Consider the following 57,671-nt stretch of genomic DNA (forward strand, 5'->3'; position numbering starts at 1 on the left):
CTGAGTTCATCAATTCGTTTGTTCACCTTGGCTACTTCCTCCATTAACTTTGAATCAAATTTCGCGAACTCCTCAGCGAGTCGCCTTTCAAATTTCTCTCCCGATAATGATATTACATCCTCCTTTGAACCTTGTAACACCTGATTCAAAAACTCCACCAGCGACTCCGTTGCTTCATCACCGAGCTTTTCTCTTAACGCTCTGGGTATTGTCACAACTGGCATGGTATTCACCCAATTTTATTTAAAATTTTAACAACTCATCAAGCGCCTTAACAATCCAATCCGTCTGGGGCAATGCAGCATCTTCAAGCGTCGGTGCGTAAGGAATTCCCGGAACATCAATACCAGCGACTCTTTTTATCGGAGCGTCAAGATATTCAAATGCTTCTTCGGAAATCATCGCCGAAATCTCAGCTCCAAACCCAGCTGTAAGTGTGTCCTCATGAACGATTAAAACTCTGCTCGTCTTTTTGACCGACTCCAAAATCGTTTCCTTATCAAGCGGGTTTATTGTCCTTATGTCAATGACTTCAATTTCAACGCCATATCTTTGCTCAATAATTTTAACTGCTTCAAGCGATTTATAAACCATTAATCCCCAAGTTACAATCGTAGCATCTTTTCCTGGTTTTTTTATCTGGGCTTTTCCAAATGGTAACAGATAATCCTTGTCTGGCTCGGGTGACATCGCTTGTGGTGAACGATAAAGTGCTTTATGCTCAAGGAAAAGCACGGGGTCTTCAATTCTACAAGCAGTTTTTAAAAGACCCTTCGCATCGGCAGCGTTTGATGGGTAAGCGATGAAAATCCCCGGAAGATGTGCAAAAAATCCCTCAATATTTTGACTATGATAATGCCCGCCGTGAATGTAACCTCCAACGGGAACGCGAATGACAACCGGGGCACTCCAGTTCCCATTTGACCTATATCTGAACGGCGCAAGCTCATCTCTTATCTGCATCATAGCTGGCCAGATATAATCACCAAATTGAATTTCAACAACTGGTTTATATCCCTTAACAGCAAGACCGATCGCCGTCCCAACAATGCTTGCTTCCGCAAGAGGTGAGTTAAATGCCCTGCTCTTACCAAACCTTGTCGTCAATCCTTTGGTTGCAGTAAAGACGCCACCTTTGGGATCAGCTATATCCTCACCATAAACGACCATCTTTGGGTTTAACTCCATCTCCTCATGAAGCGCATGATTTATCGCATCAACCATAACAATCGGCTTCCCAGAAGGAACACTCGCCTCATATTTTAACTTTCTCGTCTCCTCAGGTGCATAAACATGCAACATAACAGTTTCAGGAGAAGCATACGGCTTTCTTTCAGCATGTTCAATTGCTCGCTCTATCTCAACATTTAATTCATCATAAATTCTTTGAATTTCTTCATTTGTTAAAATACCCTCCTTGACAAGTAAATTTTCCATCTTCAATATCGGATCGTTCAACCTCTCACGCTCAAGTTCCTCTGGGCTTCTATACTTCCTATGGTCATCAGATGAAGAATGCGGTATCAACCTAACTACATTGGCAACTATCATCGTCGGTCCTTGACCAGCCCTTGCCCTTTCAACCGCTTTTTTAACGGTCTGATAACTTTGAAAAAAATCTGTTCCATCAATTTCATAAACCCCAAGACCGAAGAATCCCTCACCAATTTTAGCCACAGAAGCCCCAGCGGTCTGCTCATAAATTGGCACTGAAATCGCATACCTGTTGTTCTGTATCACAAATATAACTGGAAGTTTATCTTTACTTGCCCAATTTAGCGCCTCGTGAAATTCACCCTCACTCGTTGAACCATCTCCACCAGACACATAAACAACCTCATCAGTTCCATCTCTGACACAACCCATTGCGGTTCCAACAGCTTGAAGATATTGAGTCCCGGTCGGACTTGACTGAGTTATAATCCTTAACTCCTTTTTCCCAAAATGAGCTGGCATCTGCCTACCACCAGTTGCTGGACAATCAGCCCTTCCAAAAACACTATAAAAAAGCTCTTCAAGCGAAACACCCAATTGATAAACAAACGCCCAATCCCTATAATACGGATAAGCCCAATCATATCCCGGACGCAAATTCATTGCGCTCGCAACTTGAATCGCTTCATGACCCGAAACACCTATATGGAAAAAGACCTTACCCTGTTTCAAAAGCCTCATCGCCTTCTCATCTATCTGCCTTGCCACATACATTGACTTCAAAGATTGAATCAGAAGCTCCGGCTTTAACCCAACCCCAGCTTCAATAGAGTTCTCCAAACCAACCTGTTTGTTCAAATTCTTGCTCATAGCAAACTTCTATTTTTGTTTTTCCTTATTTTAAAAAATTTAATCCTTCTTTCAAAGAATTCACTTCACCCGAAAATTCAATCCCAAACACATCTTCAAATTCCGCTATCAATTTTTTCTTAACCTCGTCAAGACAAACATCAAAGCCGAGGATTTTCCTCATTGATGTCATCTCAACATCCTTTAACCCGCACGGAAAAATAAAATCAAAGTATCTCAAATCCGTGTTAACATTAAGCGCGAAACCATGCATCGTCACCCAATGACTAACTTTAATCCCAATTGATGCTATTTTCCTCTCACCAACCCAAACCCCAGTAAGTCCGTTTCTTCTGTGAGACCTTATACCATAATCATCAAGCGTCCGAATTATAACCTCTTCAAGAGCACGAAGATAAGAGTGTATGTCCAAACTGATCTCATCAAGTTTAAAAATTGGGTAGCAAACGATCTGCCCGGGTCCGTGATATGTAATTTTCCCCCCTCTGTCAATTTTAAAAACCTTCGCGCCGACTTCCAATAGAAAATTTTCACCAACTTTAAAATCATTCTCATCCCCAGCTTTCCCGATCGTATAAACATGCTTGTGCTCAGTAAAAATTAAAACATCATCAATTTTACCATCAACCCTGAACTTATGAATCAAAGATTGCAACCTCCAAACATCTTCAAATTCAGAAAGACCCGGAATATCTATTAAAATCGCTCTCAATTTTCACGAAGAAATTTTTTTTGAACTCTTGTCAAAAATTAGCAAAATCAAAGTTTTTAAAAAAATCACCAAAACTTGACTTTTACATTTTATCGTGCTATCTTTTTAATGTAAATAGCATCCACAAAACCAAAATAGTAGGAGGTTGCCATGAAAAGATTTCTTTTCACAGTCGCAATCCTTGCGCTTATCACCACAACCGCCTACCCTTGTTTTGATACTTATCTATTTCTGAAAAGGGGTTCAATGGTCTATCCGTTCAGATCTCTCGTTTTTGAGCTTAACGGGGAATACTCAATCAATAGCTTGAGCTTGCCCGGTGAAGATACTTTCTTGTCAATGGGCAGTATCTATTATGGGTTAGCGCAAAACTTTTCGCTTCAATTTACACTCGGTTCGGATGAAAAGGTGAGGAATGAGTTTAAAATTGATTATTACGGGATTAGCGGGGTTTATAATCTTTACTCAACTTTGACGGGTAGTTACACACTTGACCTAATTTTTGCGCACAGAGGAAAATTAAATGAAAAGTCAAACGAATTTGAAATTTCCATCCCGAATATCTTTCGTGCTTCAAACTTTACCTATGTTATCCATCCGACAGCAAGTTATGGGCTTGAAAGCAAAGAGTTTACACTTGGCGCTCACGCTGGGATATTCTACACATTCAACGAAATTGGAATAATTGGCGTCGGCGCAGAATATGCCAGCGTTCACAGCAGTAGCTATGCAGGACAAAGATTAACAAAAAGTGAATACTCAACAAGTGTTTTCTTCGGTGCGAGGATAGGTGAAAGATTTTATCTTCAAAATGAAATCGCAAAAGGTTTAGCTAACTCGCGCGACATAGGTTTTGCAATAACAGCGAAGGTGATACTCTAAAGTAATTCCTTCAGGGCGTGCTGATTGCACGCCCATTTTTTTATACCCCCCTTGACACTATCACATTTATTTTTTAACTTTACTTGTGATCCCACAAACATAATTTTCGGAGGAAGAAATGAATAGAATAGTGCTTGCGGGAATGGTCTTGGCATTGTTAAGCTTAATCATTGGGCTCTTGGGCAAGATCATTGGGCATAGCATCATTTTTGCAAATGCGACCTGGCACAACTTCGCCCAAACCTGTCTTTTGTTCGCCGTAGCATATGGGATTGGAAAATTAGCGGGTGAAAAGAAGTAGTTTTTGCACAGAAAATTTTCGCTTCCGCTTTACATTTCTTAAGGGGGATGGCTTTGTCTTCAGACAAATTTGGAAGATTTGATGAAAATTGAATATCTTTTAAACGAACAAACAAAAACAAAAATTCAACCTACTATGAAAATTGCTGTTTGTGTAAACAGAGTCCCTGACACTGAAACAAGAGTAAAAATTGGTCCAGATGGAAAAACAATTGACAAATCGGGTGTAAACTTCATTTTAAATCCATATGATGAATTTGCTGTTGAAGAAGCTCTTAAGACAAAAGAAAAGTTCGGGGGTGAAGTCGTTGTCATATCGCTTGGTGGTAGTGAAAATGTTGAGGTCATAAGGAAGGCATTGGCAATGGGTGCAGACAGAGGAATACTTTTAAAAGACGACTCACAAAGAGATACCTTTTCAATCGCTAAAGCATTAGCCGAAGTTTTAAAAGAGCTCTCGCCAGACATCATATTTTTCGGAAAACAATCAATTGATTACGATGACCAAGCGATGCCAAGTTTAGTTGCCGAACTTCTTGGTCTCCCGTCAATAACTGTCGTTGTCAAGCTTGAGATCAATTCAGATGGAACGGTGATAGCCGAACGCGAAATTGAGGGTGGAAGGGAGAAGGTCCGTGGTAAACTTCCAATTGTAATTGGAGCTCAACGGGGATTAAATGAACCAAGATATCCTTCATTGAAGGGGATAATGGCAGCGAAAAACAAACCAGTTGAAGAAAGAGAAGCGCCCAAATTTGATAACAAAACAGAAGTAATTGAAATGCTTTTACCTCCGCCGAAGAAACCAGGTAGAATAATTGGCACTGATGCAAGCGCTGTCTCTGAGCTTGTCAGGTTGTTAAGGGAGGAAGCAAAGGTTATTTGAAATTTTATAGTTGCAAAATAATTTGATAATACTTATTTTAAAACAAATTCAAAGAGATGTCAAATGGCAAAAAGAGTTTTAACATTTGCGGAACAAAGGGAAGGGAAATTTAAAAAATCAGCTTTTGAGGCGGTAAGAACAGGGAGAAAAATTTCAGATGAAATTTCAGCTGAATTCTTAGCGCTTGTTATAGGAGATGAAAATGCAACAAAGTTAGCACCTGAACTCGGCGGATACGGAGCAGAAAAAGTCATCGTCGTTCAAGACGATCGGCTTGGTTCATATTCACTTACCGCATATTCAAAAGTTATATCTGAAGTTGTCAATAAATATGATGTTGATTATATCTTTATGTCAGCAACCGCAATGGGTAAGGAACTAGCACCAAGGGTTGCTGGTAAAATTGATGCTGGATTTGCGCTTGATTGCACTGATTTAAAAGTTGAAGACGGGGAGATAATCGCCACAAGACCTGTATATGCGGGTAAAGCTTTTATTAAGGTCAAGATAAACTCGGAAAGAAAAATTTACACTTTGAGACCAAATGTCTTCACAGCTGGTGAAAGCGACGGGAAGCCGGCTGAGGTTGAAAGGTTTGAGGTCAATTTAACTGATGATGATTTTTCTGTCGTGGCTTTTGAGACGGTGGCTTCAACGAAAGGCAAGCTTGATGTGACCGAAGCAGATATAGTTGTTTCAGGTGGGCGGGGTTTGAAAGCACCTGAGAATTTCAAGATGATTGAAGAACTTGCAGAAATACTCGGTGGAGCAGTTGGGGCGTCAAGAGCTGTTGTTGATGCCGGATGGCGTCCGCACGACGAACAAGTTGGACAAACAGGTAAAACTGTATCTCCAAAACTTTATATCGCAATTGGAATATCGGGAGCAATTCAGCATCTTGCGGGGATGTCTTCTTCAAAAGTGATAGTTGCGATCAACAAAGATAAAGACGCCCCAATTTTCCAGGTTGCGGACTATGGTATCGCAGGGGACTTGTTTGAAGTTGTTCCAGCTTTGATTGAAGAATTAAAAAAAGTTTTAGGGAAGCAATAATTTTAAAATCAAGGAGGACTGATAAAAGTGAGGAAAATTCAAGTTGACATAGTTGGTTTATCTGCGACGCCGACTGGACCGAGTTCTTACGCTTTGATATTGAAAGAGGTTGGGGGTGATAGACGTCTTCCTATAATCATCGGCTCCTTTGAAGCCCAAGCTATCGCACTTGAGTTGGAGAACGTAAAACCACCAAGACCCTTGACACACGATTTGATAAAAAATATACTTGATGGGCTTGGCGTTTCAATGATTGAGGTCGTAGTGACGGATTTAAGAGATGGGACATTTTATGCGAAAATTTATCTTGAGCTAAATGGTTTAACTTACGAGATTGACTCAAGACCAAGCGATGCTATAGCGGTAGCGATAAGATGTGGCGCACCAATATATGTAAATGAAGAAGTCATGGAAGAAGCTGGATTTGCACCAGAAGAGGAAACCTCAGCTGAGGAAATAGAAGAGGAGGAAGAAAATCCAAGCTTATCTGACGAAGATATAACCGAACCCCCAGCGCCCAAGAGAACACCGAAACCAACTTCAAAAGAAGAAAAACTTGCTGAACTTCAAAGACAACTTGAAGAGGCAATAAAGAAAGAAGATTACGAACGAGCTGCTAAAATCCGCGATGAGATAAGAAGGTTGAAAATGGGCGATTAAATTGGTTAAAAATAAATTCGGAGAGAGCAATGAAGCGTTGTTTCATTTTTCTTCTCTCTTTTCTCATACTTTTATTAACACAAACTTTATCGCAATCAAATGAAAAAGTAAAGCAACTTATAGCCGATGGGGACGAGTTTTCAGAGAAGAAATTTGACAATTACAAAGCGCTTGAAAAGTATACAGAAGCTTATAAAATTGACCCGCAAAATTACGATGTCCTTTGGAAGTTAAGCAAGGTCTATGTTGACATCGGGGAGCATCTGCCCGCAAATACCAAAGAGGAAAAGAAAAAGCAACTTGAAATGTACGAAAAAGCGAGGGAGTTCGCTGAGCTTGCAATAAAGGTCAATCCAAATGGTTCAATGGGTTATACGCGCAGGGCAATAGCTCTTGGTAGAATTGCACTCTTCAAAGGGGTTTGGGAGTCAATTGACCTTGTAAAAGAAGTGAAAAAGGATTGTGAGAAAGCAATTCAACTTGATCCAAACAATAGCGTCGCATACTATGTCCTCGGCAGAACACACGCCAAATTATGTGAAAGACCTAAATTTGCTCGCAATCTCCTCGGACTTGGCTGGGCAAGTTATGAGGAAGCGATAAAAAATTACGAGAAGGCGATAAGCTTGAGACCGACATTTATAATGTATCGCCTTGACGCTGCGAAAGCTTATATTGAAGTCAAAAATTACGCAAAAGCGAAGGAACATTTGATGAAAATACCAGAACTTCCAACCGAAGATGAGGACGATCCTCAATTTAGAAAAGAGGCACAAGAACTCCTGGAAAAGATAAAAGACAAATAAAAAATGAAGCGACTTTTTCTCCCCATCCTTTTTATTTTCATCATCGGCTTTTCAAATTCACAGGAGATTGATTGTAAAGTCACCGTTAATTTCGAACAGCTCCCACCGCAAAACAAAGCTGACCTATCTGACTTCGCCGAAAAAATTCAACGATACATCAACAATTACAAATGGACGAATGTCGACCTCGGTGGTGAAAAAATTCAGTGCACTATGAACATTTTCTTTACCTCAGCAAGTGGCAACAATTATCAAGCTCAGATTTTCATCGGCTCACAAAGGAAAATTTATGACTCTGACAAAAGCACGGCAATTTTAAGGATACTTGACGATAAAGTTGATTTCGTCTACGACAAAAATGCACCTCTATATCACGATGAATTCCGTTTTGATCCACTTTTAAGTTTGATTGATTTCTATGTCTATATCATAATTGGCTACGATTTTGACACTTATGAACCTTTCGGTGGGACGGAATTTTTTGAGAAAGCTTTTAGAATTTGCACGAACGCTCAATCTTCAAAATTCTCAAGGGGATGGCAAAGGGTCGCATCTGGCTATAGCAGATATAATTTGATAAACGAACTTCTTGACCCGAAGTATTCCGACTTTAGAAAAGCAATGTACAATTATCACTACAATGGTCTTGACATAATGCAAAAACAACCCGATGAAGCAATAGCAACGATTGATTCCGTTATTGATGTTATGTTGAACATAAAAAACAACATCAATCAAACATCAACGCTTGTAAAACTTTTCTTTGACGCGAAATATCTTGAACTTGTGGAAATTTTCAGGAACGCAAAGAACAAAGAAACATACTTTAGAAAGTTAATTCTTGCCGACCCTTCACATCAGACAACTTATCTTGAGCATATGAAAGATTAAAAAGATGGAAACATTCAGGAGAAAAAGTTTTTGGCTTGAAACAGCTGGTGAATTTAAATCACAACCGGAATTAAAAGGACATCTAAAAGTTGACATCGCAATAATTGGTGGTGGTTTCACAGGACTTTCAACCGCGTATCACATTAAAAAAGCTCAACCGTCGCTTGATGTTGCCATAGTTGAATCACAAATCTGTGGATATGGAGCAAGCGGTAGAAACGCCGGCTTTGGAATGACGCTTTTCGGTTTAACCTTCAGCTTAACTGCTTTAAGATTTGGCAAGGATAAAGCCGTTCAAGCCCATCATTATATGGAGAAAGCAGTTGATTATTTAAGCGAATTCATCACAGAAAACAAAATTGATTGCGATTACGAAAGACCAGGATTTTTAAGGGTAGCAACATCAAAGCCCTATGTAAAAAGGATTAAACACGAAATAGACCTTGTGCGTTCACTTGGAATAGAGGGTATAGAATGGCTTTCACAGGAAGAAGTGAGAAGAGAGGTCAACAGTCCCCTTTATCTTGGCGCTTGGTGGGAACCAAGATGTGTTTTATTAAACCCAGCAAAACTTGCTTGGGGGATTAGAAATTTGAATCTTGAACTCGGTGTTAAAATTTTTGAGTTTTCCCCTGTTTTTGAAGCAAGAAAAGAAAATTCAAACTTTAAAATCAAAGCTGGAAAGGGTGAAATCACAGCGAAGAAAATTTTGTTCGCTACAAACGCCTTCTCACATCTTTTTCCCCAACTTAAACGAAAACAGGTTCCAGCTTTTACTTACATAGTTTTAACTGAACCGCTTGATGAAAAGTTTTTCAATGATGTTGGCTGGAAAAATAGACAAGGAATTGAAGACGCGCGAAACCTTGTCCATTATTATCGGCTCACGAAAGATAACCGCTTGCTTATGGGCGGTGGAGATGTCGGGGTAGCCTTTGGGAAGAATATGAACCTTGATGAAAATGAAAGAATTTTCAAGGAATTGAAAAACTATGTCAAAAAACTTTTCCCCGTCTTAAAAGATGTCAAATTCACACACCAATGGGGCGGTCCAGTCTCTGTCACAATTGATATGGCACCTGCGATCGGAAAAATAGGGAATGAAAATGCCTATTATAGCCTAGGCTGCGTCGGTCATGGCGTCTCACTTACAAACTTAAACGGTAAACTGCTTGCGGATTTACTCCTTGAAAGAAAAACTGACTTAACTGAAATTTTCTTCGTAAACAGAAAAACCATACCCTGGCCACCTGAACCATTACGCTTCGGGATAAGCCACTTGATACGTGGCTATATGCGACTTGAAGACAAAATACTTGACGCTTAATCTCGCCTTTCAAACAAAAAAATCTCTATCCCGAGAAATCTCTTTCTTGAATTTAAATTCATTAAACGCTTCAGATTCTCAAGAGCGATCCCTTCAACCTCCCACGGATGGGATGAAACAAACCATATCCTCTTGTAACCTCCGACGATAGAGAGAAAATATCTAATGTGTTTTTCAGCTTCTTCACCAGAAAGGTCTTGAAAACTGAAAGTTCTGACATCTGTTCTCTTGAAATAGTAGTAAAAGACATACTTGCTCGCAACTATTAAGTCATTTTCCTCTATTCTTTCCTCCACAAATTTCGCTACCTCTCGCCACTGTTCCTTGTTCGTCTTTGCATAATACCAAACGAGATTAACAACTGAGAGAACAAAGACTAAGACCAAAATGATATCTTTAAATTCCTTACGAACGAATTCAATCCCCATTGAAGCAAGCATATAAAAAGCAACCGACGACGGGATGGCGTATCTTGTGAAATAAAAAGGAGTTAAAAACTGGGAAAGAATAAATGGCAAAATTATCGGCGAAAGAAACCAAATCCAAAGCATGAAAATAAACTTTCTTCTTTCGGGATTAACCCTTTTGAAGTTCAAATGCAAGACAAAAATCAAAACGCCTAAAATAAAAAGCAAAATTGCCGAAGAAGAATATTCAATGATAAAACTTTTCAAAATCACATTTCCCGCTTCATCCCTTGGCATTGGGTAAGTGGCCCCAGAAAATTGGATCAATGTTTTCCCAATATCAACAAAGCTAGGCCTTGGTAGCCAGAAACCTTGAGAAACTATTTTCTTGGCTTGATTTAAAACCACGATTGCTCTCGGAATGTAAAAAAGCAAAGACAGAGAGAAGAAAAACGAAAATTTTTTAATTCTATTAGCGTAGCAAAGCAGAACGAAAACAATGTGAGAAAAAACGATGAAAAAAGAATAAATGTGAGTGTAAAGCATCAAAACAACGCTTAATGTGTAAAAGATGAAAAATTTCATTTCCCCCCTTTTCAACGCTTCAAGCAAGAAAAGATAAGATAGCGTTGAAATCATCAAAAAAAGTGAATATGCCCTTGCCTCCTGGGAGTAAAACACAAGAAAAGTTGAAATGCTTGTCAAAAGAGATGATAAAAGCGCAACTTCCCTATCAAAACTGGATAGAAGCTTGAAAACGATGAAAATTGTAGCGGAGCCGAAAATGACAGATGGAAAACGAACTGAGAACTCAGAATCGCCGAAAATTTTTATCCAAAAGTGAAGGATAAGATAATAAAGAGGTGGATTTGCGTCTGATTCAAGTTTTACAATCTCCAAAGTTTTCAGCTTCGCAATTTTCAGAGATGTCCCTTCGTCAAGCCATAAACTTTCCTCATCAAGTAGAAAGACCCTCAGGAAAATCCCAAGCGTAAATATGAGGATGAAAATTTTTGCCCTCACGATTTGGCAAGATTTTTAACTTCAGCCAAAATTTTTGCAACATCCATCTCATTGTTGTAAAGGTGGAATGAGACTCTGACAGCCATCAAATTTCCCTCTGTCACGGGTCGCACTCTGATTCTTCTTTCAGCAAGATGTGCAACTATTTTATCGTAGCTTAAATTTTTCATCTTGAAAGTTATCATCGCAGTTCTAAAGCTTTCATCGGCTGGGGATAAAACTTCAACCTCTGGAATTTTAAGTAGCTCTTGATAAAACGATTCCGCAAGTGCTCTGTTATGTTCCCAAATTCTTTCAATTCCGATTGCGTTGATGAAATCAAGCGCTGTCTCAAGCCCGAAAAACAAAGCTGGGTTTTGCGTCCCGTATTCAAATCTTTGCGCAGACGGTTGAAACTTGAGCTCATTTTTTTCTATGCTATAACCAGCATCTGAATAACCCCCAACTGTCAATGGTCTTACTACATCAAGAAGTTCTTTTTTAACATAAAGAATTCCAGTTCTCTTCGGTCCGATAAGCCACTTATGACCGCTTGTTGTGTAGAAATCGCAGTTATATTCCCTTAAATTTACAGGCATCATCCCCGGAGCTTGTGCTCCATCAAGGAAAACCCATATACCTTTATCTTTTGCAAACTTACATATCTCTTTCTCTGGAAGTCGCTGACCCGTTGTACATGTGACATGGCTTACGAAAATCAACCTCGTTTTTTTAGTCATCAACTTTTCAATCATTTCAAGATTTCCACGCCAGTTTGCTGTATCTGGCTCAAATGTCTTGAGAACAATACCATCTCTTTTAGCTCTGTTTAGAAGTGGTAAATTCCCAGCTACATGCTCATGTGTCGTCAAAATCACTTCATCCCCATTTTTAAGCGGTAAACCATTGACAATTATATTAATCCCTTCAGTCGCACAGCCAACGAATGCGATCTCTTCTTTATCACAGTTCAAAAAATTTGCAAACTTTTCTTTTATCTTCCACCATTTTTCAATATCGTGATTCGGCGTGGGGAACCTGTCAAGGTTATCCATCTCCTCTTTAACCCTTTGGCTCACAACATAAGGTGAAGAACCAAGTCCACCAGTGTTAAGATAAATGTAATCTTTCGGTATTGGAAACTGTCCCCTGACAAGTCGCCAAAACCTTGCATCAGATGGTTCAATTTGACTAAGCTCGCTCTTAAATTCGTCAAAACTTCGCTCGGTTTTAAATTTTAAATTAGGTGCAAGAAAACCAGCTGTCGTCAAAAAAGCAATTGATCTTAAAAATTCCTTTCGCCTCATTTTATCTTCAAATTAAGTTTTTAATCAACTTCCATCTCAACATAATTTACCAACTCCCCTATATTCTGAATCCAAGCGGTGATTTTATCCCCAGGCTTTATCGGTCCTACACCCTCAGGTGTTCCAGTTGAAATAACATCACCAGGATAAAGCGTTATATATTTGCTTATTGACTCAATTATTGTCGGAATATCAAAAATCATATTTCTTGTGTTTGAATTTTGGCGAAGTTCATCGTTGACCCAAAGTTTCAAATCAAGTTCAACGGGTGGTTGAATTTCATCAGCAGTCACAATCCAAGGTCCCATCGGTGCAAAATAATCAAAGCTTTTTGACCTAAACCACGGATATTTCAATTCTATATCTTTCCTCTGAAGGTCCCTTGCTGTGACATCAATCATGATCGTATATCCAACGATATAATTCCACGCATTTTCACGCCTGATTTTCTTTCCCCTTTTCCCTATGACAACGGCAAGTTCAATCTCGTGGTCAATCCTGCCAACCTCACTTGGAAGATAAATTGTCTCAAGATGACCAACGACAGAGGTGCTACTTTTTGCGAAAATTATCGGTTCCCCCTCAGGAGCTGATGAGCCAAACTCACGAGCATGCAACTCGTAATTTCTGCCCAAACAAATAAGCTTTGGAGGATACTCAACCGGAGCATTATATCTGAATGATTCCTTGACGAAAAGATATTCCATCAAATTGTGTTTATCAACGAAATCAACAACTCGCTTGAAAAGGTCTATGTTAAATAGTTGCTCCCTGAAAAGTTCGGTGACCGTTTTTATCTTTGGAAAATCATCAATTTTATTTTTTAACTTCTGGTAAAGTGGAAGAGCATCCGTTAGGTTTAAAATCCTCCCGCTTTCATCATAAATTAGCCCAATGAAACCTTCTCGTTCAGTCCGCAAAGATAAAACTTTCATTTGGTTCGCACTCGCCTTTGTTTTTAAAATCTCACTAATTTTAACAAACTTTTTAAACTTTATCAAGCAAACTTTCAAAATTTGACAATCTTGCACTATTTTTTTATTTTTGAAATAAAACTATAAAGACCAATTAAAAAATGTTCTTTGGGGTCAAGTTGATAAGCCAGATTTTAAACTTCGTTTTTTCATTTTTTCCGATAGCATCTTTGATGTATCTCGCCTATAAAATTTGGGAAAAGAAACGAACACAGTCAGGATTTTCCCATCTCCTCTTTGCTTTTCTTCTCACATTTATAGCACCATTCCAAACATTCCTGCTCGTCTTTTTCTTTGAATATCTATATGACTATGAAGCAAGCATAGCGACGATTGTCTTTTGGGTCGGATTAATTTTCGCGCTCTGGGGGACGAAAAAAATCGCCGAAAATATCTCATCAGGTTTGGAAGAAGAAATAAAAAGGGTCATAAAGTGGGTAGTTTTCATTTCTGTCCTTCTCGCCGTCGTTTATTATGTGCCGATCTATTTTAAATTGCAGAGGACATTGATCTGGAAAATTGGTGCCCTTTTTTACATTTTCAGCGGTATCGCGCTTTGGGGTCTTTTCACTTCAATTTCACACATCGCCAGTTTAGTGGAAGAATTAAAAAATGGTGCAAAAATTCTAAGAACTTTAAGTTTTTACCTGTTGATAGAACCGTTGATTTATTTGACGCTCGTCTCGTTTGAGGTCCTGCCATCTTGGCTTTTCAAAGCAAGATTTGTGATGTCGTTTATAAGCGTTTTGCTCGCAATTTTCATCGTTTCATTCACGCTAAATCTGTCAATAAAACATCTTCCAAAAATTATTGCAGGCATAGAGACATTTTATACAGGCAGAATAAAACCCTTATCCATTCGCAAGCTTAGGTCCCTTATCTTAATCTTACTCCCATTTATCGCTGTGCTTTTAATCTTACAAACAATCCTGATCAAAAACTACATAAAATATGAGGTGGAACGATATGCCCTGGAAAAATCAAAACTTTTGAAAACATTGGCAAATTCAATTGAATTTTCGCTTGAAAATAATTTCAAAATCCTTGAAGAGCTCTCCAACGATAAAGATATCATAGAGATTAACATCCCATCGCTTCAATCAAAATATGCAAGAGCTTTCCAGCGTTTCCCAAGTTACATTGGAAATGTCAGCAGAGTTGATGAAAAAGGAATTTTAAGATACACATTCCCACCGGATCCGAAAGCAATTGGAAGAGACATAAGCTATCAAGCACACATAAAAAAATTTTTAATTGAAAAGAAGCCGTTCGTAAGCGAGGTGTTCAGATCTGTCCAGGGGTATGATGCGGTGGCATTGGGTCAGCCGGTTTTTGATATCAGAGGCAATTTTAAAGGTAATGTCTCCTGCTTGATTGATGTCAAGAAGATGCTTGAGCACTTTTCAAAACTTGCTGGTGAAGGTCTGGATCAGTTTTATGTTTTCAACCTAAACAATCAAAAAATTCTTTACTCAAACGATTTAAGTTCAATCGGGCAAAACTTTTTTGAGGTCGCAAATAAATTTGTCAGGGCTGATATTAAAAAAGATGAATTAATTTCAAGCTTTGAAAATGAAACCGCCAATGGAAAGGCAATTGAAGGAAGACATAAGTGGCTTAGAAAAATCAAGTTCGCGCTTTCATTTGCAAAAATTGAATTGCTTAAAAATGATACCGAAACATGGGTTTTTGTCAATCTAATTGACGAGGTAACGGTACTTCGGAAAACATTTTATCATTTTCAACTTTATTATGTGCTTTTCTTCGCTTCAATTTTAATTTTCCTCTACCTTTATCTTACGAACATCAATTCAATAAGATATACCTTCAACCTTGAGGAGGAAATAAACAAACAGGCGGAGGAGATAATTCAATCCGAAAGGAAATACCGTGAGCTTGCTGAAAATCCGCTCGTTGGTCTCGCAATTTACGATGAGAACGGTTTCATATTTGTCAACAGGCGACTTTGTGAGATGTTTGGTTATGAGCCAGATGAATTTATGAATTTAACCCCAACTGATATAATCCATCCTGAGGATAAAGAGAAGTGGATTCAAAGAGCTATAGGTTTACTTCGCGGTGGGTATGCACCTGAAAAGGCAACTTACAGAGCTATAACAAAAAACGGCGATGTACTTTATCTGACTTGCTACTCAAAACGAATAATTCATCAACATAAGCCAGCGGTTCAAACTGTTATTTTTGACAGCACGAAGGAAAAACTACAAGAGGACATGTTAAAACACTTACAGAGGGTGGAATCAATAGGGACTTTCACGATGGGAATAGCGCATGATTTCAACAACATACTTCAAATTATAATTGCTTCAGCGCAGATGATTGATTTCAAAGTTTCAAGGGGGAATATAAAGCCGGAGGAGTTGAAGAAATACATAGACAATATAATTTCAATTTCAAACCGAGGTGCTGAACTTATAAAGCGACTTAAAATTTTCACACGAAAGGAAATCCCAGGTGCGGAAGTTTTAGACCTTGACCAAATGATATCTGAAACACTTAACATCATAAAAATGCCTCTGCCGGAGTTCATTGATATTGATGTTAAACTTAATGCCAAGGGTTCAAAAGTTTTTGCCTTAAAAACAGAGATTCAACAGGCGCTGTTAAACATAGTTTTAAACTCAAAGGATGCGATAATTGAGAAAATGAAAAAGGGTTTGTTAAACTCACAAGGTAAGATAATCGTTGAAACGAGAATAAGGGAAATTTCAACGGAAGAGGCAGAGGTATTCAAAGTCAAGCCAGGTAAATATGCCTGCGTAAGGGTCATTGACAATGGAATTGGGATGGATGAGAAGACAAAAGTGAGAGTTTTTGAGCCATTTTTCACGACAAAACAACCCGAAATTGGGACAGGTCTCGGGATGCCGACGGTTTTCGGAATCGTTGTATCGCACGGCGGTTTCATAACGCTTGATTCAAAACTTGGAGAAGGGACAACTGTTGAAATTTGCTTGCCCGTTTATGAAAAAGAAGCACCTAAATTAGAAACAGAAAAAACTAAAGTTGAGGAGCAAAAGAAAAATATAATGCTTATCTCGGAAAACAGAGAACTGAAAAATGAAGTCAGACGAGTTCTTGAAGGAATAGGGTTTGATGTTATCTTCGCCGATGATAGGGTTTCCGCATTTAAAATTTTAAGCGAGAATTCAGATAAAATTTCATTTGTCCTGATTGATTCAAAAACTCCGAGATTACATTTAAGAGAAGTCATAGCGGAGTTAAAAATCGTAAAGCCAGATATAAGGGTCGTTTTGCTCTACTCAACACCTGAGAGCGTCGGGTTGGAAAACATTGAAGTAATTGAAAATCCCGACGAGCTCATTAAAATTTTTTCTTCAATAAAGCCAACCTCATAGATATATGCCGAAAGTGTATGAGTTTGAAATTCCAAACTGTAAAAACTTCACCGGTTATAAACCTTGTTATCCTTATGTCAAGTGTCATGAGACGGGATGCGTTGACCCGAGACCATTTGGCGTCAAAATTCTCATCATAAACCTTGACGCTATGGGAAATGTCCTTTTGACGACTTCAATTTTACCAGCGATAAAGAGAAAATACCCTGAAAGTTCAATTTACTGGCTTACGCTCAAAAACACACATCGCTTACTTGACAACAACCCCTATCTTGATGAGGTTTTCACCTGGGACCCAGAGACATGGCTTATACTTGAAAATATGAAATTTGACATAGTGATGAATGTTGATAAATCAAGAAGATCGGCAAGTTTAACGATGAAATTAAACGCCGATAAAAAGCTCGGCTATGGGATGAACGAACACGGTCAGATTATACCATTGAATCAATCCGCATCTTACGATTATCGTCTTGGGCTGGATGATGAGTTAAAGTTCAAATTAAATCAAAAGACGAGACAGGAAATTTTGTGTGAGATGTTTGAGCTTGAATATAAAAGAGATGAGTATGTTCTTGTTCTGACGGATGAGGAGAGGAAATTTTCCGAGGAATATAAGAGTAGGGTTGGAATAAAAGAAGGGGAGCTTGTTGTTGGATTCAACACTGGCTGTTCTCCGCTTTATCCGAATAAAAAAATGACGATTGAACAACATGTTGAGTTGATAAAGCGGTTATCAAAATATGATGACATTAAGCTTGTCTTGCTTGGTGGTCCAGAAGATACGGAGAGGAATGAAGAAATTTTCAGGCGTTCAATTCAAATTGATGGCGTTGCTGGGAAATTAATTAACACTCCAACAACCGAAGGGATAAGGCGTGGGATTTGTTACGAGAACATTTGCGACATCGTGATAACTGGCGATTCTTACGGCATGCATCTTGCAATAGCGTTGAAGAAATTTACGATAGCTTGGTTTGGTTTAAGTTCTTGGACCGAAATAGACCTCTATGATAGAGGTGTCAAGTTAATCCCCGAGGGACTTGAATGTGCGCCTTGCTGGAAAAAGGTTTGTCCATACAACCTTGAATGTATTCAAATGATAGACCTTGACAGGATTGAGAAAATAGTTGTTGAGTACAAGGAAAAAATTTTTACGAGGATTTGATAAGTTTGACAAGTTTGGCAAAATTTATTAAATTTTTATCGGTTAAAAATTTCGGGACGTAGCGCAGCCTGGTTAGCGCGCTTGCTTGGGGTGCAAGAGGTCGCCGGTTCAAATCCGGCCGTCCCGACTAAACTTAAAAAGCACCTTAAAACGAAGAACGGAAAAACTCTCGCCAAAGCACCTCTTTCCGAAATTAGGGCATTTAAAAAAGCTAAATCAAGATATTATGAACCTAGTCATCGGTTCTCTAAAGAACATTTTTGAAGACGCTTTAATAGCAGCTTCAACTGATGAACCAGTTCTAATCCTCGGGGAAACAGGAACCGGTAAAGAGGTGCTTGCGAGATTTATCCACCAAAATTCAAATAGAAAGGACAAAATTTTCATCCCGATAAATTGTTCAGCCATTCCACCTAATTTACTTGAAAGCGAACTTTTCGGCTATAAAAAGGGCTCATTCACCGGGGCGGAAAAAGATAAAAAAGGAATACTTGAAGAAGCTGATGGTGGAACCGTATTTCTTGATGAAATTGGGGAACTACCGCTTGAATCCCAAGTAAAAATTTTAAGAGCAATTGAAGAAAGGGAAATAATTCCCATAGGCGACACAAAGCCCAAAAAAATTGATGTTCGTTTCATAGCTTCAACAAATGTTGATTTAAAAGCAAAAGTAGAAAGAGGAGAGTTCAGAAAGGACCTTTATTATCGTCTTTCCGTTTTTGTCTATAAACTTCCACCATTGAGGGATAGAATTTTTGACCTGCCTGAATTTGTCAATTATTTTATCAAATTGTCCGGAAAGAATTCAAAAATTGAAATGCCAGTAATGGAGTTATTTTTCTGCTATCCCTGGCCTGGAAACATCCGTGAGCTAAGAAGTGTCATAATATACGCGCTTGCGAAGTCAAACGGTAGCGATATAAAAATTGAACATCTCCCGGATTATTTGGTTCACTTCTGCAAGCATCCCGAAATTTTGCGGGGGAATAACGCAAAAGAAAAGCTTGAATGCTTTGAGGCATACTTGATCTCAGAGACGCTGAAAGAAAATCCCGACCCAAAAGAAGCTGCAAAGTTGCTTGGCATAAGCTTGCGAACTCTTTATAGAAAGTTGTCCAAATATAAAAATTTTTGAAAAAATCAAGAAAATTTTGGGGAAAAATCAATTTTTTCAAAATCAGGGCAATTTCACCTGCATTTTCTTGCCTTTAAATTCAAGTTTGCTTAAATTTAAACCAAACAAAATAAAAACCTCTAAGGAGTTAAGGAGAATGAAAAAAGGAATTCATCCGCCTTATAAAAAGGCGATAATAGCGTGCGTTTGTGGAAACACATTTGAGACAAGGTCAACCGTTGGCGGAGTTATCAAAGTTGAGATTTGCTCAAATTGTCATCCGTTCTTTACAGGGAAACAAAAACTTGTTGATTCTGCTGGTAGAGTTGAACGCTTTATGAAACGCTATGCGAAACACTATCAGGAGTCAAAAGGCGAATAGCCCTTTAGCAGTTTGGAAGGGATTATTAAAAAAGGGAGGGCGTTCGCCTTCCCTTTTTTGTTTCAATAAACAAAAATAAAAACAAAATCGGAGACAAACTAAAATGCTTGTGATCGTCAAAGAGGATTACGATGCAATGAGCAAAGAAGCAGCAAAAATTGTCGCTGACAGAATAAGAAGAAAGCCAAACCTTGTCCTTGGGCTCGCAACAGGTAGCACACCACTTGGACTTTACAAGGAACTTATTAGAATGCATCGCGAAGAGGGACTTGATTTCTCAAAGGTGGTCACATTCAACCTTGATGAGTATGTCGGTTTACCGCCTGAACACGACCAGAGTTATCACTACTTTATGTGGGAAAATTTCTTCAAACATATCAACATCAACCCTGCAAATGTCCATATTCCACAAGGGATGTTCGGCGATTTAAAAATAAGCCCGTATGAAACGGACCCAAAAGTTGAGGCTTATTGCCAATGGTATGAGGAACAGATAAAGAAGTTTGGAGGAATTGACTTGCAAATCCTTGGTATCGGAGCAAATGGACATATCGCTTTCAACGAACCAGGTTCATCGCTTGGTTCAAGAACAAGGATAAAAACATTGACTGAAAAAACAAGGCAGGACAACTCAAGATTCTTCAAAAGCATTGACGAAGTTCCAAAGTATGCTATTACCATGGGGATTGGAACAATTATGGAAGCAAAAGAGGTAATACTTCTTGCAAATGGTGAAAACAAAGCCGATGCTGTAAAAGCAGCGGTTGAAGGTCCAATAACAGCAATGTGCCCAGCTTCAATGCTACAAATGCACAGGAAGGCAATAATAATACTTGACAAAAAAGCAGCATCAAAATTGTCAGCTGAATTTATATATTACGGTTGAAAAACAAAATTTAACCCCACTATGAACATTTGCATCTTTGAGGATGAGAAATACAGGAAATTGCTTCCGCTCGTTTACTTCAGACCTGTGTATGAATTACGCTGTGGAATAATCCCAATCAAGGACAAAATCATAAGAAGTTTTTCAAACCCAAATGTAATTCTTCACGCAAGGGACTATCTGACGGAAGTTCTGAAAAGAGATTACCCAAATTATTATGTCAATGAGCTTCCTGCAAATATAAATCAAGTTCTGTTCATTAACGGTAGAGTTCTTGCCGACCCACACTTTGCGGATAAGTTTAAGTATAACGGGAAGGACATCGCTTATATCAAGGGAGATGATATCGTTGCTTTCTGGGCGAGCGGTGAAAATTTAGAAAAATTTAAAAATAAGTTTGGGACACCACTGGCAAAGTCTGATTTTGAGAATTATGAAAAGATTGAAATATCTGCGAAACTAATAAACTACCCCTGGGACATCATCAACAACAATGGCGAACAGATAGTCATTGACTTTAATATCTTAACCGATGGTAAAGCGAGAAGAGAGGGAAAAATTTACGAAGGCGTTCATCTTTTAAACGAACATTTCATCCACATTGAAGAGGGCGCGAAGATCAAACCTGGGGTTGTGCTTGATGCGGAAAACGGTCCAATTTACATTGGGAAAAATGTTAAAATTTTACCCAACGCGGTGATTGAAGGTCCGGCTTATGTTGGAGATGGGAGCTTGATAAAAGTATCGGCGAAAATTTACGAGAACACAAGCATCGGTCCTGTATGTAAGGTTGGAGGAGAGGTTGAAGCTTCAATAATACACGCTTTTTCAAATAAACAACACGAAGGTTTCATCGGGCACTCATATCTTGGGACATGGGTAAATATCGGGGCGGACACGAACAACAGCGATTTAAAAAATGATTATGGCAATGTCAAGGTTTATGTTGATGGTGAGCTTATTGATAGTGGATCAATGTTTGTTGGACTCATAATGGGAGACCATTCAAAAAGCGGTATAAATTTGATGTTTAATACTGGGACAGTCGTCGGAGTAAGTTGCAACATTTACGGCTCTGGCTTACCTCCAAAATTTGTTCCATCTTTTTCATGGGGTGGAGCTGAAGATGGATTCGTCACCTACCGAATTGATAAAGCGATTGAAGTTGCAAAAAGGGTTATGGCAAGGAGAAATGTCCAATTAACGGAAATTGATGAGAAACTTTTCAGAAAAATCTTTGAGTTGACCGAAGAGGAAAGAAGTAAGGCAGGGGTTAAATAACAAATAAGCCCGAGCATTAAGCTCGGGCTTTTATTTTTTTAATACATATCGCTCATTCCACCTGGAACTGCCGGGGTTTTTTCCTTTTCGGGCTTCTCAAACACAACCGCCTCTGTCGTCAACAACAGCGAAGCAACACTTGCAGCGTTTTCAAGCGCAACACGGACAACCTTCGTTGGGTCAATAACCCCTGATTCAAGTAGGTTCTCAAATTGCTCAGTTTGAGCATTGAAACCAAAGTCATCCTTGCCCTCCTTAACCTTTTGAACTATCACCGACGGCTCAAGACCAGCATTAGCAATTATCTGTCTTATCGGCTCTTCAAGCGCTCTCCTGACGATATCAATACCAACCGCCTGATCCTCATTTTCAGGTTTAAGCTCATCAAGTTTATGCATAACCCTAAGATATGCAACACCACCACCTGGGACAATTCCCTCTTCAACTGCTGCTTTTGTTGCATGTAAAGCATCTTCAACCCTTGCCTTCTTCTCCTTCATCTCAACTTCTGTAGCAGCACCAATCTTTAAAACAGCAACACCACCGCTCAACTTAGCAAGACGCTCTTGAAGTTTCTCTCTATCATAATCAGATGTCGTCTTCTCAATCTGAACCTTGATTTCATTTATACGACGCTTGATATCTTCCTTATTTCCGGCTCCCTCAACGATTGTTGTATTGTCCTTGTCAACAACAACCTTCTTGGCTTGACCAAGGTATGAGAGCTGAGCATTTTCAAGTTTGAACCCTTTCTCTTCAGAAATCACCGTCCCACCAGTCAGTATTGCGATATCTTCAAGCATTGCTTTCCTTCTTTCACCAAATCCTGGCGCTTTAACTGCACAACAACGCAAAGTCCCCCGGAGTTTATTTACAACGAGTGTAGCAAGTGCCTCACCCTCAACATCTTCAGCAATTACAAGCAAAGGTTTTCCAGATTGAGCCACCTTTTCAAGTATCGGGAGGAAATCTTTCAATGAGCTTATCTTCTTGTCATGGATCAAGATATACGGATTTTCAAGGACGCATTCCATTGTGTCAGGATTCGTCACGAAATATGGTGAAAGATAACCTCTATCAAATTGCATACCTTCCACAATCTCCATCGTCGTCTCCGTTCCCTTTGCCTCTTCAACAGTTATAACACCATCACGACCAACCTTATCCATAGCATCAGCGATCAACTGCCCAATTGACATATCATTGTTAGCAGAAATTGCCCCGACATAGGCAATTTGCTTCTTATCCTTGACCTCACGACTAATCTCCTTCAAGCCCTCAACAACTTTTTGTACAGCCATATCAATTCCACGCTTCAGGTCCATTGGGTTTCTCCCAGCCACGACATTCTTCAATCCTTCTTTAAATATTGCTTGAGCGAGAACGGTTGCCGTGGTTGTCCCATCACCAGCCACATCGCTCGTTTTTGAAGCAACTTCACGAATCAACTGTGCTCCCATGTTTTCAACCGGGTCCTCAAGCTCAATTTCCTTAGCAACCGTTACCCCATCCTTTGTCACAACAGGCGGTCCAAACTTTTTATCTATAATAACATTCCGCCCTTTTGGACCGAGTGTAACTTTTACTGCCTCCGAGAGCTTATCAACACCACGCTTTAAAGCTGCACGTGCATCAGCATTGAAAAGTATGTCTTTTGCTGCCATGGTTTTACCTCCCTTTCACTTTTGTTTTTAAATTTTCATTCAATGATTGCAAGTATATCGCTTTCCCTCATGATCAAGAACTCCTCACCGTCAATTGAAATCTCCGTTCCAGCGTATTTCCCATAAAGGACTTTGTCGCCAACTTTAACCTCCATCGGGATTTTCTTCCCATCATCAGTTATCCTACCCGGACCCACCGCAATAACCTCCCCCTGTTGTGGGCGCTCCTTCGCAGTGTCAGGTATCACAAGTCCGCTCTTCGTAACCTCTTCAGCAGGTAATGGCTTTACCACAACCCTATCTGAAAGAGGACGAATGTTAACTTTTGCCATAAAATTCACCTCCTAAGTTTTGTTTTACCTATTAGCACCCGGATTGAAAGAGTGCTAATCGCATAATTAAATATAATGCTTAAAACAATTTCTGTCAAGTGACAAAATGACTAATAAATACAAAAGCAAATTAAAATTCAATCAAAAAATAAGGTATGTGAAATTGAAAGTTTGAAAAAATGTCTTAAATCCTGACCTCGCCATCCAACAACTCCTTTAATGTCCTCTCTGAAAGCATCTGCTTTATCTGCTCACGAATAACACTCCAATTTTGATGGACGGAGCAAGGATTTTCATCCGAACAATTCGGCAATCCAAGAACGCATTTTTTAAATAATTCATCCCCTTCAAGTGCAAGGACAACATCAATTATCTTTAACTTATCAGGTGATTTTCTCAAGACGAAACCACCGTTTCTCCCACGTCTTGAATATATTATTTTTGACCTGACTAGCTTTTGAATCACTTTGGCGAGGAAATGTTTAGGTATTTTTAATTCCTTTGCTATTTCCTTCGTCGTGATATATTTTGAACTGTTAAGCGCGATGTAAAGGACCGCCCTTATCCCATACTCCGTTGTTTTGCTTAAAAGAGCAGGCACTTGTTGTTATACGAATCTTTTTTTGTTTTAAATTACAACAAAACAACAAAATTTGGAAATTTCAAGCGGAGTTTTTAAATTTGAAATGAAATTTCCTGGGGCCGTAGCTCAGTTGGGAGAGCGCCACAATGGCATTGTGGAGGTCACGGGTTCGAATCCCGTCGGCTCCACTACCTTTCAACTTAACACTTGAAAATTTTCCCGCCAAAAATTATCTTTTTAAAAAATAAAAAATCCCAAAGTAAAAATGCCAAGAGTCAGGTGGAAAATATACCCGGTTACGGAACATCTTCCAGACGAGATAAAGGAACTTGCAAAAGAAATTGAAAAAGACGGGGGAACTGTCCTAACAATATATCAAGAGCCATATGGCAAGAATTGGCAAATATTTGCGCTTCTACCACTTGAAAAGGTAAAACCAACCCCATTCCAAAGAGACCTTTCCTCATCTCATGTCAAACGTCTTCAAGAAGTGATTGAACAAGTCAAAAGATTCATTGACCCGATCGTTGCCGTAAGATACGCGGAGGGTGAATATTGGACGCCAAATGGCAACCATAGAAGGGAAGCCCTCCTACAACTTGGAGCTAAAGAAATACCTGCTATAATTATCCCAGACATGTCAGTCGCGTTTCACATCCTCTCGTTAAACACTGAAAAAGCGCATAACCTTAAAGAAAAAGCGCTTGAAGTGATCAGAATGTATAGGGGATTACTTGAAACGAATGGGAAAATTTCGGAAATGGAATATTCATTCCAATTTGAAGAAGCTTACTTTATAACGCTTGGTCTAATATACGAGAAACATTTGAAGTTCAGTGGTTCTGCTTATGTCCCGATACTTAAAAAGGTTGATAATTTCATTGACGCACCGTTGCCAGAAGCACTTTCAGTAAGAGAAAAAAGAGCGGAGCTTTTGAAAGAAGTTGATGATGTGATTGAACCGATAGTTCAAAGCTTGAGAGAAAGAGGGATTAACCATCCTTTCTTAAAGCAAGCGGTTGTTTCAAAAGTAAACCCAATAAAAAGGAAGAGAACTGCAACGATTGAATATGATGAACTCTTCAAACAAATGAGAAAATCACTTGAAAAACTTGATCCATCTTCAATAACGATGGAAGAGCTTATAGCTATTGCCTCCGAGATGAGCGGTTGGAGCGATTAATCACTTGTAAATTTTTTCAAACCCTTTGATATTTCTCTTAATCTTTTATCAACAAGGTAATTGACTGTGCCTGGTTCAAATTTTCCGTCTTTAAGTCGTTTGCCTGCTTTTACACCTGTTAAAATTTCAATGCCCTCGTCTATCGTTTCAACTGGATAAATGTGAAACAAACCTTTTTTAACTGCTTCAACGACATCATCCCTTAACATTAAATCATCAACATTTTTCTTCGGTATTATCACACCTTGTTCGCCTGTTAAACCTTTCGCCTTACACACATCAAAGAAACCTTCTATCTTCTCATTTACTCCACCTATTGGCTGAATGTCCCCTTTTTGATTAACTGAACCGGTAACCGCAATACCTTGTTTTATCGGCAAGCCCGAAAGAGCTGAAAGTAATGCGTAAAGCTCTGTTGAAGATGCGCTATCCCCATCAATTCCAGAATACGACTGCTCAAAACAAATACTCGCTGATAAAGTTAATGGTTTATCCTGCGCGTATTTCTCACGCAAATAACCAGCTAAGATTAAAACCCCCTTATCGTGAATTCTACCGCTTAAATTTGACTCCCTCTCAATGTTGATAATCCCAGCCCTGCCCATTGAAACGCTCGCAGTTATTCTAACGGGTCTACCAAATCTATAATCACCAATCTCATAAATTGTCAAACCATTAACTTGCCCAACCCTTTCACCGGTTACATCAACAAGTATAACACCCTTTGATATCATCTCTTTTATTTTATCCTCAATCATCTTCCTTCTTTCAAAACTTTCCTGAATCGCTTTCTGAACATGTGAAGGTTTAACTTGATTGCTTCCATCAACTCTCGCCCAGTAATCCGCCTCCCGTATTAAATCAGCTATAGTGCTAAACCTTGTGGTAATTTTATCCCTTCTGCCAGCTTGACGCACAGCAAATTCAACAACTTTACCAATTGCTTCCCTCTCAAATGGTCTCAAATTTTCATCCCTACAAATCTTCCTTATAAATTTCGCATATTGAATTATCGCTTCATCGTTCAAATCCATTTCAAAATCAAAATCCGCCTTTATCTTGAAAATCTTCTGAAAGTCCTCGTCATATTCATAAAGCAAATGATAAAGTTCAGGGTCTCCAAGCATTATAATTTTTGTATTTATCTCAATTGGTTCTGGCTTCAAAGAAATTGAACTTATCTGAAAGAAAACATCCATCGGCTGAATTTCAAGTTTTCTATACATAAGCGTTCTCTTAAGTGCTTTCCAAACACCTGGCTCACTTAACGCATCCCTTGCATTTAAAACGAGATAGCCACCGTCCGCCTTTAAAATTGAACCAGCTTTTATCTTTGTAAAATCAGTCCTCCAAAAACCTCGCGAATCATAAACCTTCTCTATCGTCCCGAATATATTTGAAAATGTCGGTGTAGTCTCAATTATAACAGGAACGCCTTCCTGTTCAGAGTTATCAAGTATGACATTAACACGATAAGGAAGAAATGGGTCAACTTCCTCTTTTTGTTCGGGGGAAAATGGCACTGACTTAACTTGTTCAGCTGTAGCTTTGAAAATATGTAGATTGTTCAAAATATGCTTGCGAACATCGTCAAGATATTCGTGGACTTTCGGTATTTTAAACTGCTCTTTTATCTCATCAATTATTCCATCAACAATTGACCTAACCGCCTCACGTTCAAGCTCTTCAAGTTCCCTTGAAAGCTCCCTTGCAAGTATCATCTCCTTTTTGAAAATTTCCTGCATCTGCGCCTGAAGCTCAAGATATTTGCGCTCTATCGCCTTGACTTCCTCCTCGGATATTTTACCCGACTTGGCAAGATTTACGAGCTGTTCAATTGGAACTGGCTTACCTTCAACTATCGGGACAATGCTAGGCTTTATGACATTTTCAACCTGCATGTTTATTATGGCGAATCTTTCCTTCTCAACTTTTTTCTGAAATTCCCTTAAAAGTTCCTGCTCCTTCCTCTGATATTTCTCAATAACTTTATTCCTTGCGTCAACATACTTTTCATCTTCAAGCGTCCTTGGGATTTTCTGCTTCAGATAAAAAATCATCGCTTCCATATTTCGCTTAAACATTATCGCCTGACCCCGGGGAAATTCAAGAAGTCGCGGCTCATCGGGATTTTTGAAGTTGTAAACATAACACCTATCCGGAGCCTGTGGCGCCTTGGGGGAAATTTGCTTCAAAATGTGTTTTATCGTCGTCATACGCCCTGTCCCCGTCAAACCACAAACAAAAACATTATAACCAGGAGCGAAAAGCTCCGTCCCCAGTTTCAGCGCCTTTAAAGCCCTATCCTGACCGATTATATCCTCAAGTGGCTCAATCTCATCGGTTGTTTCAAATTGTAATTTCTCAACTGGACATGACCATTTTAATTCATCGGGATTTAACTCTTTGAATTTGTGCTTATATTTTAATCGCTCCATTTTTCAGTGAAGGTTTGTTTGACTACAATTGAAATTTAACACTTACAGTGGAAAGAAAAAATTTCACTTCAAACTTGAATTGGATACGTCTCGGGGATACGAACGACCTTGCTTACCTTTTCACTTTTCAACAACTCAAAAATTTCACTGCGCTTAAGTAACTTTGGCTTATCCCTTTTAGCGTCAACTATACAAATGAAACCAAACGGTTCATCCGACTGATTTATAAATTGATGTGGGACATTTGAACCAATGTAAATTACATCCATAAAATTCATTTCATAAACATCATCACCAGCAACTGCCAAACCATTACCACGAACGCAGATCACGACATGCTCATGGCGATGTTTTTCAAGTGTAGAATATCCACCCGGGGCAATTTCAAAATATCTCACATGAAATTTTGTATTTTCCCCCGACTTCCCCACAATTACTCGTCTACTGACATTGAGCCAGGTGTTTCTTTCATCTTTATATTGTTTTACTTCAACTCCTTCCCAATTGAAATCACTGAACTTTAAAAATCTGACTTTGTTGCTCATTACGGGATCGTTTTTTGCAAAAAATATAATGAAATCGGCTTAAAAACAAAAAGGGCAGGACAATGCCTGCCCCATATTATATTACTTCTTCTGTTTTGCTTGCGCATATTGTTTTCTTAACATCTCCGCTTCGTGTTTTATCTCGGCAAGGTCTTTCTTCATCTCCGCCCACCCATACCAATGCTGATAATCCGGATTCATATGGAACGCACCTTGAAAACTTCTCATCCTGTGCTCAAGAAACATAACATAGAGCTTTTGCTCTATCGGATGACGAACCTCATAGAACCTCAACAAGTCGGTGTGAAGAGGATAATCTTTTGGACGCTCAAGTATTCCATCTCTATAAAGCGATTCAACGATCTCAATCGCCTCAGCCATAAGTTTATCTGATTCCTTTATAACTTGGTCTGCTTTTTCAAGTTGTTCCTTCGCAAAACTTGGGCTGTGACATTGGGAGCAAATTTTTATCATTCTATTTCTCTCCGCTTCCCATTCCTCCGCTGTCAATCTAACGACTTTCCCTGCTTCAATGACTTTAATCCTTTCTGTGAAATTCCCTTTCTCATCAAGGACGCCAAGTCCACGCATAATTGTGTTTCTCAACTTCGCCCATTCTGGGTCCTTTTCAGCAACTCTTAAAGCGAGGAAGCCCCAAGCTGTTTTAACTCCGTGGTCACCATTTGGCATATGGCATGTCTGACAAACGGGAGCTCTTGGTGTTGATGAATCAGCCTTATACGGTTCTTTATACCACTGACTCAATGGCTTGCTGAAATCCCAATTCTTCCCCTCCGTAAAATAAATTGTCCCATGCTTTGAAGTGCTCCACATCTCCCATTGCGGATGGTCAAATCCCATATGACAAGTCATGCACGCCTCGGGTTTTCTGGCTTCAACAGTTGAGAACTTATGCCTTGTATGACAAGCATCGCATTTCCCCTCATCACGCCCAATTCTATGGCAACCACCGCAACCCTTTTCCCCTTCAATTAAAACGCTTGGTTGATCCTTCGTCGTAGGCATAGCCATCATCGCAACCCAAGCCAGAGCATGCTTCCCTCTTTCAAACTCATTCACCTTGTCCTCATGACATTGTGCACAATTCCTCGGTGAAACAAGTCGCCTCACCCTTTTATCTTCACAACTACTCTTTGACTCGTGTATCTCCTTCACCGCCTCTTTGACAGGGATATGACAATCCGCACATGTGACACCAGCTTCATAATGCTTGCTCAACTTCCAATCCCTAATCGCACTCGCAGTTATACCCTTTGAAACATGGCAATCAATGCACTCCTGCGCTTGAGCGGTCTTCACCGCTTTTGAAACATCAGGATAAAAGACCACAAGAGAAATAACTATTAGAACAGGGACAAAAAGAAAAGCTAACAAATTAATGATATGCTTCATCAGTGTGCCCTTGATTTTGTTTTTAAGGCAGAAAAAATTTAATAAAAAAAGACAAAATCGTCAAATTTTATACGGCACTTTCAATTCCCCCAATTAAATTCAAATTAAGCTCGCAAAATTTTCCTCTTGAAATTCTCACTTGCCCGTCTTGGGTCATCCGCTTTCATAATCCCGGACACAACAGCAACACCATCAGCCCCGGCTTTCAAAACATCATCAACATTTTCAACCGTTATCCCACCGGAAGCAAAAACAGGGATACCTTCACCAAGAATTTCTTTTGCTTTCCCTATCATCTCAAGCGGGACTATCTCGCAGGAATCAACAGATGATGAAGGGAAAACTGAACAAAAGGAGATGTAATCCACAGCGTTTTCCCTTGCCCACTCAATTTTCCTGACATCATTGCCGCAGGTAACGCCGACAATTTTATCAAACCCAATTTTACTTTTAATCTCGGCAATTGACGCTTTCGGTATCTCGTAGCCATCAAGATGAACACCATCAGCATCTACCAATGCACAAAGCTCCAAATCATTAGCAATTAAAACTGGGACTTCCTTCTTATGCGCTACTTCAATTATTTTTCTGATAATCTCACAAAGCCTCTCAAACTCCAACTCCCATTCCTCTCTCTGCGCCCATATTTGAATCACATCAACACCTCCTTCAATCGCCCTCTCAACGATCTCAAGCACCTTCCCTTCACCTAATTTTTTAACCGAATTTATATCAACGACGAAGTAAAGACCGCCTTTGATTTTCATTTTTCACCTCCATCCTTTGTTAACAGCATTTATGTAAGCGCTCCAGTAAGGGTCTGCTTCTGGATAAAAAAACTCACTTCTAGTTCCATCCGGCTCTTCAATCCAAAATCCGTATGTTGCTTCCGTCAAATAGCCAACCTCGGCAGAGTTGATACCATTTTCCTCAAGAAGGTTGATAAGCTCCGTTACTTTTCCTTCCTTCACAGCGATTATCAATGTCCCTTCACTCAAAGAGATATATGGATCAATCTCAAAAAGTTGACAAATTTTTTCTGTTGTTTCAGAGATGGGAATTTTATCCCTGTAGATGTGAGCACCGCAACCGGAAGCAACAGCCAATTCATAAATCCCTCCCAAAACACCACCTTCTGTTGCATCGTGCATTGCGGATACACCTTCATCGCGGACACCGACCTTTACAGCGATCAATGCATCGTTTACAACTGAAAACTTTCTAAAATAACTTTGTGCCTCTTTTAAAAACCCAGAACCGAAATTTTTCTCTATCGTCTCGGGGAAAACACGCGCAAGTATTCCAGTGGTCGCAATTGCTGTGCCTTTGGTTATAACAATCCTATCACCTGGCCTAGCCATATTTGAAGCAAGATACTTATCAATATCACCAATTGAAATAAATGTCCCTCCTCCGACGATCGTGTAATCTATACCGAAAAATTTCCCTGTGTGCCCAGCAACAATCGCAATTCCGAGTTTCTCACATTCACGGTGGAAAGCATCCCAATAAATTTCAAATTCTTCCTTTGTTATCTGCGGTGGTAAATTGAAATCAAGCACAGCATACATCGGCGGGATACCACTCGTTGCAAGATCGGACGCAAGAAGATGAACCGTAAGCCAAGCTGAATCCTCAAACCCAAGCACAGGAATTATGGAAAGAGGGTCCGTCGTTAAAATCATAACCTGTCGTTCATTCACCTTTATCACCGCATTGTCACAACCATATGCTGGACCAACTAAGACTTCCTCTCTTCTTGCACCAAGTTTTGGATATATGACATTGTCAAAGAAAATCTTCCCGACCTTCCCAAATTTTGGAAAATCCACCTGCATCTTTCACTCAAATTTTTTATTTAAACTTAACACCAATGCCAAGAAAAGAACCTCCAAATGGAATTTTAACAAGCCCTTTTATCCCGAAAATCTTCGGAAAAACAGCACATCGCCAATCAAGAAATTCAAAATTTTTACCCTTTAGCGCATTGGATAATTCTCGTTTTATCTCAGGTAAAGAGTAAAACCTTGCATTGTAATAGTATGGATTTTTACCAAGTTTCACCTGAATTATCCTCCTTATCGTCGGCAAACTCCACTTGTTCATCAAACCAATAACTATACCTTTTCTCGCAACCCTTTCAGCTTCCCTGAAAACTTGTGAAAGGTCCTTCATATATTCAAGACAAGCGACATATAAAACGACATCAAAGGATTTATCTTCAAACGGTAAACTCTCAGCACTTGCGTTTACGAAATTGCCCTCTTTCCATAATTCTCTCGCAACGCTTAACATCACTGGTGAAATATCTGCACCGACTACTTTATACCCAAGTGAGTGAAGCCACCTCGTAAAATGCCCCGTCCCGCAACCCACCTCAAGCACTTCCCTTACATCATCTATTTGATCAATTAAAAACTTCAACAACTTTTTCTCTTGAATGTCTGCTTCCTTATACTTCCCCTCATAGAACGATTCATAAACTTTCGCTATCTCCGGGTTGAAATACCACGGTGTGAATTCTTTTCCCATAGAAAATTGACGATTTTGTTTTAACTTGGCAAATTAAGTTTCAACTTTGCTGTGTTTCCTCAACTGTCTGATTAAACTCTCAAAATCCTTCGGCAATTTCGCCTCAAACTCAACATATTCCTTTTTTCTGAAATGGAAGAAACCTAGCTTCAAAGCATGAAGCGTCAATCTGTTCATCAAAGGTCTCTCCGTCTCGTTTTCCTTAACTTTGTATTTCTTCTTTATCTCCGAGAGGAAAATTTCCTCTCTACCTCCATAAACCGAGTCAATGGCGAGAGGGTGCCCTATCGCTTTAAAATGAACCCGTATTTGATGCATCCTTCCAGTTAAAGGACGAACTTCAACAAGTGAATAATTTTCAAACTCTTCTAAAACACGATATTCAGTGATTGACCTTTTCCCATTTTCATAATCAACTTTCATCGTCCCGGGAACCTTTTCATTTTCAGACAAAGGCAAATCAATTCTGCCCTCTTTATTTCTCAAATGCCCGGTTATCAAAGCGAGATAAACTTTATTGACATCGTGTTCTTCAAATTTCTCGCTCAAATTTGCGTGCGCTTCTTCATTTTTGGCAAAACAAATAACACCGCTTGTCTCTTTATCAAGCCGATGTACAACAAAAATTTTCCCATATTTCTCGCTCAAAATATCGTAAAGATTTGGAATCGCTCTGCTAAACCTATCCGGGATGGTTAAAACGCCAGCTGGCTTGTTTAAAACAACGATATCCTCGTCTTCGTAGATTATTTCAATTTCGGGGGAAAATTCAGTTGTCTTCATTTTTTCCAGCATCAAAATTTTTGGCGAGATTTAAACTCAAAAATTAAAGGATAGATAAGCATTAAAACCTTCCCGAGTTGGAAGTACGCCAAGTTTTAAATTTGATTTTTTGGCTAAAACGAAAGCATCAATGGCACTTGCAAAATGATTTGAAATTACAAAGACAAGGGCAAACTTAGCATAGTATCTCATTGCGCGACTTTTAGTTCTAATGTCTTTATATCTTTGCCTTGACCCATCTGTATCCCACCACCAGAAAAATTTCTCCGGGTCATAAAGTTTATCGTAATTCCTATCCCTTCCCTTTCTTTGATTGAAATCATAAACGCTTCTGTAATTTTCAATATTTGCGAAGAAATCATCATCTTTCCCGGTCTTGTCAATCCCAGCGCGAGCAACCGCAAAATTTATAGCGTCTTCATTGAGCCATCTCCCATATTCATTTAGCCCAAAATAAACAAGCCAAAGCGAAACCTCCGAAGCAAGAAAATATCGCCCGATATCAAATCTTTTCAAATACGCCTGTCCAAGCCCTGGGAAAACAAGCGAAAGCCCAAAAGCAACAGCAGGGGATTTCTTATCTGAATTGAGCTTATCTAAATCTCCCGAAATGACAATGTCAAATGCCAGAAGTAATAAGATTAATTTTTTCATCGCAATAATTTTACCTTGATGTTATATGCCTTAATGCTTGTTTGACAAGCTCTTCAACGGTGAACTCTTTTTTCTCGTTTTCCCTTAACACGGTTCTTATCGCTTTTTCAGCGGACTGCCTTGAAAATCCAAGTGAAAGAAGCGCAAGCAAAGCCTCATTTCTGACTTCAACTTGATCGCTTGAAATGAATTCAAGTGGCTTTCCTGCAAATTCAATTTTAGCGATTTTATCGCGAAGTTCAACTATGACCCTTTCAGCTGTCTTTTTCCCGACACCTGGGATTGAGACAAGCGATGAGACATCACCGTGAATTATTGAATTCTTCAACTCCTCCACACTCATCCCCGACATTATCGTCTGCGCCATCTTCGGACCTATCCCCGAGACAGAGATCAACAACTTAAAAAAATCCCTCTCCTCAATACTTGAAAATCCATAAAGGTAAATTTCTTCTTCACGAACGATTAAATAAATGTAAAGTTTTACATTTGCTCCAACATCTCCAAGTTTTTCATAAACCGTCACAGGTATATTTACAAGGTAGTGAATTCCACCGACATCAACGACAACTTCAACTGGCGATTTACTTACAATTTTTCCTTCAAGCGCAAATATCACTTTTTCTTTCTTCTTGATTTTAAATCAATCTCACCCTCAGCTAGCTCGGGATGTGCTTTCAGAAATGCTTTCCAATCCCTAAATCTCGCTTTATTCGGGACAAAGGTCTTATTTACATGACAAATAGCAACTGCGAGAGCATCTGAGACATCGTAAAATTCGGGGAAATTCTTAAGTCCAAGAATTGCCTTCACCATAAATTGGACTTGTTCCTTTGTGGCGTTTCCCCTGCCAACGACCGCCTTTTTAATCTCACGGGGTGTATATTCAAAAACCGATATGCCGGAATTAACGGCCGAAAGTATAACAACACCGCGAACATGACCAATTTTATAAGCCGATTGAAAATTTTTCCCATAAAAAGCTGTCTCAATAGCAAGGTCCGTCGGGCGATGCTGATTTATTATCTGAACCAATTCATCATAAATTTTCTTCAAGCGAATATTAAAATGCTCTCTATCATCAACTTTTATCACGCCATAATCAACAGGGATAAGTTCAGTTCTATCAAGCTTTCCATCTTTCTCAAGAACCTTAATTATGCCATAGCCAGTGATGTTGCTTCCGGGGTCAACCCCAAGAATTATCATTGTTTAAAAATCACCTCTAAAATTTTTATCCGCCCATTTGCTTGCTGTATTCAGCAAGGACGCTGTCGTCAATTTCAAAATTAGCATACACATTTTGCACATCGTCGTGATCTTCAAGCGCCTCAAGGAGTTTCAATAAAAGTTGCGCATCTTTGCCTTCAACCTTAACGGTGGTCTTAGGTATCATCCTGACCTTTGCGTCATCAATTTTAATGTTGTTTTTCTCAAGCGCCTCACGAACCGCTTCAAGATTTTCCGGAGCCGTCAAAACTTCAAAAAATGTATCGTATGCCTTCAAATCCTCAGCACCAGCATCAAGTATTATAGCAAGTATGGTATCCTCGTCATATTCCTTTGGGATTTGAATGACACCTTTTCTTTCAAAAATCCAAGCAACGGAGCCAGCTTCCCCAAGGCTACCGTTGTGCCTGTTCAGGATATTTCTAATCTCAGCAACCGTTCTATTCTTATTATCCGTCGTTGACTCAATGTAGAGCGCAACCCCACCCGGACCATATCCCTCATACACAACTTCTTCATAAAACACCCCAGGAAGTTCACCCGTTCCTCTTTTAATCGCCCTTTCAATATTTTCCCAAGGCATGTTAGCTGCCTTTGCGTTTTGAATCGCAAGTCGTAATCTCGGGTTCGTATCAGGGTTACCACCACCTTGTTTTGCAGCAACAGTTATCTCCTTGATAAGTTTCGTGAAAATCTTTCCTTTTTTCGCATCAACAACTGCTTTCTTATGCCTTATTTGATGCCACTTTGAATGACCTGACATAAACTTACACCTCCCTTTTACTTTAAATCTTTAATTTTAAACTGGACAACAGGTTGACCATTCCAATTCCCCTCATCAAAACTGAAAACGATACTAACCTTATCAGCAACACCGACGCTCTGATAAAGTTCTCCAAGACCATAGCCAATGGCGTCAATTGTTATGCCGTCAACTTTAATTTTAAATTTTAAATGATTATTTCCAAAATTTTTCACATCAAATATCTTTGCCTCCGGCGATAGAAAAACCGGTTCATAATTTCCTGGACCAAATGGTTCAAATTTTTTCAGCAACATAAAATAATCAACTATTGAATTTGCTACTTCCCGTAAATCAACAACCGCATCTATAGTTACCTCTCTTACAAGCATATCCTCCGTGAGTTCATCATCAGCGAACTTATTTATAGCGATTTTAAATTCATCAAGTTTTTCTCTTTGCAAAACCATACCTGCAGCATGTTTATGCCCACCGAATTGCAAAAGTGTATTCTCGCAATGTCTCAATGCCCTATAAATATCAAATCCCGGTATGCTTCTTGCTGAACCTTTAAGCACACCGTCGGACGATGTCAAAAGGATCGCAGGTCTATGATACTTTTCAACTATCTTTGACGCTACTATTCCAATCACTCCTTGATGCCACTCCTCATTGAAAAGGACGAGGACTTTATCCTTTTTATGCAATTGGTAACTCTCAATAAATTCAACCGCTTCATCAAATGCCTTTCTATCAAGCGATTGCCTTCTTTCATTTTCCCTGTGAAGTTCATCAGCCCACTTTGAAGCGTCTTTATAATCACTGCTTATCAAAAACTCAACAGCCCTTGTTGCATCCCCAAGTCGCCCTACCGCATTTATCCTCGGTCCAATTACAAAACCAATATGCCAAGTGTTAATTTTTTTATTCCTTAATCCAGCTCTTTCAAGCAAAGCTAGAAAAGAGACGCGCGGATTTGATGAATTTAGGAGTTCAAGCCCATACTTGACAAGAATTCTATTCTCATCAACAAGCGGAACGACATCAGCTGCAGAAGCTATAGCGACATAATCAAGATACTGAATTGGGTTTATCTCAACATTTAATTTTTCACATATCGCTTGAACTAACTTGAACGCAACCCCACAGCCGGATAAATACTTGAACGGGTAATTACAAGTCGCCTTCAAAGGGTCAAGAACAGCATAAGCATTTGGAATTTTTTCCCCCGGTTCGTGATGGTCACAGATTATAACATCAATACCAAATTTTTTCGCATACTCTACCTCATTTATAGCAGTGATACCACAATCAACCGCTATCATAGTTGAAACACCTTTTTCCTTTGCCCTTTCAATTCCCCTTAGAGAAATCCCATAACCTTCTTTAAATCTATCCGGGATGTAAACCTCAACATCTGCTCCTAGCTCTTTCAAAAACAGATAAAGCATAGATGCCCCGGTTGTCCCATCAACATCGTAATCGCCGTAAACTAAAATTTTTTCTTTATTCAAAATCGCTTTGCTGATTCTATCAACCGCCTTTTCCATGTCCTCCATAAGAAAAGGGTCATAGAGATCATCCAAACTTGGATTAAAAAACTTTTCAAGTTTTTTCCTTGTGTCAATTCCCCTTGCCACAAGAACCTTTGCTATCGGGATTGGCAAACTTGCCTCGGTTGCCAAATTTTTGACTTTTTCAATGTCCTTAACTTCAATTATTCTCCATTTATTCCGCAAATCAATAACCCAATTTATTTTAAATTTGCTGGTGTGGGTCTGTAAGCCAAATTCTGTCTTTCCCGTTGTTCGGGAGAGGCAGTTATTTCTCTTTGCGACCCACCCGAGAGTCCTTCGCCTTTGGCGAAGCCGGGGCGGGCAACCCCGGCCCCGTTATCCAGGGGTCCTCTCCTATTTGGTCTTGCTCCATGAGGGGTTTGCCCTGCCCCCGATATCGCTATCGGGGCGGTGGGCTCTTACCCCACCTTTTCACCCTTACCCCAACCCAATGGGTTGAGGCGGTATCTTTTCTGTGGCACTTTCCATCTCCAGCGGTTATGACCACTGGATTTCCCGATTGCTCGGGACTCACCGCCCTGCGGAGTTTGGACTTTCCTCCCTCAAAATTATGAGGGCAACTGCCCGACCCACACCAGCTACAACTTCACACTCTCACCAGCTTCCTTATAAACATCATCTGAAATTAATATCCTGCCACACGCCTCACACCTGTAAATCTTGTTGTTCTGCCATATCTCAACTATCCTCTGCGACGGAACCCTCGCCCCACATCCACCACATGTACCACTATTCACAGGAACAACCGCTAAAACACCAACAGCTTGCCTTATCCTTTCATACTGATTTAAAAGAATCTTATCAACTTCTTTCGCAAACTTCTCCCTCACCTTCAAAAGATTCTTCTCCTCCTCCCTTATCTCTTTGTTAATCTCTTCAAGCTCTTCTTCCTTACTCTTAAGCTCTTCCTTCAATTCCTTCAAATCCTTCTCCAAAACCTTCACCTCATCTTCAACCTCACCTTGCTGTTTGATTAACTGAGCCCTTCGCTCACTTAATTCGTCAATCCTCTCATTTGCCTCACCTATCTGTTTCTGTAAAGAATCATATTCGCGATTTGATTTCACCTGGGTCAATTGCTTCTTCCATCGTTTAATATTTTCCTTAAGCATACTTATGTCAGAGTCAATGCTATCAATCCCCTCAATTATGTTCTTTAGTGTCTCCTTTGCTCGCCGTAGCTCCTCTTCAACCTCCTCAACTCTCTCATTTAACGAATCAATCTCTGAGGGCAAGTCACCTCTTTTGCTATTAATCTCATCAAGCTTTGAGTCAACAATTTGAAGTTTGTAAAGCGCCACAAGCTTTTTTTTCAACTCCACAACCTCTAATTAAGTTTTTATTTTTAGAATAAAAAAGTGCACCCCTAAAGAGTGCACCTTTTTAAATTTATCCAAATCAAATGCATAAATTTTGCCTATTTCCTGGCTCAACTCCCAAGTAAAATCACGCAACTTTTTTTAAAATATAAAAACTAAAACGCAAAAAAACAAATCATTTTCTTTTAACCCAAGCGCGTTGAAAATTCAGCCAACATACGCTCCAAATTCACATTTGAAAGCCCACCGTCTGTTGATATCCTCTGCTTAACGGGTGGATTCTCAAAATAATCACTTATCACATCCCGTATCCTTTCCTCATAACTTGAGGTCATCTCATTTACATAAAATATCCCAACCGGTATCCTATCTCCCCACTCAAGCGACTTCTCAATCACTTGAATCCACTTTTTCTCCAACTCCCCATCATCAAGATTATAAACATACGGGTCGTAACCCTCCTCCTCAAGTTTATAAATCCTTGGCATTGGCTTACCTGTCTTCGGGTCAACCCTATCCTTGCCCATATACCAGTCCTTCGTGTTTATATCATTGTAAGTTGGGCACGGCTGTAAAACATCAATAAACGAAAGCCCTTTGTGAAGTATCGCCTTCTTTATTATCTCTTTCAGGTGTTTCACATCATAAGAATACCCACGAGCAATAAAAGTGTAACCGGAGACAAGAGCCAAGGCAATCGGATTAACAGCATCGTTTATATTTGGCTTCGGGAGCGACTTTGTTTTCATCCCAAGTTTCAATGTTGGTGATGCTTGTCCCTTCGTCAAACCATAAACCGCATTATTATAAACGATGTAAGTTAAGTTAACATTTCTTCTTCCTGAACTCACAAAATGTCCAACGCCTATCCCAAGCCCATCTCCATCCCCTCCAACAATTATAACATTTAACTCCGGGTTAGCAAGACGTGCACCAATAGCAAAAGGAAGAGCTCTACCGTGCAATGTGTGTATCCCATAGACATTTACAAAATGTGGCGTCTTGCCAGAACAACCTATACCAGAGAAAATCACCGCTTTATGCCTTGGGACCCTAAGCTCAAATAAAGCCATCTGAACCGATTGAAGTATCCCAAAGTCACCGCATCCGGGACACCAATCGTTATGAACATCGGTCTTGTAATCGTTAAGTGTTAATTTTATTTCATCTATTTTAATCGCCATGGTTTAGCACCTGTATTTTGTTTGCTTTTTTGTCAAGAATTAACTTCAAAGCCAAATAAACCTCGCTCAAGGACATCGGTCTACCGTTATACTTCAAAACATAGTAATCAATATCGCGCAAAATCTCCCTTTTCAAAATCATACCGAACTGACCCATCTTATTCTGCTCAACATCAATCAAATACTTAGATGAACCAAGCATATCAATCACCAAATCCCTCGGAAATGGGTGCAACAACTTAACTTGAATGAATTTCAATTTGTATCCATCACCTTTCAACTTTTCCATCGCTTCAAGTATTGCTCCTTTTGTTGAGCCCCAACTTAAAACAACATACTCAGCATCCTCATCACCATAAATAACTGCCTTGTCATCGTTCGGAATTTCATTCAAAGCCACTTCTAATTTCTTCATCCTTTTGTCAACCATCATCGTTCTAACTTCATGGTCTTCCGTTATATGACCGAACTCATCGTGTTCATCGCCTGTGTTCCAAAAAACAGCATTCTCAACACCAAGTCGCGCTCTCGGCGAAATCCCCGTCTCGGTAAACTTGAACCTCTTGTAAACCCCATCATTAAATGACTCAACTAAATCACCTCTATCAATCACGATTTTTGAAATATCAAATTTCTTAACGGTCATAATCGCGTTTGCCATCGCTTTGTCAATCAAATGAATCACTGGCAGTTGATATCTTTCGGCGTAATTAAAGGTCTTGACCACATCATAAAAAATCTCCTCAATATCTCCTGAAGCATAAACTATCCTCGGAAACTCACCATGACCTGTATGAACGGCGAAAAGCAAGTCCTCCTGGCTGTGTCTTGTCGGAAGTCCTGTTGATGGTCCTCCTCTCTGATAAAGCGTGACAACAACTGGCACCTCATTCATCCCAGCCCAACCAAGCCCCTCTGCCATGAGTGAAAATCCTGGTCCTGAAGTAGCTGTTGAAGCTCTTACTCCAGCAAGTCCAGCGCCAATTGCCATAGTAATAGCCGAAATTTCATCCTCCGTCTGAACAACAACTATTGAACCCTTTCCCTCCCCATCAACCAAATCAAACACAGCGTTATCCTCAAGATAAACACTTTCATCCGAAGCGGGAGTTATCGGATAATATGTCTGAAATCTACATCCACCGGCAATTTTACCAAGAGCAGATGCTTGATAACCTTGAATTAATATGTAATCATCGTTTCTATCAACAGCTTCAAGTTTATAATTCGTCTGGACAAAATTTTTAAGCACATATTCATATACAAATCTTGCTGACTCAATGTTTAAATCAGCAACTTTTTTCTTCGCCTTGAAAACATACTTTATCGCTTCCTGAACGAACTTGAAATCATACTGAAGAAGAGCAAGAGAGATTGCAACAGCCATTACATTTATCATCACATCCATCCTTGCAATCTGAGGATTATTAAGCCGTTCCGCAAGCTCCTCCAAAAGCTTAGAATAAGAAACGCCATAAGTCAATATCCCATTTTGCTTGGCATAATTAACAACATCACCTACACTAAAACCCACACCTCGCTCAGAAAGAAACGCCTTTATTCTCTTATTAGCTGCTTTGTCAATCGTCGGGATTTTATCAATGCTGATATTTTCCTGATTCACATCATAAATTAAAACGCCACCTGAAACGACCTTGTGAATGTGTCTAAACAATGTCTCCGGGTCAAAAGTCACAAGGAAATCTATCTCATCAAGATGCGACAACACTGGTTTTGAATCAACCCTGACGACATAATTGCTATGCTCACCCTTTATGTTTGAATGATACTCCCTCTTCCCGTAAACATACAATCCACCATAAGCCACAGCCCTTGAAAATATATTTGCCCCCGAGTCAACCCCACTACCTTGGGGACCACCGATCATCCAAGATAATTGATCTATCTTCATTGAGATTTTTCCGATTTGTTTTTGAAAACAAGACAAAATTTGTCTACTTTTTCAGAAAATAAAACAAACTTAAAGTTCAAAATGTTTCAGCCTGTCGTCTGTCTAAATTTTACCCTGTCCTTAAACGGCTCTTCGCGATCGGAAAAATCAGGACGATAAAAATCCGGCGACTCCTCAAATTCTTGTATCCAACCGTTTTCAAAACCAAACTTATCAAGTAATTCAATCACCGCAGCATATTCGCTGAACATTATCCGCCTTGATATCAATGGATAGTTAAACGCCTTGTTCGTTGGATAATACTGTGCCATTACACTTAAAGTGACATCCGTTCCAAGTTCTTCAGCTATCCAACGAAGTGAATCTTCGCTTCCAGCAATATCATTGGGTAAAATTAAGTGCCTTATTATTAAACCTCGTTTCAAAATCCCATCCTCTATCAAAAGTTCTGACCCAACTTGCCTCCACATCTCTTTAATCGCAAGCCGTGAATACTTAACATAGTCCCTTACCTTTGAATATCTCCACGCATTCTCATTATTGCTATACTTTATATCTGGAAGGTAAATGTCAACTATACCGTCAAGAAGCTTCAAAACCTCAACAGAATCATAGGCGTTTGTATTGTAAACAAGAGGCAACCTCAATCCATTTTCAACTGCAATATAAAGCGCTTTCACAATCTGGGGGACAAAGTGCGTTGGTGAAACGAGCCCTATATTATGACAACCCATATCCTGAAGTTCAAGCATTATCTCAGCAAGCCGTTCTATTGTAACCTCATTTTTTATCTCAACTTTCCAATTCTGACTTATTTGATAATTTTGACAATAAACGCATCTTAAGTTGCAATTCCCAAAAAATATATTCCCAGCTCCATTAACACCAACGAGCAATGGCTCTTCACCAAAATGTGGAACATAAGCAGAAACGATCGGTTTATAGCCCGAATAACATCTTGCTATCTCACCATTTAATCTATTGACGCCACAATTATGCGGACATATATTACAACTCTCAAGCATTTTTTCAAGGATTTGAACCCGCCTTTTTAATTCGCCCGACTCATACAACTTAACATATGACGGGATGAACATATCTTTGCCGAAAAATTAGTTTTTAAATTTTTGCTAATCGCCTTGCATTGTTTATCGGCAAAAACTCCCGCATATTTTCAAGGATATACCCAATTTCATCCTTCAATTCAATATAATATCTCAATTCTGTTTCCCTTTGATTTAACTCGCTTTCGTCAACACTTCTCTTATCTCCGCCCTCAATTCTATAGCCCTGTTCTATCATCTCGTTGAAAAATTGTTTTCTCCCCGTCTTCAAGTTATCCACTTGAGACTGAGACCACCCTATCACATCTTGGAGAAGTTCATAAATCTCATAAACACTTGAAGCAGTCGGATTGCCAAGGAAAATCTTCAAAAGAAAATTGAACTTCTCAACCGAAATCCCGGGACCGCCAGCCGAATACAAAAGATAAACCCTTAAAAATTCCTCACGCCACTCTTCCTTCCAAAACTTATCCCTTAAAATCGCCTTCACAAAATCGCTCTCATTTCGGAAAACAACATCTACCATCTGCGAAATCTCCTTTGACGGTTTATATTCAAGGTTCAATAACCTGACATATCTTCTGAGGTTAACATTGCCCAACCTCACGCTGAAGTTCCTCACAACGGTTTCATCCCTCCTTTTTATTGTGATGTAAAAATTCGCTTGCAAATTTCTCCGCTCAAGTTCAGAAATTATATCCTCAACATCCTGAGCGGTCAAATCAATTTCATCAAGAATTTTTGAAAATATTGCTTTGTCAGAAACTTTCGGTGTGAATGCAGGAGCAAACAAAAGGTCAATCTCATAATCTTCCCCCATCGGGTCCTTCTCCACAATCTTTGGGAATTCCTCACTGAAAAATTTATCAATCTGATCAAGCGTGTATGAGTAATGCGTAAGGATATGATTTATTATCTGATCTGTGAGTTGCCTTGGCTTCGTGAGTTCAAGTGCTATCATCTCAATTATTTTTTCCTTCATTTTCACTCCGATGTTAATTTTAAATTGTTAAGTTCATAAATTACACTTAAAATCTCGCTTCTTACCTTTTCCCTGAATTTTTCGTCCTCAATTTTTCTTCCTTCTAAATCAAGGACATAGAAAGAGTCAACTATCCCATCAACACGGGTGGAAATTTTCGCAAAATATATGTTCAAGCCAAGTTCCGACATCTTCCTCGAGACCATATAGAGGAAACCGAGCGAGTCAGGAGCGAAAACATCAATTATTGTGAAATCCTTTGAATCCTCAAATTCAACCGCAATCTTAACATCCTTCCTCGTCCTTTCAATCTTGCGTTTCCACCTTCTCCTGTGTCTTACAAAAAGTTCATCAAGATTTATCTTTCCGTTGAAAAGATCGTTCAAATCATTTTCAATTTTCTTCATCTGTTCCTTTGAAAGCTCAGCTCCTGAAACATAGTCAAACACCCTGAACTTGTCAATTACTATCCCATCCCTACGCGTGAAGATTTTCGCATCAAATATATTTGCATCATTTACGGATAAAACACCACAAATGCTCGCCAAGACAAAAGGAGCATCCTTGGTTATAACGGTTATCTCGGTGTATCCATCTTTAATCTCAAAAATTACATCCACACTTTTCTCCCCTGCTTCGGAAATTTTCCTTATGTGATTTTCTATCTCTTCGCTCGTGAAAACGCTTGAATAAGAATCACCCTCAATCAAATTTTCAAAATGATTCTCAACAATTTCCCTTGATATCTTCCCTGACAACGATTCAATAACACTCCGAATTCTCTGACTCGCCATCTCCTCAATAAAATCACGGATTCCTTCAATGTCAAGATTTCTCTCAATTACCAACCTCGCCAATTGATAAAGCTCGTCAATTAATTGTGCCTTCCAGGTTGTCCAAACGCTCGGATTAACAGCGGAAAGGTCTGCGTAAGTTAAAATGTAAAGCAAATCAAGCTGTTCGGCGTTTTCAAAGTTTGATGCGAAAGAAAATAGGGTTTCTGGGTCGTTGAAGTTTCTGCGAAAAGCTGTTTGCTCAAACAAAAGGTGATTTTTAACAAGGAAACAGACATCTTCAACGGCATCAAAATTTATACGCCTTAAAAATGCACGAGCGATTTCAGCCCCGATCTTTGAATGCTCTTCAACCTTAACCGCTTTTCCGATATCGTGAAACAATATCGCAAGGTAAAGAACATCTTTCCTTCTCAAACCCCTAAAGATTTCACCGAGCGATGATTCGCTCCTTTTTAGCTCCTGAGCGTTTTTGATAGCCCTTAAAGTGTGCTCATCAACCGTAAAATAATGATAAACGCTATGCTGTGGCAAACAAGTTAACGCCCCAAATTCAGGTATGTATTTGCCAAGTATTCCAAGCTCATGCATCAATTCAAGCGTCTCCGCAACATAACCTTCGCAATTCAAAATATCTATGAAAATTTTATCAACCTCCCGATTGTTTGAAAAATCAAGATGATCAATTAATGCGATCATTTCTTGCTTTAACTCATCGCTAAAATCAACATTATCCCTGCACCTATAGAGTAAGGCATTGAAAACATCAACTGGTGTTAATTTTCTCTGTTCCGAATTTAATATCAGCCTTTTATCATCACGAATTGAAAAAACATCGTCTATCTTTTTGATTTTCTTATGTCCTTTAAGTCCGCTGTTCTCAATCTCCGAGATGAAAAATTTATTCAGCATATAAATTTCCCTTGCTCGCAGATAATAATCACGCATGAAAACTTCAACACTTTTTCGCCCGGCGTTTTCATCTGCATATCCAAACGAATTCGCAATTTTTTCCTGAATGTTAAAATCCAAAACATCTCCAGCTCCATTCAAATGAAGTTCAATTCGGGTCTTAAGCAAAAACTCAAACGCCTCAACTATAGATGAAAATTTCTGCCGATTTATCATCCCCTTGTGATACATCAACTCAAACATCTCTTTACAAGCTGAGCTCTCCCCAGGTAGAGTCCAGAAGTCGGGGTCGGTGCCTTTCAAAATCCAAAGTAAAGTATGAACATCCCTCAAACCACCAGCGCTCTTCTTAATGTTAGGCTCAAGAAGTTTTATCGTATTCCCATACTTTTCATGCCTTAAGCGGTTGCTATTTACAATCCATCTGACAAATGCCCCATTTTTATCGCTCAATGTTTTTTCCATTATCCGCCTTTTGAAATCTTCAAATAGATTCCTATCGCCACACACAAACCTTGACTCAAGCAACGATGCCCACGATTCAAAATCCGAGCCGAAAAGTTCAAGGCATTCATCAATTGTTCTGAAACTATGCCCGATATTTACATTGAGCCCCCAAATCTGTCGGAAAAATTTAACAGCTAAATCTTCCGTTTCTTCATTCTTTCCTTCAACAAGGAGCATCAAATCAATATCAGATCTTGGACAAAGCTCAATCCTTCCATATCCGCCAAGCGCAATCAAAGCAGAGGAGGGAATTTTTAAACCCTCGTAAATTGGTTTTATCATTGAGTCAAGCGTGAGCGTTAAAATCTTCGTGGTTTCAAAAGCGCTCTTTCCTTGCTTCTGTAAAAGTTCTATTTCATAAAAATCTATCTCCATGGGCTAAAACTTTGTCTTTTCCATACAACTGGCTAAATTATTACCAAAAACCTTTTTCTAAATATGCCAAAAGAAATTAAACTTTGCAAAATTACAGATGTAAAGAGGGCAAAATCTTTCAAAATAGAGGATTTTGAAATTGCTCTTGTAAATTTAAACTCAAATTTCTTTGCCATCTCAAATATCTGTCCACACCAACATACACGAATCGTCAACGGCTCGGAAGCAATAATTGAAGGTGAAAATATAATTTGCCCGATGCACGGTTGGACCTTTGAAATAAAAACTGGGAAACCAATCTATGGCTCGGGAAGATTGAAAACCTTTGAAGTCAACATCAAAAACAACGAAATATGGATAAAACTTGATGATGGACAGGATTGAATTGACACGGGAAATTAAAAGGAAAGCGATTGAAATAGGATTTTCAAAAGTTGGAATTGCAAAGGCACAGCAGTTGGAAAACGAAGCGATAAAACTTTCGCAATGGCTTGAGAGAGGATATGAAGCGGATATGAAATGGATGCGGGAAAGCTTTGAAAAACGAATTAATCCCGCGCTTGTCCTACCGGGCGCAAAATCAATTATAAGCGTCGCATTGAACTACTTCAAAAATCTCCCACAAGCACAGAAAGAAGAAGGAAAAATCTCAATCTACGCACTTGGAATTGACTATCACATCGTTTTAAAATCAAAGCTTGAAAAACTTCGCCAATTTATCCTCAAACTCGTCCCGGAAGCAAACGCAAAAGTTTATGTTGACACGGGACCCGTGATGGAAAAGGTCTGGGCTACAAAAGCCGGCATTGGTTGGATAGGAAAAAATTCAAACTTGATAACAAGGGAATTCGGCTCTTGGGTCTTCCTTGGCGAAATCATAACTGATATTGAACTTGAATATGATGAACCTATGAGTGATTTCTGTGGCAAATGCACAAGATGTATAATCGCATGCCCAACCGAAGCGATAGTTGAACCCTATGTCGTTGACTCAAACAAATGCATCTCATACTGGACAATTGAATATAAAGGAGATGAATTTCCAGATGACTTGGGAAGGAGGTTTAAAAATTTAATTTTCGGATGCGACATCTGTCAGGAGGTTTGCCCCTGGAATCTAAAATTTCAAAAGGAAACAGAGGTTGAGGAGTTTAAGCCATTTAGTTATAATCTGAATCCAAAATTAAGTGAACTCTCAAAGCTGACTGAAAAGCAGTTCAAATCAAATTACAAATTAAGTCCGATAAAAAGAGCGAAATTTCACGGCTTCATCAGAAATATAAAAAATGCGATAAAGAACATGGTTTTAATGAAAATTTCGGAGTTGGATTTTGACTGTGCAATTTTTGATCTTGATGGTGTAATAGCGGATACATTTCAATTTCATTTTAAATCGTGGAGGAAAATATGTGAAGAATTTGGAAGGGATTTAAGCGTTGATGAATTTAGAACCATCATTTTTGGAAGAAGAGGGGAGGAAAGCGCTAAAATTTTATTTGATGGGAAAATCAAAGACGAGGAAATAAAAAAGATAGGGGCAAGGGTTAACGAAATCTTCAGGGACATAGCCCGTGGTAAGTTAAAAAGCGTTGATGGTGCGATTGAAGTTGTGAAGATTTTAAAAGAAAACGGGATAAAAGTCGCCCTTGCCACATCTGCCCCAGATGAAAATGTTGAGTTGATTTTTGAAGAGCTCAATTTATATGGTTTGTTTGATATCGTTATCACTTCAAAAGATGTTCAACGGGGTAAGCCAGCTCCAGATATCTTCATTCTTCCAGCGAAAAGATTAAATTGTAGGGCGGAAAGATGCATCGTTTTTGAGGACTCAATTGCTGGTTTGATTTCAGCTAAAAACGCCGGGATGGTTGCAATTGGCGTTGAAACCACTTTGAGAAAAGATGAGTTATCAAATTATGCAGATTTTTCAATCAAAAATTTCTTTGAATTAATTGAAATTTTAAAACAAAGGACGCTTAAAAATGCAGGCGATTGAACACAGAAAGCTCATAATTATCGGTTCTGGACCTGCTGGTTTGACTGCTGCGATTTACGCAGCACGTGCTGACCTTGAACCGCTCGTTTTTGAGGGTTCTCAACCGGGGGGACAATTGATGCTCACAACAGAGGTTGAAAATTTCCCCGGGTTCCCGAAGGGTATTCAAGGACCTGAACTTATGCAACTTATGCGTGAACAAGCTGAAAGGTTCGGTGCAAAACTTGAGATGCTTGATGTCACCAAAGTTGATTTTTCTGTTAGACCGTTTAAAATTTGGGCTGATGAGGACCTCTACACTGCTGACGCTGTGATAATTGCAACTGGTGCATCAGCGAAATGGCTTGGGCTTGAATCAGAGCAAAAACTTCGCGGATATGGCGTCTCGGCTTGCGCAACTTGTGATGGTTTCTTTTTCAAAGATAAAGAAGTAGTCGTCGTTGGCGGTGGGGATACAGCAATGGAAGAAGCGCTTTTCCTGACAAGATATGCAAGCAAAGTCACAGTGGTACACCGAAGAGATAAGCTAAGAGCATCTAAAATTATGCAAGATAGGGCGATGAAAAACCCGAAGATAACCTTTATCTGGAACTCCGTGGTTGAAGATGTATACGATGTCACTCAGAAAAAAGTGACTGGTGTAAGATTAAGAAATGTCATAACCGGTGAAACGATAGATTACAAATGTGATGGTTTATTTGTAGCCATAGGGCATAAGCCAAACACCGAGATTTTCCAAGGGCAGATTGAAATGGACGAGCTCGGTTATATAATCACTAAACCTGGGACGACTCAAACGAGCGTTCCTGGGGTGTTTGCCGCTGGTGATGTTGCTGATAAGGTCTACCGGCAAGCTGTGACAGCTGCTGGGACTGGGTGTATGGCTGCTCTTGACGCCTCAAGATACCTTGAGGCGTTACACGATTAATAAAGGCGGGCTTATGCCCGCCTTTTCATTTGCTTGATTTAAAATTTTTCTTTATTTTGCCTCTGAAAAACCAAATTAAATCCCAAAATCAACCGTGAATTATCACGACTTTGACGACAGGGAAGAATTTGAAGAACAGCCAGAGAAGGAAAATCTTCAAGATAAAATCAAACAATACGAAGAATTCCTTAAGGAATCCGAGGGTGCCTATGTACACACAGAGATAGTAGAAGAGCTGATAGACCTTTACATGCTCTCTGGACAATATGAAAAAGCACTTTTCCATGTCCAAAAACTCATTGAGCTGTTCCCATACACAGTTGAATACTGGCTAAGACGAGGAATTATTTTAAACAATATGTCCGAATATGAAAAGGCGCTTTTATCATTTCACAAGGCATTGATGCTGAACCCAAACGAAGCTGACACCTGGGCGAATATGGCTATAACCTTTGAAAACCTTGACAAAACGGAAGAGGCGCTGGAATGTATAGACAGAGCCATTGAAATACAACCGATGAACACCGATTTCCTAAGGTTTAAAGCAGACCTGCTTGAAAAATCAGAAAACTACAATAAAGCGATTGAAACATTAAAAAAGCTTAGCGAAATTGAACCAAACGATAAAGAGACCTTCTTCAAACTTTCAATCTGTTATGAAAAAGTCGGAGATATTGACAGCCAAATTGAATCGCTTGAAAGATGCATTGAACTTGACCCTTATGATAGCCAAGTATGGTATAAAAAAGGCGTTGCGCTTGCAAAGAAAAATCAAATTGTAAAAGCTATTGAAAGCTTAGATATGGCTCTCGTCATAAAAGATGATCATACCGAGGCGCTTGAGAAAAAGGCTGAACTTTTATTAACTCTTGGCAGATATCCAGAAGCGATGGAGACATTTCGCCAGATATTGATATATCAACCCAACTCGGAACTCGCTCTTTTCTATCTTGGAAATATAAATGCGAAATTGGGTCAATATCGTGAAGCGATAAAATACTATAATCAAGCCCTTAAAATCAATCCAACCAATTATGTCACCTATTACGCTCGTGGGAATTGTTATGAAGCGCTTGGGAACTACAAAAAGGCACTCGCCGACTATACAACAGCTGTAAATTTCAATCCGAAAATACCCGAACTTTGGGAAGCAAAAGCAGATGTTGAATATGAAATTGGCCGTTTCAGCGAAGCACTTTCAAGCTATATGATGGCTCTGAAACTTGATGAGAGAAACCCAGAACTATGGGTTGGGGTAGGGCTTGTTTATTTTGAGCTCGGGAGATATCAAGAAGCTGCTCAATCATTCTTTAACGCAATTAGAATTAAACCCGACTTTGCAGACCCATACTATGAGATCGGACGCCTCTTTTTGATGGCGGATATGATTGATGAAGCGGGAAAATACTTCACAAAGGCATTTGAACTTGACGAGTCTAAAATAGATGACTTTGAGTACGAGTTCCCACGCTATAAAAGGTATCTCAAAAAGTGGGTGAAAAGGTAAAATAACCGCTTTAAAAATTTTGGGGCCATGGAAATCAACGCTGAAACAAAAATCGTCGGACTCATAGGGCATCCTATAACCCATTCGTTTTCCCCTTTAATTCATAACTTCGCTTTTGATATACTTGGGCTAAATTATAAATACCTCGTTTTTGATGTCTTGCCTGAAAATTTAAAAGACGCCATCAAAGGAATTGTATCACTTGGAATAAAAGGAATCAATGTTACAATACCGCACAAAGAAACAGTTTTACAAAACCTTGATGATGCTTCTTCAGAAGCACGAATTATCGGCGCAGTGAATACCATCGTGAATGACAATGGAATCTTGAAAGGATTCAACACGGATGTTTTCGGTTTCACCGAATCATTGAGGGAATTCAAGGACATGGTATCAAATACACCCGCATTTATTTTTGGCGCTGGTGGCTCAGCAAGAGCCGTGATATATTCGCTCATAACAAATTTTCAGCCGGAAAGGATTACAATAGCGAACAGAAATTTGTCAAGGGCTGAAAGCATAGCAAGATATTTCTCTCAAGTTCTCGGATATAAAAATTTTGAGGTCAAGGAGTTTTTCTTGCCTGAAATATCAGCTGATATAAAATCATCACGGCTTATTGTAAACACGACCCCAATTGGGATGTATCCGAACTCGGATGATATTCCAATTCAAAGCGACGATATATTTCACCCCGGGCAAATTGTCTACGACCTTGTTTATAACCCACCTTTTACGAGATTTTTAAAATTTGCGCAAGAAAAAGGAGCAACTGTAATAAGCGGAATTGACATGCTTATTCTTCAAGCAAGTAAATCATTTGAACTTTGGACCGGCAAGCAGATGCCTGTGGGAGAGGTTAAGAGGTTTTTAATTCAAAAATTAAAATCAAGGCGAAGAAAAAAATGACGCTTCAAGATAAATACGAACGCTTGAAAAAAATAATTGAAGAGATGGGCTCTATCGTAATTGGGTTCTCAGGTGGTGTGGATAGTACTCTTTTGTTAAAGGTTGCTCATGATATTTTAAAAGACAAAGTAATTGCTGTCATCGGAAAATCAGAAACATATCCAGAGGAAGAATTCAACGAGGCGATAAAGCTTGCAGAATTTATAGGTGTAAGGTATAAAATCGTCGCAACGGAAGAAACCGATAATTTAAAATTTGCTGAAAATCCCCCCGATAGATGCTACTATTGTAAAACCGAACTTTTCACAAAGCTAAAAGAAATCGCAAAAGCAGAGGGAATAAAATGGATAGCTGATGGGACTAATGCCGATGATGTCAAGGACTTCAGACCCGGCTTAAGGGCTGTCAGAGAAAATAATATCCGCTCACCACTTCTTGAAGCAGGTCTTACAAAAACCGAGATAAGAGAACTTTCACGCACCCTTGGACTCCCGACTTGGGACAAACCCTCTTTCGCTTGCCTTTCATCCAGATTCCCTTATGGAATGCCAATTGATAGGGAAAAACTTAAAAAGATAGACAAAGCAGAATCATTTCTGCGTAAACTTGGCTTAAAAGTGTTTAGAGTCAGATTGATTGACGAGAACACAGTCAGGATTGAAACCGGGAGAGAAGAATTTAAAAAATTTTTTGATGACGATTTCAGAATCAAAGTTGTAAGTGAATTAAAAAATCTTGGCTTCATTTACATTACGCTTGACCTTGAGGGATACAGAACTGGGAGCATGAATGAGGTTTTGAAAATTGAAGTTAAACAAAGCATACTTCAAACTTAAACGGAGGTGACAAAAATGGCGATTTATTTTCTCTTTGGGAAATACTCTCAAGAAGCGATGAAGGGAATGTCACCGCAACGAACAGAGGAAGCACACAAGCTTATTGAAAAGTTTGGCGGGAAAGTGAAAGAGATTTACGCTCTGCTTGGAGAGATTGACCTCGTGATAATAGCTGATTTCCCGGGAAATTCTGAAGCGATGAAGGCATCAATTTCCCTGTCAAAGCTTACAAACATTTCATTTAAAACTGCTCCAGCGGTGACAGTTGAAGAATTTGATAAAATGATTCAAGAGTTATGAAGATAATTTTTTTATTTCTCTTTCTTCTTCAGCCATCATTTTTAATGACACAGACATGCGATAGTGTCAGTATGGCGATTGAAATTGATACAGCTAAGAAAAAAATAAGCACTGGGGAAATTTTGCTCGGCGCAAGTGCAGCCATAGGTATACCGCTTACGATTGGGCTCGCGACGCTGAGCTTATCTCCACCGTCATACATTTTGTTTTTTAAAGATAAGAGACCGCATAACGGGATTGCCTTTGAAACGGCGATCGGCTACGGCGACACAACAAGATTTAGATTCTCCGATTTTAGAATAATTTTTCAATATGCTTACATTAAAAACTTCAAAAATAGATTGACACTTGCACTAAACAGGGATAAAACGCTTGGGAGATTTGGACGAAATAAAATTTTTGGATACGGCTTATCAATGGGATTCTGGGCTGGGACAAACTTCAAAAAAATGAATTTGATAGGAATTGAAGTTTCCATCTGGGTTGGGAACGCAATGAACATACCCTATATTTTTCTATTTCCACAACACCATTTATTTGTGAAGTTAAAGAGAGGATTTCTTTTAAACCCGATAGAACAAATAACCGAGATAAACATCGGGTTTTCATCCTCAATCACTCTGAAAAGATAAATTCACTCATACCTTAAAGATTCAACAGGGTCAACACTTGCTGCTTTCCAAGCTGGATAAACGCCGAAAATCATACCGACAAACGCACATATTAAAAAACCAATAACCACCCAATCATATGGAATTATCGGCTTAACCTTGAGTATAAATGCGAGAACATTTCCGCCTACTATTCCAAGAATTATTCCAATCATTCCGCCAAATTGACTTAAAAGGAAAGATTCAAGCAAGAACTGTGTCAAGATATTTCTTTTCGTTGCGCCCACAGCTTTCCTTATACCTATCTCGCGCGTCCTTTCAGTGACAGAGACAAGCATTATATTCATAATTCCAACGCCAGCTGCGACAAGTGCTATCATACTCACAACGAGCGCACCAACTTTAACCGCAAAGGTTAAATCATTGAACTGTTTTATTAGGGTTTCATTTGACTCAATCTCAAAATCATTTTCCTGACCAGGTGGAACTTTCCTTATTTTTCTCAAAAGAGCTACAATTTCTTCAACCGTTTCATTGTAAAGTTCTCGGCTCTTCGCCTTGACAAGTATAGTAAGGTTTCTATTCTTCCCGTAGAGGTTCAAAAAAGTTGAAAGAGGTATGATAACTATATTATCAAAACCACTACCGAATAATCCCCCCTTTTCTTTGAGGACGCCAACGACTTTAAAAGTATAACCATCAATTTTGACATCCTTACCAATTGGATCCACATTTGGGAAAAGTTTCTTTGTAACATTTGCACCAAGGACAACTATAAACCTTGAGAATTCAACATCATCTTCAAATATGGCTCTTCCATCTTGAACCACCCAATTATTCGTCGCAAAGCCCTCTGGTGTCTCACCGTAAACAAATACATTTGGATTCGTCTTAACATCCCTGAATTGAACTATCTTCGGTCCGCTCCACCCTTCAATTGCAACTGCTTCTGGAAGGGTTGCATTTTTAGCCACATATAACGCCTGCTCATAAGTTATATCCTTTCTGTTCCGGTATTTAGCCCAGTCTGCACCACCGATTATAACAGATGGGCGCTTTGTCACCTGAAATGTGTTCGTCCCCAAAAAACTCAGCGTCTCCTCCATACTATTTTGCAAAACCCTTATCCCAGTCATAACAACAATTATTGAAAAAACACCAACCACTACGCCAAGCAATGTTAAAAAGGTTCTCAACTTGTTCGCCTTGATTGAATCCCAAACCATATACAAACTCTCAACCAACTCAACCCAGAAAATTCTCAATTTATGATTTCGCATGTTGAATCCTTTTTGTTTTCACTCATACCTTAACGATTCAACGGGATCAACCTTTGAAGCTCTATAAGCTGGGATAAACCCAGCGATAATACCGACGAAGATAGAAATTAAAAGTGAAAGGAAAGCAACCCATAAAGGCAAGGATGTTGGGATTACTTGATCCACAACGAATCCAAGCAAAATCGCAAAGATTAAACCAATGACCCCACCAAAAAGACCTATTAAAATTGCTTCAATCAAAAATTGCATTAAAATCGCCCTACGTGTTGCACCGACCGCCTTTCTTATACCTATTTCTCTCGTTCTTTCCTTTACTGAAACAAACATAATGTTCATGATTCCGATGCCTCCAACTACCAAAGCCAAAATCGTTATCCCCAAACCCACAGCTCCTATGATTCCAACAGTTTGGTTATAAGCGTTTAAAAACAATTCTTGCCTATTAATTGAAAAATCATCTTCCTGCCATGGCTTAAGTTGTCTCAAAGTTCGCATTATTCCCCTAAGTTCTTCAATTGCATCTTCTATCTCGTTCATATCTCTGACTTTAACATTTATTGTCGTTCCAGCACGCCACGGGAAGATTCTAATAAATTGACCAATCGGAATGTAAATCCTATCATCAAGAGATGCTAAGCCGAGAAATTTTCCCTGCTTTTCAAGGACACCAACGACTCTAAAACTTCTCCCCGCAATTTTCAATTCCCTTCCAATTGGGTTTACATTCATGAAAAGCTTTTCAGCGATCTCTGCACCTATAACGCAAACTGGTCTCTCTGCTTTAACTTCAATCTCGCTCATAAATCTTCCCAATTCAACAGACACACCACTTGTATATATGAACTCATCAGTCGTCCCAACTACTACGGTATTTTTTAAGACATTGCCCCCGTATCTTACAGTCGCATCAAATGAAGAGATAGTTGGAGCAACAGCGACAGCATAAGTTGACCTTTCTTTTATATACTTGGCATAACTTATTTGGATTTCTCGCCTGTTCCTGTATTTCCACCAATCTTCACCCGTAAACCAAGGCCACTTCTGGATGTAAAGCACATCTGCTCCTATTGCAGATATACTTGTTTCAAAAGCTCTCCTCAAACCCTCAATTGCCATATTCATCAATGTAACGGAGACAATTCCAATTACAACACCAAGCGTTGTAAGCGAAGAACGAAGCTTATGGGCAAGAATTGATTGAAACGCTGATTTAAAGCTTTCTTTAAGTTGAAGTGTAAATCTCATCTCTCAGAGGATGTTTTTTATCCTTTTCGTTCAATTCTATCAATGACCCTTTCATCACTTTCAATCAATCCATCCCTTATCCTTATAATTCTGTGAGCATGCTTTGCAACATCTGGTTCATGTGTCACGATTATAATGGTATTTCCTTTTTTGTGAAGTTCATCAAACAGAGCAAGGATTTCAGCTCCTGTTTTAGTGTCCAGATTTCCTGTTGGTTCGTCCGCAAGGATAATTGATGGTTTATTTACCAAAGCCCGAGCAATTGCAACCCTTTGCCTTTGCCCTCCTGAAAGTTCATTCGGTTTATGATGCAATCTATCCCCAAGCCCAACCTGTTCAAGCGCCTCACGAGCAAGTTTTTTTCTCAGCTCCCCTGGAACACCAGCATAGATCAACGGCAATTCAACATTGTGCAAAGCATCAGCCCTGGGCAAAAGATTAAACATCTGAAAGACAAAACCAATCTCTTTGTTCCTTATCTTTGCAAGATCATTATCGCTTAACTCACTCACATTTACACCGTTCAAAAAATACCTACCCGATGTCGGCGTGTCAAGACAACCAATTATATTCATAAGCGTTGACTTTCCAGAACCAGACGGACCCATAATGGCAACATATTCCCCTTTCTCTATCTCAAGATTTATGCCTCTCAAAGCGTGAACTTTCTCAGCTCCAAGGTCATAAATCTTGACAATATTTTCTAGTTTAATTAAAGGCATTTCAATACCTCATTTAAATTTTGTTTTAACTATTTTTTCGCCTTCAAAATTTTAACCTTAACCCCGTCTTCAAGCTCCCTGTTTATCGCTTTGAAACTTCCAACAACTATCTCCTCATCGCCTTTCAACCCATCAACTATCTCAACATAAGTTTCTCCACTTATCCCACGTTTAACGGGAACCATCTTTGAAACTCCGTTTTCAACGATAAAAACGACTTCAACAATATCATCCTTTGAATTCTTTCCATTTTCAGAATCAGGATTCCGCTCGCCAGCCGACTTTTTCAAAGACCTAACCGTTACTGATTGAATCGGAACAGCAAGCACATTATACTTCTTTTCTGTTTCTATATCAGCTGTCACTGACATCCCTGGGCGCAAAGCCGTTTCCTTGTCAAGTATCTTTATTTTAACTTCAAAATTCACAACCTCCTCCTGTGTCCCCAATCCTTTCGTTTTCGCAGCGTTTGAAATCTCATAAACAACACCCTTAAATTTTCTCTCCGGAAAAGCATCAACGGAAAGTATCGCCGTATCTCCAATTGAAACATGAACAACATCAACCTCACTTATATCAACCCTTGCCTCCATCTTTGACAGATCAGCTACAACCATGATAACAGTTCCAGCCATTTGGCTTGTCCCAACGACCCTTTCTCCAACCTCAGCATTAAGTTGAGTCACGATGCCATCAATGGGCGAATAAATAACTGTCTTTGCGAGGTCCTCTTGCGCCTGTTTTAAAGAAGCCCTTGCTTGTTCAACAGCAGAGGATGTAGAAGCGTATTGCGCCTTTGCAACCGTATAAGCTGTCCTCGCTGCTTCATATTCAGCATCCGAAATCAACTTCTTAGCGTAAAGTTCCTCAGCCCGCTTGAACTCCGATTC

General features: G+C 39.3%; 54 protein-coding genes, 2 tRNA genes and 1 other RNA gene (1 of these 57 running past the window's edge). 25 read left to right on the forward strand and 32 right to left on the reverse strand.

The window, feature by feature from the left end:
- From FKZ43_RS11345 to lipB, 3 genes are all read right to left on the reverse strand, one after another.
- Window positions 1-224 (reverse strand): LA_3696 family protein (locus tag FKZ43_RS11345; protein ID WP_419951022.1); only part of this gene is annotated, 224 nt, incomplete at its 3' end.
- A 19-nt stretch (window positions 225-243) separates the two neighbouring features.
- Complete coding sequence (locus tag FKZ43_RS00055) at window positions 244-2,304, reverse strand: alpha-ketoacid dehydrogenase subunit alpha/beta (protein ID WP_140943842.1); 2,061 nt, start codon at window positions 2,302-2,304, stop codon at window positions 244-246.
- Window positions 2,305-2,329: 25 nt separating this feature from the next.
- A complete protein-coding gene (gene lipB / locus FKZ43_RS00060) occupies window positions 2,330-3,016 on the reverse strand; it encodes a lipoyl(octanoyl) transferase LipB (RefSeq protein WP_140943843.1) in 687 nt (228 codons plus the stop codon).
- Between the two features lie 150 nt (window positions 3,017-3,166).
- On the opposite strand from lipB, the gene FKZ43_RS00065 reads away from it, so the two are divergent.
- From FKZ43_RS00065 to FKZ43_RS00100, 8 genes are all read left to right on the forward strand, one after another.
- On the forward strand, window positions 3,167-3,898 hold the full coding sequence (locus tag FKZ43_RS00065) for a hypothetical protein (RefSeq protein ID WP_140943844.1): 732 nt from the start codon (window positions 3,167-3,169) through the stop codon (window positions 3,896-3,898).
- A 118-nt stretch (window positions 3,899-4,016) separates the two neighbouring features.
- Complete coding sequence (locus tag FKZ43_RS00070; protein ID WP_140943845.1) at window positions 4,017-4,199, forward strand: hypothetical protein; 183 nt, start codon at window positions 4,017-4,019, stop codon at window positions 4,197-4,199.
- Window positions 4,200-4,334: 135 nt separating this feature from the next.
- The gene (locus tag FKZ43_RS00075; protein WP_140944025.1) at window positions 4,335-5,084 is read left to right on the forward strand and encodes an electron transfer flavoprotein subunit beta/FixA family protein; all 750 of its coding nucleotides are present in this window, start codon (window positions 4,335-4,337) and stop codon (window positions 5,082-5,084) included.
- Window positions 5,085-5,147: 63 nt separating this feature from the next.
- A complete protein-coding gene (locus FKZ43_RS00080) occupies window positions 5,148-6,137 on the forward strand; it encodes an electron transfer flavoprotein subunit alpha/FixB family protein (protein WP_140943846.1) in 990 nt (329 codons plus the stop codon).
- Window positions 6,138-6,164: 27 nt separating this feature from the next.
- Complete coding sequence (locus tag FKZ43_RS00085) at window positions 6,165-6,797, forward strand: bifunctional nuclease family protein (protein WP_140943847.1); 633 nt, start codon at window positions 6,165-6,167, stop codon at window positions 6,795-6,797.
- A gap of 29 nt (window positions 6,798-6,826) precedes the next feature.
- Window positions 6,827-7,603 (forward strand): tetratricopeptide repeat protein, encoded by a 777-nt coding sequence (locus FKZ43_RS00090; RefSeq protein ID WP_140943848.1) that lies wholly within the window; start codon window positions 6,827-6,829, stop codon window positions 7,601-7,603.
- Window positions 7,604-7,606: 3 nt separating this feature from the next.
- Window positions 7,607-8,494: a type IX secretion system protein PorD gene (gene porD, locus FKZ43_RS00095; protein WP_140943849.1), complete on the forward strand. Its 888-nt coding sequence runs from the start codon at window positions 7,607-7,609 to the stop codon at window positions 8,492-8,494.
- Between the two features lie 4 nt (window positions 8,495-8,498).
- Window positions 8,499-9,821: an NAD(P)/FAD-dependent oxidoreductase gene (locus FKZ43_RS00100; protein ID WP_140943850.1), complete on the forward strand. Its 1,323-nt coding sequence runs from the start codon at window positions 8,499-8,501 to the stop codon at window positions 9,819-9,821.
- Here the strand turns inward: FKZ43_RS00100 and FKZ43_RS00105 are convergent.
- From FKZ43_RS00105 to FKZ43_RS00115, 3 genes are read right to left on the reverse strand one after another with little or no spacing between them, the layout of a single operon-like run.
- Entirely contained in the window at window positions 9,818-11,251 is a 1,434-nt protein-coding gene (locus FKZ43_RS00105; protein ID WP_181180181.1) for a glycosyltransferase family 39 protein, read from the reverse strand. The genes FKZ43_RS00100 and FKZ43_RS00105 overlap by 4 nt on opposite strands.
- A complete protein-coding gene (locus tag FKZ43_RS00110) occupies window positions 11,248-12,537 on the reverse strand; it encodes an aminotransferase class V-fold PLP-dependent enzyme (RefSeq protein WP_140943852.1) in 1,290 nt (429 codons plus the stop codon). The genes FKZ43_RS00105 and FKZ43_RS00110 overlap by 4 nt, the downstream gene beginning before the upstream one ends.
- Window positions 12,538-12,557: 20 nt before the next feature.
- Window positions 12,558-13,472, reverse strand: coding sequence for a fumarylacetoacetate hydrolase family protein (locus tag FKZ43_RS00115; RefSeq protein WP_235894648.1), 915 nt, complete (start codon window positions 13,470-13,472; stop codon window positions 12,558-12,560).
- Window positions 13,473-13,612: 140 nt separating this feature from the next.
- Between FKZ43_RS00115 and FKZ43_RS00120 the strand changes: the two genes are divergently transcribed.
- From FKZ43_RS00120 to FKZ43_RS00150, 7 genes are all read left to right on the forward strand, one after another.
- A complete protein-coding gene (locus FKZ43_RS00120) occupies window positions 13,613-16,891 on the forward strand; it encodes a PAS domain S-box protein (protein ID WP_140943853.1) in 3,279 nt (1,092 codons plus the stop codon).
- Window positions 16,892-16,895: 4 nt separating this feature from the next.
- Complete coding sequence (locus FKZ43_RS00125; protein WP_140943854.1) at window positions 16,896-18,059, forward strand: glycosyltransferase family 9 protein; 1,164 nt, start codon at window positions 16,896-16,898, stop codon at window positions 18,057-18,059.
- A 52-nt stretch (window positions 18,060-18,111) separates the two neighbouring features.
- Window positions 18,112-18,186, forward strand: a tRNA-Pro gene (locus FKZ43_RS00130).
- A 99-nt stretch (window positions 18,187-18,285) separates the two neighbouring features.
- Window positions 18,286-19,194: a sigma-54 interaction domain-containing protein gene (locus FKZ43_RS00135; RefSeq protein ID WP_140943855.1), complete on the forward strand. Its 909-nt coding sequence runs from the start codon at window positions 18,286-18,288 to the stop codon at window positions 19,192-19,194.
- Between the two features lie 136 nt (window positions 19,195-19,330).
- Window positions 19,331-19,555 (forward strand): 50S ribosomal protein L31, encoded by a 225-nt coding sequence (gene rpmE, locus FKZ43_RS00140; protein ID WP_140943856.1) that lies wholly within the window; start codon window positions 19,331-19,333, stop codon window positions 19,553-19,555.
- Between the two features lie 103 nt (window positions 19,556-19,658).
- Window positions 19,659-20,441, forward strand: coding sequence for a glucosamine-6-phosphate deaminase (gene nagB / locus FKZ43_RS00145; RefSeq protein ID WP_022803413.1), 783 nt, complete (start codon window positions 19,659-19,661; stop codon window positions 20,439-20,441).
- Between the two features lie 21 nt (window positions 20,442-20,462).
- Window positions 20,463-21,722 carry a GlmU family protein gene (locus tag FKZ43_RS00150; RefSeq protein ID WP_029234062.1) on the forward strand — a complete coding sequence of 420 codons (1,260 nt, stop codon included), beginning with the start codon at window positions 20,463-20,465 and terminating at the stop codon, window positions 21,720-21,722.
- 38 nt (window positions 21,723-21,760) lie between these two features.
- Here the strand turns inward: FKZ43_RS00150 and groL are convergent, their stop codons facing one another.
- The 3 genes from groL to FKZ43_RS00165 form a co-directional block, all read right to left on the reverse strand.
- Window positions 21,761-23,386 (reverse strand): chaperonin GroEL, encoded by a 1,626-nt coding sequence (groL, locus tag FKZ43_RS00155; RefSeq protein WP_022803415.1) that lies wholly within the window; start codon window positions 23,384-23,386, stop codon window positions 21,761-21,763.
- Between the two features lie 35 nt (window positions 23,387-23,421).
- Window positions 23,422-23,718 carry a co-chaperone GroES gene (gene groES / locus FKZ43_RS00160; RefSeq protein ID WP_092350642.1) on the reverse strand — a complete coding sequence of 99 codons (297 nt, stop codon included), beginning with the start codon at window positions 23,716-23,718 and terminating at the stop codon, window positions 23,422-23,424.
- A gap of 184 nt (window positions 23,719-23,902) precedes the next feature.
- Complete coding sequence (locus FKZ43_RS00165) at window positions 23,903-24,319, reverse strand: RrF2 family transcriptional regulator (protein WP_140943857.1); 417 nt, start codon at window positions 24,317-24,319, stop codon at window positions 23,903-23,905.
- 97 nt (window positions 24,320-24,416) lie between these two features.
- Between FKZ43_RS00165 and FKZ43_RS00170 the strand changes: the two genes are divergently transcribed.
- Both FKZ43_RS00170 and FKZ43_RS00175 read left to right on the forward strand, forming a co-directional pair.
- Window positions 24,417-24,489 (forward strand) — tRNA-Ala (locus FKZ43_RS00170).
- Between the two features lie 77 nt (window positions 24,490-24,566).
- Window positions 24,567-25,484 carry a ParB/RepB/Spo0J family partition protein gene (locus FKZ43_RS00175; RefSeq protein WP_022803355.1) on the forward strand — a complete coding sequence of 306 codons (918 nt, stop codon included), beginning with the start codon at window positions 24,567-24,569 and terminating at the stop codon, window positions 25,482-25,484.
- Here FKZ43_RS00175 and FKZ43_RS00180 read toward each other — a convergent pair.
- The 19 genes from FKZ43_RS00180 to glnD all read right to left on the reverse strand — a co-directional run bounded on the left by FKZ43_RS00180 (window position 25,481) and on the right by glnD (window position 46,447).
- Window positions 25,481-27,922: a Lon protease family protein gene (locus FKZ43_RS00180; protein WP_140943858.1), complete on the reverse strand. Its 2,442-nt coding sequence runs from the start codon at window positions 27,920-27,922 to the stop codon at window positions 25,481-25,483. The two genes, FKZ43_RS00175 and FKZ43_RS00180, sit on opposite strands and share 4 nt — an antisense overlap.
- Window positions 27,923-27,990: 68 nt before the next feature.
- Window positions 27,991-28,467 carry a cupin domain-containing protein gene (locus FKZ43_RS00185; RefSeq protein ID WP_140943859.1) on the reverse strand — a complete coding sequence of 159 codons (477 nt, stop codon included), beginning with the start codon at window positions 28,465-28,467 and terminating at the stop codon, window positions 27,991-27,993.
- Between the two features lie 81 nt (window positions 28,468-28,548).
- Window positions 28,549-29,880, reverse strand: a complete 1,332-nt coding sequence (locus FKZ43_RS00190; RefSeq protein ID WP_140943860.1) for a multiheme c-type cytochrome — start codon at window positions 29,878-29,880, stop codon at window positions 28,549-28,551.
- Between the two features lie 104 nt (window positions 29,881-29,984).
- On the reverse strand, window positions 29,985-30,647 hold the full coding sequence (locus FKZ43_RS00195) for a thiamine phosphate synthase (RefSeq protein WP_140943861.1): 663 nt from the start codon (window positions 30,645-30,647) through the stop codon (window positions 29,985-29,987).
- 3 nt (window positions 30,648-30,650) lie between these two features.
- Window positions 30,651-31,718 carry an AIR synthase family protein gene (locus FKZ43_RS00200; RefSeq protein WP_140943862.1) on the reverse strand — a complete coding sequence of 356 codons (1,068 nt, stop codon included), beginning with the start codon at window positions 31,716-31,718 and terminating at the stop codon, window positions 30,651-30,653.
- A gap of 16 nt (window positions 31,719-31,734) precedes the next feature.
- The gene (locus FKZ43_RS00205; RefSeq protein ID WP_140943863.1) at window positions 31,735-32,412 is read right to left on the reverse strand and encodes a class I SAM-dependent methyltransferase; all 678 of its coding nucleotides are present in this window, start codon (window positions 32,410-32,412) and stop codon (window positions 31,735-31,737) included.
- A gap of 33 nt (window positions 32,413-32,445) precedes the next feature.
- Window positions 32,446-33,195, reverse strand: coding sequence for an RluA family pseudouridine synthase (locus tag FKZ43_RS00210; protein ID WP_140943864.1), 750 nt, complete (start codon window positions 33,193-33,195; stop codon window positions 32,446-32,448).
- Between the two features lie 36 nt (window positions 33,196-33,231).
- Window positions 33,232-33,849 carry a hypothetical protein gene (locus FKZ43_RS00215; RefSeq protein WP_140943865.1) on the reverse strand — a complete coding sequence of 206 codons (618 nt, stop codon included), beginning with the start codon at window positions 33,847-33,849 and terminating at the stop codon, window positions 33,232-33,234.
- 10 nt (window positions 33,850-33,859) lie between these two features.
- Entirely contained in the window at window positions 33,860-34,468 is a 609-nt protein-coding gene (gene ruvA, locus FKZ43_RS00220) for a Holliday junction branch migration protein RuvA (RefSeq protein WP_181180182.1), read from the reverse strand.
- Window positions 34,465-35,058 (reverse strand): crossover junction endodeoxyribonuclease RuvC, encoded by a 594-nt coding sequence (gene ruvC, locus FKZ43_RS00225; RefSeq protein WP_140943867.1) that lies wholly within the window; start codon window positions 35,056-35,058, stop codon window positions 34,465-34,467. The genes ruvA and ruvC overlap by 4 nt, the downstream gene beginning before the upstream one ends.
- Before the next feature lie 25 nt (window positions 35,059-35,083).
- Window positions 35,084-35,842, reverse strand: a complete 759-nt coding sequence (locus FKZ43_RS00230) for a YebC/PmpR family DNA-binding transcriptional regulator (RefSeq protein ID WP_140943868.1) — start codon at window positions 35,840-35,842, stop codon at window positions 35,084-35,086.
- 17 nt (window positions 35,843-35,859) lie between these two features.
- Complete coding sequence (gene recJ, locus FKZ43_RS00235) at window positions 35,860-37,560, reverse strand: single-stranded-DNA-specific exonuclease RecJ (protein WP_181180183.1); 1,701 nt, start codon at window positions 37,558-37,560, stop codon at window positions 35,860-35,862.
- 26 nt (window positions 37,561-37,586) lie between these two features.
- Window positions 37,587-37,974, reverse strand: an RNA gene (gene rnpB / locus FKZ43_RS00240) — RNase P RNA component class A.
- Between the two features lie 2 nt (window positions 37,975-37,976).
- Window positions 37,977-38,714, reverse strand: a complete 738-nt coding sequence (locus FKZ43_RS00245) for a zinc ribbon domain-containing protein (RefSeq protein ID WP_219916493.1) — start codon at window positions 38,712-38,714, stop codon at window positions 37,977-37,979.
- A 188-nt stretch (window positions 38,715-38,902) separates the two neighbouring features.
- The gene (locus FKZ43_RS00250) at window positions 38,903-39,901 is read right to left on the reverse strand and encodes a 2-oxoacid:ferredoxin oxidoreductase subunit beta (RefSeq protein ID WP_181180184.1); all 999 of its coding nucleotides are present in this window, start codon (window positions 39,899-39,901) and stop codon (window positions 38,903-38,905) included.
- The gene (locus tag FKZ43_RS00255) at window positions 39,891-41,813 is read right to left on the reverse strand and encodes a 2-oxoacid:ferredoxin oxidoreductase subunit alpha (RefSeq protein ID WP_140943871.1); all 1,923 of its coding nucleotides are present in this window, start codon (window positions 41,811-41,813) and stop codon (window positions 39,891-39,893) included. Before FKZ43_RS00255 ends, FKZ43_RS00250 begins: the two co-directional genes overlap by 11 nt.
- Window positions 41,814-41,899: 86 nt before the next feature.
- On the reverse strand, window positions 41,900-42,910 hold the full coding sequence (locus FKZ43_RS00260; RefSeq protein ID WP_140943872.1) for a radical SAM protein: 1,011 nt from the start codon (window positions 42,908-42,910) through the stop codon (window positions 41,900-41,902).
- 22 nt (window positions 42,911-42,932) lie between these two features.
- A complete protein-coding gene (locus tag FKZ43_RS00265; RefSeq protein ID WP_140943873.1) occupies window positions 42,933-43,859 on the reverse strand; it encodes a hypothetical protein in 927 nt (308 codons plus the stop codon).
- Between the two features lie 2 nt (window positions 43,860-43,861).
- Window positions 43,862-46,447 carry a [protein-PII] uridylyltransferase gene (glnD, locus tag FKZ43_RS00270; RefSeq protein WP_140943874.1) on the reverse strand — a complete coding sequence of 862 codons (2,586 nt, stop codon included), beginning with the start codon at window positions 46,445-46,447 and terminating at the stop codon, window positions 43,862-43,864.
- Between the two features lie 63 nt (window positions 46,448-46,510).
- On the opposite strand from glnD, the gene FKZ43_RS00275 reads away from it, so the two are divergent.
- The 8 genes from FKZ43_RS00275 to FKZ43_RS00310 all read left to right on the forward strand — a co-directional run bounded on the left by FKZ43_RS00275 (window position 46,511) and on the right by FKZ43_RS00310 (window position 53,555).
- On the forward strand, window positions 46,511-46,831 hold the full coding sequence (locus tag FKZ43_RS00275; RefSeq protein ID WP_140943875.1) for a Rieske (2Fe-2S) protein: 321 nt from the start codon (window positions 46,511-46,513) through the stop codon (window positions 46,829-46,831).
- Window positions 46,818-48,443, forward strand: a complete 1,626-nt coding sequence (gene queG, locus FKZ43_RS00280; RefSeq protein WP_140943876.1) for a tRNA epoxyqueuosine(34) reductase QueG — start codon at window positions 46,818-46,820, stop codon at window positions 48,441-48,443. The genes FKZ43_RS00275 and queG overlap by 14 nt, the downstream gene beginning before the upstream one ends.
- Window positions 48,430-49,371 carry a thioredoxin-disulfide reductase gene (gene trxB / locus FKZ43_RS00285; protein ID WP_140943877.1) on the forward strand — a complete coding sequence of 314 codons (942 nt, stop codon included), beginning with the start codon at window positions 48,430-48,432 and terminating at the stop codon, window positions 49,369-49,371. Before queG ends, trxB begins: the two co-directional genes overlap by 14 nt.
- Before the next feature lie 94 nt (window positions 49,372-49,465).
- Complete coding sequence (locus FKZ43_RS00290) at window positions 49,466-50,878, forward strand: tetratricopeptide repeat protein (RefSeq protein WP_140943878.1); 1,413 nt, start codon at window positions 49,466-49,468, stop codon at window positions 50,876-50,878.
- Window positions 50,879-50,905: 27 nt separating this feature from the next.
- On the forward strand, window positions 50,906-51,787 hold the full coding sequence (gene aroE / locus FKZ43_RS00295; protein ID WP_140943879.1) for a shikimate dehydrogenase: 882 nt from the start codon (window positions 50,906-50,908) through the stop codon (window positions 51,785-51,787).
- Entirely contained in the window at window positions 51,784-52,623 is an 840-nt protein-coding gene (gene larE, locus FKZ43_RS00300; protein WP_140943880.1) for an ATP-dependent sacrificial sulfur transferase LarE, read from the forward strand. Before aroE ends, larE begins: the two co-directional genes overlap by 4 nt.
- 15 nt (window positions 52,624-52,638) lie before the next feature.
- A complete protein-coding gene (locus FKZ43_RS00305) occupies window positions 52,639-52,923 on the forward strand; it encodes a GYD domain-containing protein (protein ID WP_140943881.1) in 285 nt (94 codons plus the stop codon).
- Complete coding sequence (locus FKZ43_RS00310) at window positions 52,920-53,555, forward strand: hypothetical protein (RefSeq protein ID WP_140943882.1); 636 nt, start codon at window positions 52,920-52,922, stop codon at window positions 53,553-53,555. Before FKZ43_RS00305 ends, FKZ43_RS00310 begins: the two co-directional genes overlap by 4 nt.
- 2 nt (window positions 53,556-53,557) lie before the next feature.
- On the opposite strand, the gene FKZ43_RS00315 is transcribed toward FKZ43_RS00310, so the two are convergent.
- The 4 genes in view from FKZ43_RS00315 to FKZ43_RS00330 are tightly spaced (at most 29 nt apart) and all read right to left on the reverse strand, a layout consistent with a single transcriptional unit that may run on beyond the window.
- Window positions 53,558-54,814 (reverse strand): ABC transporter permease, encoded by a 1,257-nt coding sequence (locus FKZ43_RS00315; RefSeq protein ID WP_140943883.1) that lies wholly within the window; start codon window positions 54,812-54,814, stop codon window positions 53,558-53,560.
- An 18-nt stretch (window positions 54,815-54,832) separates the two neighbouring features.
- Window positions 54,833-56,059, reverse strand: coding sequence for an ABC transporter permease (locus FKZ43_RS00320; protein ID WP_140943884.1), 1,227 nt, complete (start codon window positions 56,057-56,059; stop codon window positions 54,833-54,835).
- A gap of 17 nt (window positions 56,060-56,076) precedes the next feature.
- Window positions 56,077-56,781, reverse strand: coding sequence for an ABC transporter ATP-binding protein (locus FKZ43_RS00325; RefSeq protein ID WP_140943885.1), 705 nt, complete (start codon window positions 56,779-56,781; stop codon window positions 56,077-56,079).
- 29 nt (window positions 56,782-56,810) lie between these two features.
- On the reverse strand, window positions 56,811-57,671 hold the 3' portion of the coding sequence (locus FKZ43_RS00330) for an efflux RND transporter periplasmic adaptor subunit (protein ID WP_140943886.1). The gene runs 393 nt beyond the window's last position; 861 of the gene's 1,254 nt are visible here — the last part of the coding sequence; its start codon lies beyond the right edge, outside the window; the stop codon is at window positions 56,811-56,813.

The sequence above is a fragment of the Candidatus Thermokryptus mobilis genome, from assembly GCF_900070205.1.
Taxonomy (GTDB): Bacteria; Bacteroidota; Ignavibacteria; order Kryptoniales; family Kryptoniaceae; genus Kryptonium; species Kryptonium mobile.

Excerpts from the sequence above, each read along its gene's own strand:
- FKZ43_RS00055 (WP_140943842.1), bottom strand. The coding sequence starts at position 2,304 with ATGAGCAAGAATTTGAACAAACAGGTTGGTTTGGAGAACTCTATTGAA.
- FKZ43_RS00065 (WP_140943844.1), top strand. The coding sequence starts at position 3,167 with ATGAAAAGATTTCTTTTCACAGTCGCAATCCTTGCGCTTATCACCACA.
- FKZ43_RS00070 (WP_140943845.1), top strand. The coding sequence starts at position 4,017 with ATGAATAGAATAGTGCTTGCGGGAATGGTCTTGGCATTGTTAAGCTTA.
- FKZ43_RS00075 (WP_140944025.1), top strand. The coding sequence starts at position 4,335 with ATGAAAATTGCTGTTTGTGTAAACAGAGTCCCTGACACTGAAACAAGA.
- FKZ43_RS00080 (WP_140943846.1), top strand. The coding sequence starts at position 5,148 with ATGGCAAAAAGAGTTTTAACATTTGCGGAACAAAGGGAAGGGAAATTT.
- FKZ43_RS00090 (WP_140943848.1), top strand. The coding sequence starts at position 6,827 with ATGAAGCGTTGTTTCATTTTTCTTCTCTCTTTTCTCATACTTTTATTA.
- porD (WP_140943849.1), top strand. The coding sequence starts at position 7,607 with ATGAAGCGACTTTTTCTCCCCATCCTTTTTATTTTCATCATCGGCTTT.
- FKZ43_RS00100 (WP_140943850.1), top strand. The coding sequence starts at position 8,499 with ATGGAAACATTCAGGAGAAAAAGTTTTTGGCTTGAAACAGCTGGTGAA.
- FKZ43_RS00110 (WP_140943852.1), bottom strand. The coding sequence starts at position 12,537 with ATGAGGCGAAAGGAATTTTTAAGATCAATTGCTTTTTTGACGACAGCT.
- FKZ43_RS00115 (WP_235894648.1), bottom strand. The coding sequence starts at position 13,472 with ATGAAAGTTTTATCTTTGCGGACTGAACGAGAAGGTTTCATTGGGCTA.
- FKZ43_RS00120 (WP_140943853.1), top strand. The coding sequence starts at position 13,613 with ATGTTCTTTGGGGTCAAGTTGATAAGCCAGATTTTAAACTTCGTTTTT.
- FKZ43_RS00125 (WP_140943854.1), top strand. The coding sequence starts at position 16,896 with ATGCCGAAAGTGTATGAGTTTGAAATTCCAAACTGTAAAAACTTCACC.
- FKZ43_RS00135 (WP_140943855.1), top strand. The coding sequence starts at position 18,286 with ATGAACCTAGTCATCGGTTCTCTAAAGAACATTTTTGAAGACGCTTTA.
- rpmE (WP_140943856.1), top strand. The coding sequence starts at position 19,331 with ATGAAAAAAGGAATTCATCCGCCTTATAAAAAGGCGATAATAGCGTGC.
- nagB (WP_022803413.1), top strand. The coding sequence starts at position 19,659 with ATGCTTGTGATCGTCAAAGAGGATTACGATGCAATGAGCAAAGAAGCA.
- FKZ43_RS00150 (WP_029234062.1), top strand. The coding sequence starts at position 20,463 with ATGAACATTTGCATCTTTGAGGATGAGAAATACAGGAAATTGCTTCCG.
- groL (WP_022803415.1), bottom strand. The coding sequence starts at position 23,386 with ATGGCAGCAAAAGACATACTTTTCAATGCTGATGCACGTGCAGCTTTA.
- groES (WP_092350642.1), bottom strand. The coding sequence starts at position 23,718 with ATGGCAAAAGTTAACATTCGTCCTCTTTCAGATAGGGTTGTGGTAAAG.
- FKZ43_RS00175 (WP_022803355.1), top strand. The coding sequence starts at position 24,567 with ATGCCAAGAGTCAGGTGGAAAATATACCCGGTTACGGAACATCTTCCA.
- FKZ43_RS00180 (WP_140943858.1), bottom strand. The coding sequence starts at position 27,922 with ATGGAGCGATTAAAATATAAGCACAAATTCAAAGAGTTAAATCCCGAT.
- FKZ43_RS00185 (WP_140943859.1), bottom strand. The coding sequence starts at position 28,467 with ATGAGCAACAAAGTCAGATTTTTAAAGTTCAGTGATTTCAATTGGGAA.
- FKZ43_RS00190 (WP_140943860.1), bottom strand. The coding sequence starts at position 29,880 with ATGAAGCATATCATTAATTTGTTAGCTTTTCTTTTTGTCCCTGTTCTA.
- FKZ43_RS00195 (WP_140943861.1), bottom strand. The coding sequence starts at position 30,647 with ATGAAAATCAAAGGCGGTCTTTACTTCGTCGTTGATATAAATTCGGTT.
- FKZ43_RS00200 (WP_140943862.1), bottom strand. The coding sequence starts at position 31,718 with ATGCAGGTGGATTTTCCAAAATTTGGGAAGGTCGGGAAGATTTTCTTT.
- FKZ43_RS00205 (WP_140943863.1), bottom strand. The coding sequence starts at position 32,412 with ATGGGAAAAGAATTCACACCGTGGTATTTCAACCCGGAGATAGCGAAA.
- FKZ43_RS00210 (WP_140943864.1), bottom strand. The coding sequence starts at position 33,195 with ATGAAGACAACTGAATTTTCCCCCGAAATTGAAATAATCTACGAAGAC.
- FKZ43_RS00215 (WP_140943865.1), bottom strand. The coding sequence starts at position 33,849 with ATGAAAAAATTAATCTTATTACTTCTGGCATTTGACATTGTCATTTCG.
- ruvC (WP_140943867.1), bottom strand. The coding sequence starts at position 35,058 with ATGATAATTCTTGGGGTTGACCCCGGAAGCAACATCACTGGCTATGGC.
- FKZ43_RS00230 (WP_140943868.1), bottom strand. The coding sequence starts at position 35,842 with ATGTCAGGTCATTCAAAGTGGCATCAAATAAGGCATAAGAAAGCAGTT.
- FKZ43_RS00250 (WP_181180184.1), bottom strand. The coding sequence starts at position 39,901 with ATGGCGATTAAAATAGATGAAATAAAATTAACACTTAACGATTACAAG.
- FKZ43_RS00255 (WP_140943871.1), bottom strand. The coding sequence starts at position 41,813 with ATGAAGATAGATCAATTATCTTGGATGATCGGTGGTCCCCAAGGTAGT.
- FKZ43_RS00260 (WP_140943872.1), bottom strand. The coding sequence starts at position 42,910 with ATGTTCATCCCGTCATATGTTAAGTTGTATGAGTCGGGCGAATTAAAA.
- FKZ43_RS00265 (WP_140943873.1), bottom strand. The coding sequence starts at position 43,859 with ATGAAGGAAAAAATAATTGAGATGATAGCACTTGAACTCACGAAGCCA.
- glnD (WP_140943874.1), bottom strand. The coding sequence starts at position 46,447 with ATGGAGATAGATTTTTATGAAATAGAACTTTTACAGAAGCAAGGAAAG.
- FKZ43_RS00275 (WP_140943875.1), top strand. The coding sequence starts at position 46,511 with ATGCCAAAAGAAATTAAACTTTGCAAAATTACAGATGTAAAGAGGGCA.
- queG (WP_140943876.1), top strand. The coding sequence starts at position 46,818 with ATGGACAGGATTGAATTGACACGGGAAATTAAAAGGAAAGCGATTGAA.
- trxB (WP_140943877.1), top strand. The coding sequence starts at position 48,430 with ATGCAGGCGATTGAACACAGAAAGCTCATAATTATCGGTTCTGGACCT.
- aroE (WP_140943879.1), top strand. The coding sequence starts at position 50,906 with ATGGAAATCAACGCTGAAACAAAAATCGTCGGACTCATAGGGCATCCT.
- larE (WP_140943880.1), top strand. The coding sequence starts at position 51,784 with ATGACGCTTCAAGATAAATACGAACGCTTGAAAAAAATAATTGAAGAG.
- FKZ43_RS00305 (WP_140943881.1), top strand. The coding sequence starts at position 52,639 with ATGGCGATTTATTTTCTCTTTGGGAAATACTCTCAAGAAGCGATGAAG.
- FKZ43_RS00310 (WP_140943882.1), top strand. The coding sequence starts at position 52,920 with ATGAAGATAATTTTTTTATTTCTCTTTCTTCTTCAGCCATCATTTTTA.
- FKZ43_RS00315 (WP_140943883.1), bottom strand. The coding sequence starts at position 54,814 with ATGCGAAATCATAAATTGAGAATTTTCTGGGTTGAGTTGGTTGAGAGT.
- FKZ43_RS00320 (WP_140943884.1), bottom strand. The coding sequence starts at position 56,059 with ATGAGATTTACACTTCAACTTAAAGAAAGCTTTAAATCAGCGTTTCAA.
- FKZ43_RS00325 (WP_140943885.1), bottom strand. The coding sequence starts at position 56,781 with ATGCCTTTAATTAAACTAGAAAATATTGTCAAGATTTATGACCTTGGA.